The 57,671-nt window shown below is 34.6% G+C and carries 47 protein-coding genes, 2 pseudogenes, 1 riboswitch and 1 other annotated feature (2 of these 51 cut by a window edge); of the genes and pseudogenes, 10 read left to right on the forward strand and 39 right to left on the reverse strand.

Features of this window, described 5'->3' with window-relative positions; genetic code table 11:
- The 4 genes and pseudogenes from AC1M36_RS13185 to AC1M36_RS13200 form a co-directional block, all read right to left on the reverse strand.
- Nucleotides 1-1,322 carry the 5' portion of a Vga family ABC-F type ribosomal protection protein gene (locus tag AC1M36_RS13185; protein WP_336451948.1) on the reverse strand. It extends 253 nt beyond the left edge of the window, so only the first 1,322 of its 1,575 coding nucleotides appear in the window; the start codon lies at nucleotides 1,320-1,322; its stop codon lies off the left edge, out of view.
- A gap of 331 nt (nucleotides 1,323-1,653) precedes the next feature.
- On the reverse strand, nucleotides 1,654-2,913 hold the full coding sequence (gene hflX, locus AC1M36_RS13190; protein WP_336451947.1) for a GTPase HflX: 1,260 nt from the start codon (nucleotides 2,911-2,913) through the stop codon (nucleotides 1,654-1,656).
- A gap of 522 nt (nucleotides 2,914-3,435) precedes the next feature.
- Nucleotides 3,436-3,603: pseudogene (locus AC1M36_RS13195) on the reverse strand (UDP-galactose-lipid carrier transferase); the annotation flags it as partial.
- Nucleotides 3,604-3,924: 321 nt separating this feature from the next.
- The gene (locus AC1M36_RS13200; protein ID WP_336451946.1) at nucleotides 3,925-4,053 is read right to left on the reverse strand and encodes a hypothetical protein; all 129 of its coding nucleotides are present in this window, start codon (nucleotides 4,051-4,053) and stop codon (nucleotides 3,925-3,927) included.
- Nucleotides 4,054-4,298: 245 nt separating this feature from the next.
- Between AC1M36_RS13200 and AC1M36_RS13205 the strand changes: the two are divergent.
- Nucleotides 4,299-4,415, forward strand: a pseudogene (locus AC1M36_RS13205) (arsenic resistance protein); the annotation flags it as partial.
- 97 nt (nucleotides 4,416-4,512) lie between these two features.
- On the opposite strand, the gene AC1M36_RS13210 reads toward AC1M36_RS13205, so the two are convergent.
- From AC1M36_RS13210 to AC1M36_RS13235, 6 genes are all read right to left on the reverse strand, one after another.
- The gene (locus AC1M36_RS13210) at nucleotides 4,513-5,448 is read right to left on the reverse strand and encodes a metal ABC transporter substrate-binding protein (RefSeq protein WP_336451945.1); all 936 of its coding nucleotides are present in this window, start codon (nucleotides 5,446-5,448) and stop codon (nucleotides 4,513-4,515) included.
- A gap of 17 nt (nucleotides 5,449-5,465) precedes the next feature.
- Entirely contained in the window at nucleotides 5,466-6,332 is an 867-nt protein-coding gene (locus tag AC1M36_RS13215; RefSeq protein WP_336451944.1) for a metal ABC transporter permease, read from the reverse strand.
- Complete coding sequence (locus AC1M36_RS13220; protein WP_336451943.1) at nucleotides 6,329-7,078, reverse strand: metal ABC transporter ATP-binding protein; 750 nt, start codon at nucleotides 7,076-7,078, stop codon at nucleotides 6,329-6,331. The genes AC1M36_RS13215 and AC1M36_RS13220 overlap by 4 nt, the downstream gene beginning before the upstream one ends.
- Nucleotides 7,079-8,014: 936 nt before the next feature.
- Complete coding sequence (locus AC1M36_RS13225; RefSeq protein WP_336451942.1) at nucleotides 8,015-8,524, reverse strand: DUF3995 domain-containing protein; 510 nt, start codon at nucleotides 8,522-8,524, stop codon at nucleotides 8,015-8,017.
- Nucleotides 8,525-8,999: 475 nt separating this feature from the next.
- Nucleotides 9,000-10,235 carry an MFS transporter gene (locus AC1M36_RS13230; RefSeq protein ID WP_479845948.1) on the reverse strand — a complete coding sequence of 412 codons (1,236 nt, stop codon included), beginning with the start codon at nucleotides 10,233-10,235 and terminating at the stop codon, nucleotides 9,000-9,002.
- Nucleotides 10,236-10,449: 214 nt separating this feature from the next.
- Entirely contained in the window at nucleotides 10,450-11,013 is a 564-nt protein-coding gene (locus AC1M36_RS13235; RefSeq protein WP_336451940.1) for an undecaprenyl-diphosphatase, read from the reverse strand.
- A gap of 566 nt (nucleotides 11,014-11,579) precedes the next feature.
- Here AC1M36_RS13235 and AC1M36_RS13240 point away from each other — a divergent pair.
- Complete coding sequence (locus AC1M36_RS13240) at nucleotides 11,580-12,041, forward strand: hypothetical protein (protein ID WP_431612896.1); 462 nt, start codon at nucleotides 11,580-11,582, stop codon at nucleotides 12,039-12,041.
- Between the two features lie 35 nt (nucleotides 12,042-12,076).
- Here AC1M36_RS13240 and AC1M36_RS13245 read toward each other — a convergent pair whose 3' ends face one another.
- The 4 genes from AC1M36_RS13245 to AC1M36_RS13260 all read right to left on the reverse strand — a co-directional run bounded on the left by AC1M36_RS13245 (nucleotide 12,077) and on the right by AC1M36_RS13260 (nucleotide 16,597).
- Complete coding sequence (locus AC1M36_RS13245; protein WP_431612895.1) at nucleotides 12,077-13,339, reverse strand: MFS transporter; 1,263 nt, start codon at nucleotides 13,337-13,339, stop codon at nucleotides 12,077-12,079.
- Nucleotides 13,340-13,450: 111 nt separating this feature from the next.
- Nucleotides 13,451-15,067 carry a YndJ family protein gene (locus tag AC1M36_RS13250; protein ID WP_336451937.1) on the reverse strand — a complete coding sequence of 539 codons (1,617 nt, stop codon included), beginning with the start codon at nucleotides 15,065-15,067 and terminating at the stop codon, nucleotides 13,451-13,453.
- 5 nt (nucleotides 15,068-15,072) lie between these two features.
- Nucleotides 15,073-15,684 carry a DUF4166 domain-containing protein gene (locus tag AC1M36_RS13255; protein ID WP_336451936.1) on the reverse strand — a complete coding sequence of 204 codons (612 nt, stop codon included), beginning with the start codon at nucleotides 15,682-15,684 and terminating at the stop codon, nucleotides 15,073-15,075.
- A gap of 4 nt (nucleotides 15,685-15,688) precedes the next feature.
- A complete protein-coding gene (locus tag AC1M36_RS13260) occupies nucleotides 15,689-16,597 on the reverse strand; it encodes a DoxX-like family protein (protein ID WP_336451935.1) in 909 nt (302 codons plus the stop codon).
- Between the two features lie 199 nt (nucleotides 16,598-16,796).
- Nucleotides 16,797-16,983, forward strand: a riboswitch (Lysine riboswitch).
- A 231-nt stretch (nucleotides 16,984-17,214) separates the two neighbouring features.
- On the opposite strand from AC1M36_RS13260, the gene AC1M36_RS13265 reads away from it, so the two are divergent.
- The 3 genes from AC1M36_RS13265 to AC1M36_RS13275 all read left to right on the forward strand — a co-directional run bounded on the left by AC1M36_RS13265 (nucleotide 17,215) and on the right by AC1M36_RS13275 (nucleotide 20,399).
- Complete coding sequence (locus tag AC1M36_RS13265) at nucleotides 17,215-18,444, forward strand: aspartate kinase (RefSeq protein WP_336451934.1); 1,230 nt, start codon at nucleotides 17,215-17,217, stop codon at nucleotides 18,442-18,444.
- A gap of 147 nt (nucleotides 18,445-18,591) precedes the next feature.
- On the forward strand, nucleotides 18,592-19,311 hold the full coding sequence (locus tag AC1M36_RS13270) for a response regulator transcription factor (RefSeq protein ID WP_336451933.1): 720 nt from the start codon (nucleotides 18,592-18,594) through the stop codon (nucleotides 19,309-19,311).
- A complete protein-coding gene (locus AC1M36_RS13275; RefSeq protein ID WP_336451932.1) occupies nucleotides 19,308-20,399 on the forward strand; it encodes a sensor histidine kinase in 1,092 nt (363 codons plus the stop codon). The genes AC1M36_RS13270 and AC1M36_RS13275 overlap by 4 nt, the downstream gene beginning before the upstream one ends.
- A gap of 102 nt (nucleotides 20,400-20,501) precedes the next feature.
- Here AC1M36_RS13275 and cyoE read toward each other — a convergent pair whose 3' ends face one another.
- From cyoE to AC1M36_RS13310, 7 genes are all read right to left on the reverse strand, one after another.
- Nucleotides 20,502-21,419, reverse strand: coding sequence for a heme o synthase (gene cyoE / locus AC1M36_RS13280; RefSeq protein ID WP_336451931.1), 918 nt, complete (start codon nucleotides 21,417-21,419; stop codon nucleotides 20,502-20,504).
- A 228-nt stretch (nucleotides 21,420-21,647) separates the two neighbouring features.
- Nucleotides 21,648-22,451: a DUF4097 family beta strand repeat-containing protein gene (locus AC1M36_RS13285; RefSeq protein ID WP_336451930.1), complete on the reverse strand. Its 804-nt coding sequence runs from the start codon at nucleotides 22,449-22,451 to the stop codon at nucleotides 21,648-21,650.
- 12 nt (nucleotides 22,452-22,463) lie between these two features.
- Nucleotides 22,464-24,041: a hypothetical protein gene (locus AC1M36_RS13290; RefSeq protein ID WP_336451929.1), complete on the reverse strand. Its 1,578-nt coding sequence runs from the start codon at nucleotides 24,039-24,041 to the stop codon at nucleotides 22,464-22,466.
- Complete coding sequence (locus tag AC1M36_RS13295; protein ID WP_336451928.1) at nucleotides 24,025-24,915, reverse strand: ABC transporter ATP-binding protein; 891 nt, start codon at nucleotides 24,913-24,915, stop codon at nucleotides 24,025-24,027. Before AC1M36_RS13295 ends, AC1M36_RS13290 begins: the two co-directional genes overlap by 17 nt.
- Before the next feature lie 623 nt (nucleotides 24,916-25,538).
- Complete coding sequence (locus AC1M36_RS13300) at nucleotides 25,539-27,554, reverse strand: class I SAM-dependent methyltransferase (protein WP_431612893.1); 2,016 nt, start codon at nucleotides 27,552-27,554, stop codon at nucleotides 25,539-25,541.
- A 376-nt stretch (nucleotides 27,555-27,930) separates the two neighbouring features.
- On the reverse strand, nucleotides 27,931-28,914 hold the full coding sequence (asnA, locus tag AC1M36_RS13305; protein ID WP_336451926.1) for an aspartate--ammonia ligase: 984 nt from the start codon (nucleotides 28,912-28,914) through the stop codon (nucleotides 27,931-27,933).
- Nucleotides 28,915-28,984: 70 nt separating this feature from the next.
- Nucleotides 28,985-29,245: a binding site (T-box leader), on the reverse strand.
- 131 nt (nucleotides 29,246-29,376) lie between these two features.
- Nucleotides 29,377-29,517 (reverse strand): hypothetical protein, encoded by a 141-nt coding sequence (locus AC1M36_RS13310; protein WP_336451925.1) that lies wholly within the window; start codon nucleotides 29,515-29,517, stop codon nucleotides 29,377-29,379.
- A gap of 191 nt (nucleotides 29,518-29,708) precedes the next feature.
- Between AC1M36_RS13310 and AC1M36_RS13315 the strand changes: the two genes are divergently transcribed.
- The gene (locus AC1M36_RS13315; protein ID WP_017152329.1) at nucleotides 29,709-29,843 is read left to right on the forward strand and encodes a DUF3934 family protein; all 135 of its coding nucleotides are present in this window, start codon (nucleotides 29,709-29,711) and stop codon (nucleotides 29,841-29,843) included.
- Between the two features lie 157 nt (nucleotides 29,844-30,000).
- Here AC1M36_RS13315 and AC1M36_RS13320 read toward each other — a convergent pair whose 3' ends face one another.
- The 3 genes from AC1M36_RS13320 to AC1M36_RS13330 all read right to left on the reverse strand — a co-directional run bounded on the left by AC1M36_RS13320 (nucleotide 30,001) and on the right by AC1M36_RS13330 (nucleotide 35,685).
- A complete protein-coding gene (locus AC1M36_RS13320; protein ID WP_336451924.1) occupies nucleotides 30,001-33,216 on the reverse strand; it encodes an SNF2 helicase associated domain-containing protein in 3,216 nt (1,071 codons plus the stop codon).
- A gap of 158 nt (nucleotides 33,217-33,374) precedes the next feature.
- Complete coding sequence (locus AC1M36_RS13325) at nucleotides 33,375-35,048, reverse strand: ribonuclease J (RefSeq protein ID WP_336451923.1); 1,674 nt, start codon at nucleotides 35,046-35,048, stop codon at nucleotides 33,375-33,377.
- 316 nt (nucleotides 35,049-35,364) lie between these two features.
- Entirely contained in the window at nucleotides 35,365-35,685 is a 321-nt protein-coding gene (locus AC1M36_RS13330; protein ID WP_431612891.1) for a WGxxGxxG family protein, read from the reverse strand.
- A 532-nt stretch (nucleotides 35,686-36,217) separates the two neighbouring features.
- Between AC1M36_RS13330 and AC1M36_RS13335 the strand changes: the two genes are divergently transcribed.
- Complete coding sequence (locus AC1M36_RS13335; protein ID WP_336451921.1) at nucleotides 36,218-36,715, forward strand: YndM family protein; 498 nt, start codon at nucleotides 36,218-36,220, stop codon at nucleotides 36,713-36,715.
- Nucleotides 36,716-36,846: 131 nt separating this feature from the next.
- Here AC1M36_RS13335 and AC1M36_RS13340 read toward each other — a convergent pair whose 3' ends face one another.
- From AC1M36_RS13340 to AC1M36_RS13365, 6 genes are all read right to left on the reverse strand, one after another.
- Nucleotides 36,847-37,485, reverse strand: a complete 639-nt coding sequence (locus AC1M36_RS13340) for a LysE family translocator (RefSeq protein WP_336451920.1) — start codon at nucleotides 37,483-37,485, stop codon at nucleotides 36,847-36,849.
- A gap of 130 nt (nucleotides 37,486-37,615) precedes the next feature.
- The gene (locus AC1M36_RS13345) at nucleotides 37,616-38,548 is read right to left on the reverse strand and encodes a response regulator (protein WP_336451919.1); all 933 of its coding nucleotides are present in this window, start codon (nucleotides 38,546-38,548) and stop codon (nucleotides 37,616-37,618) included.
- A gap of 4 nt (nucleotides 38,549-38,552) precedes the next feature.
- On the reverse strand, nucleotides 38,553-39,863 hold the full coding sequence (locus AC1M36_RS13350) for an ATP-binding protein (RefSeq protein ID WP_336451918.1): 1,311 nt from the start codon (nucleotides 39,861-39,863) through the stop codon (nucleotides 38,553-38,555).
- Between the two features lie 76 nt (nucleotides 39,864-39,939).
- Complete coding sequence (gene malS / locus AC1M36_RS13355; RefSeq protein WP_431612905.1) at nucleotides 39,940-41,673, reverse strand: oxaloacetate-decarboxylating malate dehydrogenase; 1,734 nt, start codon at nucleotides 41,671-41,673, stop codon at nucleotides 39,940-39,942.
- Nucleotides 41,674-41,725: 52 nt separating this feature from the next.
- Nucleotides 41,726-43,168 (reverse strand): aspartate ammonia-lyase, encoded by a 1,443-nt coding sequence (gene aspA / locus AC1M36_RS13360; protein ID WP_336451917.1) that lies wholly within the window; start codon nucleotides 43,166-43,168, stop codon nucleotides 41,726-41,728.
- A 20-nt stretch (nucleotides 43,169-43,188) separates the two neighbouring features.
- Entirely contained in the window at nucleotides 43,189-44,460 is a 1,272-nt protein-coding gene (locus AC1M36_RS13365) for a cation:dicarboxylate symporter family transporter (protein ID WP_336451916.1), read from the reverse strand.
- A 670-nt stretch (nucleotides 44,461-45,130) separates the two neighbouring features.
- Here AC1M36_RS13365 and pyrH point away from each other — a divergent pair.
- Entirely contained in the window at nucleotides 45,131-45,874 is a 744-nt protein-coding gene (gene pyrH, locus AC1M36_RS13370) for a UMP kinase (RefSeq protein ID WP_336451915.1), read from the forward strand.
- Nucleotides 45,875-46,044: 170 nt separating this feature from the next.
- Here pyrH and AC1M36_RS13375 read toward each other — a convergent pair whose 3' ends face one another.
- Nucleotides 46,045-46,713: a nucleoside/nucleotide kinase family protein gene (locus tag AC1M36_RS13375; RefSeq protein ID WP_336451914.1), complete on the reverse strand. Its 669-nt coding sequence runs from the start codon at nucleotides 46,711-46,713 to the stop codon at nucleotides 46,045-46,047.
- Nucleotides 46,714-47,066: 353 nt separating this feature from the next.
- Between AC1M36_RS13375 and AC1M36_RS13380 the strand changes: the two genes are divergently transcribed.
- Complete coding sequence (locus tag AC1M36_RS13380) at nucleotides 47,067-47,498, forward strand: GNAT family N-acetyltransferase (RefSeq protein WP_336451913.1); 432 nt, start codon at nucleotides 47,067-47,069, stop codon at nucleotides 47,496-47,498.
- Between the two features lie 91 nt (nucleotides 47,499-47,589).
- On the opposite strand, the gene AC1M36_RS13385 is transcribed toward AC1M36_RS13380, so the two are convergent.
- The 8 genes from AC1M36_RS13385 to AC1M36_RS13420 all read right to left on the reverse strand — a co-directional run bounded on the left by AC1M36_RS13385 (nucleotide 47,590) and on the right by AC1M36_RS13420 (nucleotide 57,415).
- The gene (locus AC1M36_RS13385) at nucleotides 47,590-48,801 is read right to left on the reverse strand and encodes a phospholipase D-like domain-containing protein (RefSeq protein ID WP_336451912.1); all 1,212 of its coding nucleotides are present in this window, start codon (nucleotides 48,799-48,801) and stop codon (nucleotides 47,590-47,592) included.
- A 112-nt stretch (nucleotides 48,802-48,913) separates the two neighbouring features.
- Nucleotides 48,914-50,059, reverse strand: a complete 1,146-nt coding sequence (locus AC1M36_RS13390; protein WP_431612890.1) for an ABC transporter permease — start codon at nucleotides 50,057-50,059, stop codon at nucleotides 48,914-48,916.
- Between the two features lies 1 nt (nucleotide 50,060).
- Nucleotides 50,061-51,170, reverse strand: a complete 1,110-nt coding sequence (locus AC1M36_RS13395; RefSeq protein WP_431612889.1) for an ABC transporter permease — start codon at nucleotides 51,168-51,170, stop codon at nucleotides 50,061-50,063.
- Nucleotides 51,171-51,206: 36 nt separating this feature from the next.
- Nucleotides 51,207-52,145: an ABC transporter ATP-binding protein gene (locus tag AC1M36_RS13400; RefSeq protein ID WP_336451909.1), complete on the reverse strand. Its 939-nt coding sequence runs from the start codon at nucleotides 52,143-52,145 to the stop codon at nucleotides 51,207-51,209.
- Nucleotides 52,146-52,277: 132 nt separating this feature from the next.
- Nucleotides 52,278-53,381: a sensor histidine kinase gene (locus AC1M36_RS13405; protein ID WP_336451908.1), complete on the reverse strand. Its 1,104-nt coding sequence runs from the start codon at nucleotides 53,379-53,381 to the stop codon at nucleotides 52,278-52,280.
- A gap of 4 nt (nucleotides 53,382-53,385) precedes the next feature.
- Nucleotides 53,386-54,024, reverse strand: a complete 639-nt coding sequence (locus tag AC1M36_RS13410; RefSeq protein WP_336451907.1) for a response regulator transcription factor — start codon at nucleotides 54,022-54,024, stop codon at nucleotides 53,386-53,388.
- 470 nt (nucleotides 54,025-54,494) lie between these two features.
- Complete coding sequence (locus AC1M36_RS13415; RefSeq protein WP_336451906.1) at nucleotides 54,495-55,742, reverse strand: DUF445 domain-containing protein; 1,248 nt, start codon at nucleotides 55,740-55,742, stop codon at nucleotides 54,495-54,497.
- Nucleotides 55,743-56,068: 326 nt separating this feature from the next.
- Complete coding sequence (locus tag AC1M36_RS13420) at nucleotides 56,069-57,415, reverse strand: D-serine ammonia-lyase (RefSeq protein WP_336451905.1); 1,347 nt, start codon at nucleotides 57,413-57,415, stop codon at nucleotides 56,069-56,071.
- A gap of 147 nt (nucleotides 57,416-57,562) precedes the next feature.
- Here AC1M36_RS13420 and AC1M36_RS13425 point away from each other — a divergent pair, with 147 nt between their 5' ends.
- A protein-coding gene (locus tag AC1M36_RS13425; RefSeq protein WP_336451904.1) for a helix-turn-helix domain-containing protein crosses the window boundary here: on the forward strand, nucleotides 57,563-57,671 show its start. It continues 437 nt past the right edge of the window; 109 of the gene's 546 nt are visible here — the first part of the coding sequence; the start codon lies at nucleotides 57,563-57,565; its stop codon lies beyond the right edge, outside the window.

Genomic DNA, 57,671 nt, shown 5'->3' on the forward strand with positions numbered 1-57,671 from the left:
CGGCGATCATGTGAAACAAAGATTACACTCCCTTCGTACTCTTTTAAAAGAGATTCTAACGCTTCAACAGCTGCCATATCAAGAAAGTTTGTCGGTTCATCTAAAACTAACGTATTAATATCACTTAAAAATAGCTTTGTTAATGCTACTTTCACTCGTTCACCGCCACTCAAAACTCCTACAAGTTTATAAACATCATCTCTGAAGAAATGCATTCTCGCAAGAACCGTTCGAATCAATGTTTCATCCTGCTTTGAAGAGGACTGTACATTTTCGATAATTGATTTTTCCGTATCTAATATGTTTAAATTTTGACTAAAATAGCCGATTTTCACAGCTGGAGAAAGCCTAATACCGTACTCTTGATTCATAATTTTTTTGACAAGTGTCGTTTTCCCACTCCCATTTGAACCGATAATTGCTAACTTATCCCCACCTCGAATATGAAAACTCGTTTTGCTCCAAAGTACACGCTCACCAACTTTTCCAGTTACATCATTTACACGAACAATAATTCGATTTTTAAATGTTTCTGCATTCGGCAAGTTCATCTTAAGCGGCAGAATTTCTTTTACTTTTTCTACCTTTTCAAGCTTTTCTAATCTCGTTTCAATGGCCGATGCTGTTTTTTGTAACTTCTTTTGCTTTTTTGCGAAGTATGGCTTTGCTCCTGTAATTTTCGCTTCTGACTTACTCACCTTTTTTGGAGTCTTTGTTGCTCTTTCCGCTTTTTTCTCCTTTAACTTCAATGCTTCTTCCAACTGCCTTTTCTTTTTCTCATACTTTTCATACGCTAATTGTTCTTGATTGAGCTCTATTTCCTTTTGTTTTACATAATCGCTATAGTTGCCTGTATACTCTTTTATCTTTCCTTCATCCAATTCCCATATCGTTGTACAAAGAGCATCTAAAAATGCACGGTCATGTGAAATAATGATAAATGCTCCTTGCCGCTTTTTCAGCTTCTTCTCCAACCATTCAATATGTTCTGTATCGAGGTTTGTTGTCGGTTCATCTGCAAGTAACAGCTCTGGATCTTTAATGAGAGCCTTTTGAATATATTCTTGCGTCACTTCCCCACCACTTTTTGTTGTATCTGTTCGTTTCAGCTGGGGTAAAAGTTCACAACGAGTATGTTGAGTCACTTTCCCTTCTTCTGGAGAAATCTTTTCAGCTAGAATTTGAAGTAACGTCGTTTTCCCGCTTCCATTTCTACCGACTAACCCAATTCGAGCATTTTGCTGAATTTGCAGTTGATCCACATCTAATAATAAACGATCCTGTACATAGTACTTTATATGATTTGCTTCTAATAAAAACATAGTAACATCTCCTTTTTATCAAGTTTAGGAGACAAAAAATGCCCCCTATATCCATTCAGAATAGGAGGCATAAATCATTATATAGGTGTACACCAAAAGAGACTACCCCTTTTAGATCCAACTATACAAAGCCAATCCTATTCTGAAAAACGCAAATTGAAGGCATCACAAATAACAGCGTAATCGTCTGCTAAAAAAACCTTCAATTGTTTGCTTTCGTAAATAGGATTAGTACTTCATGTAATTGGGTCACCCTTCCGTTCTTTTAATTTCATTAACGCTACTTTTAGTATAGCTAGAAATTTCAAATAAAATCAATGTTTTTTTCATTTTAAATAACAAAACGTTTGTATTTTTCAAAATCACTCGTCTTACATTCAAGTGAAATCTTCGTACCTTCATTTTCATAACTTGTAGATGTAACATGTGCATAATCATTAAAATAAGAAACAACTTGCCCTTGATCATAAGGAATTAACATCTCACACTTTGTATATTCTTTGTAAATGTGCGAACGAATCATTTCTACAAGTTCTTCAATCCCAATTTGTTGTTTTGCAGACAGATATACTCGGTCCTCCTGTATTTTGGGGATTTCAACATCCATCATCTCTGATTTATTATACGCATATATTGTCGGGATATTTTCAACACCAATTTGTTTTAGTGTTTGATTTGTAATCTCAATTAATTGTTCATAATTTGGATTTGCATAATCGACCACATGAATCAATAAATCCGCCTCCGCCACTTCTTCTAACGTAGAACGGAAGGCCTTAACAAGGTGATGCGGTAATTTACTTACAAAACCAACTGTATCCGTTAATAAAAACGATTTATTATCTGGAAGTTCAATATTTCGCACTGACGTTTCTAACGTCGCAAATAACATATCCTTTTCAAATACTTGTTTCTCAGTAGAACCATTGAAGATCTCCAGCATCGTATTCATAATGGTTGATTTACCTGCATTTGTATATCCTACTAATGAAACAACAGGGATTTCATTTTTCTTACGCTGTTTACGCTGCGTTTGACGCTGCGCGACAAGCGCTTCTAACTCTTTATTTAATACTGCAATTTGCTCTTCAATTTTACGACGGTCTAACTCTAATTTCTTTTCACCGACACCTTTATTTTTTGTACCAACTCCGCCGCTCTGTCTTCCTAAAGATTCACGAAGGCCAATTAAACGTGGCATCATATACTGAAGGTGCGCGACTTCAACTTGCAGCTGTGCTTCTTTCGTCTTAGCACGCTGCGCGAAAATATCTAAAATTAAAATGGTACGATCAATAACTTTACAATCTAAATCAGCTTCTAAATTTCGAATTTGCGAAGGTGATAATTCATCATTAAAAATAACCATATTCGCATCTGCTTCCTTCACAAAAGCAGACACTTCTTCAATTTTCCCTTTTCCAATATAATGTGATGGATTCACACGGTTTAAATTTTGCGTAACTTGCCCTACAACCTCCACATCACAAGCTTCTGCAAGGTTTGTTAACTCCTCCATTGAATATTCAAAATCACTTTCATTATTTAAATTCACTCCGACTAATATTGCTTTTTGTACTAGTTCTTCCATATATTAATTCCTCCATTTCGATTACGTAAAATAAAAAACACAGGTCACTGCCTGTGTTTTTCGTAAACGGATGAGAGTACGACAAATAAACAAAAGAAAGCATAGCTTTCAAATTGCTACATGGTCAATACGTCACAAATGATATACGTATCCCTAAAAAACATACACATATATCACATCATTCTATTATAAAGGCAAAACAAAAAGAGGGCGTATTCGTCCCTCCCTCTTTTCACATATTAGTTCAATAAAGGGTTCCTTTAAAATAGGCAGACCAATCCCGTTCACTCTGCACACAGACAGAGCCTTTGAGCGCTATTCAATTATCGGCACAAAGTATTGAGACGTAATCTGATTAAAATCAAAGGAGACCCCTCCGTTCATTAAAAGTTACATAAATCTTAGCATAATTATATATTTTCCACAAGAATAAACTTCAATTATGGGCATAAACAAAATCATCAATTTTCTAGTGGATTCTCCATTTTTTGCGTACACTTCTTATGGTGAATAGGGCCTAAATTAATTTTGTACTTGTTCGCCTTCCTCTTGCATGTTCTCTTTCATTTCATGATAGTATGATGGAAATTCGATTCCATGCTCTACAAAATAATCTTCAATTAATGCAATAATTACTTTCAATGTTTTCACACGCGCATATAATTTATCGTTACTCGCAATAATATTCCAATGCTTTTATTTTCTTTTTCTGCCAATAATACAAAAAACCTAAATTATGCAAAGTTCTTGCTGCTTCTGATTCATCCTGTATTAATTCAGCATCATCTAGCATCTCTAATAAGATAGTTTCACTTACCTTATATTCTCCATCCCTTATAAGATGAATGGCAAATCGTTTTAGCATGTAGTATACGATAAATATTATTCGTTTCTTGAAACACTTTTAACGCTTTATACCCGAAATAAATAGCAAAAGTCTCGATCTTATATACGATCGAGACCTTTTTCGTCAACCTATATGACAAAAGCTTAATTCCAAATACTATAGAATTAATCAAGAGGCGGCTGCAACACTTCAGCTAACCGTGTACTTTGCCCTTTTTCTTCCTTTGTAATCTTATAAATACGAGAGTACATTTTAATACCTGTATATTTCTCTCCCTTTACCTCATATTTCATGAACCCTCCTATTAATTTGAAATTTGTAATGATTTACTATTAATTTTTTAATCCGTCTATTTAACCCTTTCTTCATTCAATGATTCCTATCTTTTCGGAACTATAGTAAACTAGTTTTAGGTTAATGAGTTTTTAAAGTAACACACGGATTCACTCATGTAGGTAGTTGGTTCATACGAAAATTTTTTAACTCATTAAAAACCGTATGTAAAATATTATAAAAATAAATTCTAATAAGGTGTGTAATATTTCCATTATTCAGTTCTGCTCAAATTCTATTTTTAAGTTTAGCAATTGTTGCAATGTTTGCCTCACAAGGTAAATACCTATTACAAAACATGAACGTAGTTCTATTACTAATCAGGAAGAAGAAACAAGTAGCAGAAACTACACCTCAGTAATACAAATAAAACAAGCACCTGAGTAGGTGCTTGTTTTATTGTTTTATTCAACTTAATACTACTTCTGTAATCCATTAATAATGGTATCTGTATTCCACTTCATCATTTTCAAGTAAGTGTCTCCATCTTCACCTGATTTACCAAGTGAATCTGTAAAGATTGTACCGGCAATCGGTACATTCGTTTCTTTTGAAACAGTTTCCATACTACGTCGATCTACACTTGTTTCCACAAATAAAGCTGGAACTTTATTCGTTTGAATTAAACTTACAACGTCTCGAATTTGATCTGGAGTACCTTGATTCTCTGAGTTAATTTCCCAAATGTATCCCGTCTTAATTCCATATGCTTTTCCAAAGTATTTAAAAGCACCTTCACTAGAGATTAGGAAACGTTTTTCTTCAGGGATTTGATGGATTCTGTTCACCGTTTCATCATGTAATTTCTGCAGTTCTGCTATATACTTTTCCGCATTTTCAGTATACAATTCCTTATTTTTAGGATCTTCTTTAATTAATGCTTTCTTCACATTTTCAGCATATAGAATACCATTTCTTATATTCATCCATGCATGTGGATCTGGTTCTTTTTCTAATCCCTTTGTTTCTAAATAAATCGGCTCTACACCTTCACTTACCTTATAAACAGGTGCATCTTTCCCTGATTTATTTGTAGTTTTTAATAGCTTTTTAAACCACGCTCCACCTTCTTCTAAATTTAAACCATTGTAAAATACCGTATCTGCATCTGTCATTTTCATAACATCTTTTGGCAGTGGATCATATTCATGTGGATTAGCGCCAATTGGAACAAGACTATGAATTTCAACCTTATCTCCACCAATTTGCTTTACCATATCATATATAATGGAATATGTTGTTACAACTTTTAATTTTCCACTTTTCTCTTCTTTTCCAGTTGTATTACTAGAACAAGCTGTTAGTGCAAAAACAAAAATACAAAGTATCGAAAATAACACATTTTTTAATTTCATCTTTATCCTCCAATCAATTATGACAACTCTGCTCTATTTTTTCTAATTTTTATAGCTCTCCAAAACATACCTTGTGACGGTGAGAAAAAGAATGCCAATCCGAACAAGAATGTTGCAACAAGAACAATTGTTGCACCTGAAGCAAGATTATAAGAGAAACTAAAGTATAGCCCTACTACAGATGAAAGTGCACCAATACCCGCTGCTAAATAGATCATGACCCACAAACGGTTTGTTAATAGATACGCTGTAGCCGCTGGTGTGATAAGCATAGCGACAACTAGAATAATCCCTACAGTTTGAAGTGAAGCAACTGTAACCATCGTAAGAAGAATCATTAAGCCATAATGAATCAATTTGTTCGGCAATCCATAACTTTGTGCCATTGTCGGGTCAAATGTAGACACCAATAATTCTTTGTAAAATAGAAACACAAGACCAATAATAACAACTCCGATACTAAGTGTCATCCACATATCAGAAGAACGAACCGATAAGACATTCCCAAATAAAATATGGTACAAATCAGAACTACTCTTCATAAAGGTAATTAAGATAATCCCTACAGCAAATACAGAGGTAAACATAATCCCAATCGCCATATCATGTTTAATACGACTGTTTTGACTTACAAATCCAATTCCTACTGCAGTAATAACCCCTGTTAAAACCGCACCTATAAAATAATTCATTCCAATCATATAAGAAAGCGCTACTCCTGGAAGAACGGCATGTGAAATGGCATCACCCATTAATGCCATGCCTCGTAAAATAATAAAACATCCAATTACACCACATATAATTCCTACCATAACGGAAGTTAATAACGCCTTCTGCAGAAAACCGTACTGCATTAATGCATCTATAAATTCTACAATCTTCATGATGAATGTACCTCCGCTGAATTATTAAAGAATATTCCCTGATTCACATACGCTTTTGACATAACAGTTGGTTCCAATACTTGTTGTACTTCTCCATAATGAATTAAGCTTTTATTCAATAATAGTAATTTATCAAAAAAGGACTCTGCTTTACTTAGATCGTGATGTACAACAACAATCGTTTTTCCTTCTTTGCGTAACTCTCTAAGAATTTTAATAATTGTCTCTTCACTTGTTACATCAATTCCAACAAATGGTTCATCTAAGAAGAAAATCTCCGCCTTTTGCGCTAAAGCTCTTGCTAAAAAGACACGTTGTTGCTGTCCGCCTGAAAGCTCACCAATTTGGCGATTTTTAAACTCTTCCATTCCGACTTTTTTTAGACATTCAAATGCCCAATCCCGATGTTCTTTCTTTGGTCTTTTTATCATACCTAAAGATGGATACGTTCCGATTAGCACGACATCTAAAACTGTAATAGGGAAATCCCAATCTATATCACTTCTTTGTGGTACATACGCAATCCGCTTTCTAGCGCTTCGAATATCCTCTCCAAGAATCCGAACATATCCCTTATCATTTGGAATTAAATCTAATACAGCTTTCATCAAAGTAGATTTCCCTGCCCCGTTTGGACCAATAATTCCAACGAGTTTTCCTTTTTCAATATCAAAGGAAACGTTTTGGACCACTTGATTCCCTTGATATGATACAAACAAATCCTTTACAACTACAGCCTCAGTCATTTTTTATGCATTCCCCTTTCTTTTTTTCGTTAGGATAAGTATTTTGCACAAAGGCAACTTTAAGGCAAAAAAATATAAGATAAATTATATTATACATATAATGTACATTTGAACTTATGTTTCCTTAAGGAAACTTTTTTATATGAATCAAATTATATAAGCTGGATGCAAATTTGTAAACTATTTTTATTAGTTTATGAATACCCTTTTAAAATTCATCTAAAATATATTACTTTCACCTCAATACACACAACTTTTATTATAAGCTCCACTATTCCAGATAACTCCCTCTAAAAAAGTAATTTAAAGTCACTGTACGACATAGTTAATCCCCCTATTTAATAGTTATTCGTTTTATAACGGATTATACTTTTCCTAAAAATCTAATGATTGTTTTTCGTACAAAATAATATAAAACATACAACAATCAGCACATAGGGCAGGAGCATTCATATGGCAAAAAACGTTGAATCTTTAAAAGGACGCATTGGTGCAGGATAAGGTCATAGTCAATTGCAAGGTCTAAATAGGAAAATAAAGTGAAACTTTAATCAGTGCGGCTCGCTCAGAATCACAGGACGCCCGCACCCCCGATAGAGAGGCGCTTTTTGCCTCGTCCGAGGGGGTGCGGGCGACCGGAGATTCTAGCCGCTAGAGCTGGACATTGCTCCCGCCGAATTTTGAGGTGGGAGTATTACTGCCCTAAAGTAGCGGGATAAAAAAAGAGAGCTGCCCATAAGTCGGTTTTAACGACTTATAAGACATCTCCCAATCATTACAATTCGAGTTCTCCCCTACGAAAAAGCCCAATATCCGCTTACAAACGCCCTTTAACCCCTAGCTTTTGTATTGTATTATTAACAGGATTACGGACTACTCTCTTTTCACATAATCAGTGTTATCGGTATACGAATAAGAATCTTCTATCGAAGATCTTTATTTAATAATAGTTTGTTGTTGATCCATTACTTCTTTTATCTTACTTTGATACTGTAAAGTAGCTGACCCGAATAAGACGCCTGCGATTAAAAACCAAGGTTCGAAAAGTAACAAATCTATTAAGATCATATAATCGCCATCTAATGTTTCCCATACTGAGAAATCAAAAAATTTTAAAGGAATAATACCAGCTAGAAAAAGTCCTTTTGTAATATATCCGTAGACAGCATGCACGATTGGCAATATGCAAGCAAACCAACCCATTGCAAGCATCAAATATCTTGAGATCTTTTGTCCCCAAGGATGAACCAGTAATAGTGCAAATATTGATGCTACTAACAACACTACAGATGCTCCCCAGTTTACTGCTGCCCACTTCGCCTCATCTCTCCAAAGCCCAGGCATTAATGTCGTTCCTCCCAATGCCCAATAAATGTGGATCGGAATATACAATATTAACCAAATACACGCAGCATAACCAGCCCATTTCATTTGATTAAACTTCAATTTTTCCACCCCACTATCATTATATGCAGTTGCTATCAAGGCAACCAAGACCGGTTTGTAAGAGAATATCGCAATGAATACTCTATACATTTTTAGTTTACATAAAGTCAAATTATCAGCAGTAACCAAATCCTAGAAAGCCATTCATACCACGAGTTTGTCAACCTTCCGTTGTATGCAAGATTTCATACATCCCTGTCATAACAGCATTTGGCAGTTCAACCCGTTCTCGTAGCCTGTATGAAATCCTGCATATCCTTAGCGTATAAAATCCACGTTTTGTTGGTGTGATCTCAAAAAGAAGCGCGAAACGCACTTCTTTTCTTTGTAATCACTACACATCATATTACTAATATGATTACAGACAAGCCCTCTAAGAAACTACAACTTGAATCAAAAGAAAGGTATCTCCCCCAAACAGAGACATACCCCTCACCATTTTATAAAAAACACTTTTATATTCTTTTAGTGAACGCTATCTATTCCCTTTCCGAGACCAAATCACAACAGGAATAAGTAACAAGGCCAAGGCTCCTCCAGCTAATGATAATGCTGCATAACTTGAATTTGCTACTACCATGCCAGACATCGCTCCACCGGAAGCGCCAGCTAATGCAATTAAAACGTCGATTTTCCCTTGTGTTTTTGCGCGTGTTAAAGGTTCTGTTGCATCAACAATTTGAGCAGTACCGCTTATTAAACCAAGGTTCCATCCTAACCCAAGTAAAACTAAAGCAACGACTAAGAGAATTAAAGAGTCACTTGGTGCGACAGCAGCTATCACTCCCGCGCTAAGTAATACTACCCCAGAAGCGATACTCATTGTCATCCTACCAACCTTATCAACTAAAATTCCTGTAACAAGTGATGGCAAATACATTGCCCCTACATGGAAACCAATAACAAGGCCCACTTCATGCAAGCCATGGCCATGGTGCTTCATATGTACAGGAGTCATTGTCATAATTGCGACCATTACGATTTGCGTAAGTATCATAACGACCGCACCAACTATAACGCCTCTTTTATTTTCTATCGACGTCTTAATCATTGAATTTTCTTTCTTTATTTGCTTCTGTTTATATGTTTCTATTACACTCGCTACTATTAATGGGTCTGGGCGAAGCATAATAAAAAGTACGAGCCCTGCTAGTAAAAATGCAGCTGCTGATAATAAGAACGGCCCCGCAAGTTTCGGAATCCCAATGGAAAGAGCGATATTTCCCATTATCCCGACCAGGTTCGGTCCAGCGACCGCTCCAAAAGTTGTCATAACCATTGTCGTACTAATGGCTGTTGCCCGCTGCTTCTTATTCGCCAAGTCCGTACCAGCATAACGAGCTTGTAAATTTGTGGCTGTTCCTGCCCCATAAATGAGTAAGGAAGCTAGTAGAAGGATAATACTATTTGTTAGAGTTGCCATTACGACACCAATAGCACCAACTCCTCCTGCCATAAACCCAGACGCAAGCCCAATCCGGCGCCCATAACGTTGTGAGAGCCTCCCTACTATGAAAGCCGCTCCTGCTGATCCCATTGTAAACATCGCTGTTGGCAGTCCCGCGAATGCATCTGTTCCAAGCATTTGCTGTGCAAGCAGTGCCCCGACTGTAATTCCAGCGGCTAAGCCTGCACCTCCAAACATTTGTGAAATGCTTACAATGATTAATGTTCGTTTATACAGCTTTTGTTGTTCTTCTGCTGTATACATATGCCCCCTTATTAGGCCATTTGCTTCATTAAGCAATTCCTCACCTTCTTTATGAAAAATTCTTCCCTTGTTAAATGTACTATGGTTAACATTTCATATTCAACAACATTTTCATCCATTCTTTTAGTCCTAAAAAAGAACAACAAAAAACTGTCCTAAATATTTTGATTTAGGACAGTTTTTTGTTAGGTACAAATATATTCATTTTATAAAACTAGTTTTTTCCTTGAAAAATAGGTTTTCCAATTAACGTAGCGACAGGACGTATTTTAAATACAACATACTGTGTAAATAGCGCTACCAATACTCCATGTACAATTCCTGCAATTACATCAAATGGATAATGTACTCCGACCCACACTCTCGAGAAAGCTACACCTAGTGCTAAGAAAAACCAAGTATACTTAAAACGATATGCAGATAGCAATAATGTAGCTGCAATCACGACTGCTGATGTTGCATGATCACTTGGAAAAGAAGAGTTAGCAGCGTGATCTACGAGTTGTGTGATGTTGTGTGAAACGAAAGGTCGATCTCTATAAAGAAATTGTTCAATGATTCTATTCATCGAATACGCTAAAGTAAATGCGACCATCGCTTGAAAAGCCATTACACGAAAATTAGGTTTATTCCTTATCCATAATAGAGCAAGCAATAGCACGAAAGCATATTGTACATATTCTGCAAGTAGTATCATTACATTGTCAATCAGTGGATATTGTTGCACTTTACTGTTTATAAAATGGAACCATTCATAATCTAAATTCTGAAAACTCATTACATAATCTCCTTTAATTCTTTAACCTATGCTATATGTAACCAAAAAGCATAATCTACTTCATTTTAAAAGAATGATTCGTAATGTACTATCTTCTTTCATGACATAAACATTACATTTTTGTAAGGTTCCTATTTAAAGTTTACATTCAACTACTTAACTCGTTCTATATATTGTTCAATTTAAGAACTACATCTATTTTCTTTACAGAAAGTCAATAAGGAGTTTTCATCAATCTATTTTAGTAAAACATGTATGACTCATAAACGCTGAATCAATACCGTTACGTTAATAATTACTGGTAAGATAAAATATGACCATTTTAATTTACTTGCAAGAATTTAGACATAAAAAAGAGACTATCTATACTAGCCTCCTAACATTAAGCCTATTCATTGAACATCGGCATCATCAAAACGAATGAACGCAACCTGTTCTTTATCATCCAGCCAAAACTCATATTTATCCTTCTCGTATTTCGAATCACAAATACATGCATAGTTCCATTTTAATTCGTACATGCTAACAAAATAAAAAATCAGCAATAGTGAATTGGAGAATGATTCATGAAAAGAAAAATATTATTCTTACTTACTTTCCTCTGTTTTGCAGTTCCACTTCAAACAAGCGCTGTAACTTTTACAGAACTTCCTGTTATATCAAAATCTAATCAGTGGTATATTGAAGTTGATAAAACGAAAGATTCTACAGCACGGCAATCAAAAAAAGGTATGTTTCATACATACAGCTTACTTGTTAAAAATATCGGTAAAGATGTAAGTAACGTATCTATTGAAGTACGCGACAACAACCCAAATTCAGAAGCCGTTTTTAGTCCTTTCAATAAGTCCGACATACGTGTAGCATATAGTCAAACTCGGCTTCCAAAAATGCAATTCCCATTATCTGAGGACACAAACTCATTTGACATCGTCATTAGCTGGGACGAGGACCAATTTAGTTATAACGGTCACCCTGAAAGCACAGCAAAACAGCATACACAAATTTTTTTCTTTCACGAACAGTAAGCTCTGCCGTTTAGCAGAACTTACTTTTTTCACTATTAATCAAACTGACGAATACTTGGAACAAGGAGCGCGATTACTACTACCGCAATAGCTGCAATGGCTAAAATCGTAATCGTCACAGTACCACCAATTATATTTGCCAACCAGCCAACAACGATATACCCTAGCGGTAATAATGCAAAAGACCCTAACATATCAAGACTTGCTACTCTTCCGAACGCTTCTTCTGGTACAAGTTCTTGTAAGCTCGTTTCCCAAATTAAACCGAAAATCATGATTCCAAACCCTTCTAACGCCATTAACGCTACTAACCCTGGCGCCCACGAAACAAAAGACATTAGAAATAGTGACATTCCGCTAATGAGGACACCTCCATAGGCAAGCAATCCCCTTTTCTTCCACTTCTGTTTCCCTCCAAAAATAAGAGCTGCCACAACAGCCCCCACTCCAGAACATGCCATTCCAATCCCATAGACAAACGGTTCAAACTGATGATGTATATGAAATAGCCAAGGGATTAATACAACGATAATTCCTGCGTGACAAATATTAATAAATGAAAATGCTAAAATTGTAATCCAAAGCCACGGATGGCTTTTTAAGACAACAATACCTTCTGTAAAATCTTTTTTGAAATTCATTTTTTGATTTGTTTGTTCCTGTACCTTTTTAGCTGTTACATCTTTTAAAAACAATAGACAGATAAAAGATAGGAAATAAGTCAATGCATCTAAACCAAATCCAATTCCCGCTGATGCAACCGAAACAATAAGACCACCAAGGGCTGGACCTATTAAGCGAACGCCTTGATTACTCATTTGTGTTAATGCGTTAGCCGCATTACGAATTTCCGGTACAAAGACCCTCGCTCGCACTGCTGCATATGCAGGTTGAAATATCCCCTCCATTAGTCCATATATCGCTACTAGCACATATAAAATCGTGGTTGTTAAAGTATTTGTAAACATAAGTACCGCAAGTGTGATCATTAATATGCACCGAACAATATCGGTAAACAACATTAACTTCACTCGATTTATACGATCAACAATTAGCCCAGAAAACGGTAAAACGAGAATATTCGGTAGCATATACATAGCCATCGTCGTTCCCATAACAACTGTGGATCCAGTTAATGTATATACAACTACCGGAAGGATTACCATCGTAATAGAACTTCCTAGAACGGAAAGAAGCTGTCCAATCCATAAAAAAGTAAAATGGCGTGATTTTGTAACAGGTAACAATAAATTACTTACATAACTCCCCTTATTTTCTGTCTGCACCTCTCCTTGCATATGTATCACCTTCCCCTAAATACCTTCCTTCTTTTTCCTTTTATTATAACATTAAATTTTTCCTCTTTTCTAACAATTAAATTATATATATATATATATCAAAAAGTTATTTCAATGACATCTCTCTTCCATTCTCTCAATCTCATAATCAATCTCTAAAAACCTCACGCCAAAGATCCACATTTGATGATGTGCTGTTAAAATCTCATCATTTTTTTCTTTTATCGTAAATGTCTCAGCTAACGGTAATCGAAGTGTAAAGAAACGAGTATGTAAGTAAATCCCTTCATCTCCTTTTGTACTTTCTCTTAACCTGCTAGTAATGATAAGGTCGTTGTTATCATTACGTAATTTTAAAATACCTGTCATATTCGAATAAGGTAATGGCAATGCAATATTCATATATGTTTCTCCGCTATATGTATGCTGCGAGTAAAGGGCTATAAAAATCGTTTCATCCTGTTCATTTTTTCTAACCCATCCCCTCACATCTTCTCTACCATCGCACTCATCATTTATCGCAATGATATCCCCATGCATAGATTCCCATCTATTCCCCATTCCTAAATGAATTTGTTGCATACGTCTACTCATTTTTTCATAGAGAAAGGCAAAAGGGCGAAAGCAGCGGGACCACTTAATATTCGCTTTTAATTGATAATGTTTCGTATGCTTATAAAAATCTATAATAAGTGGAGATACTTTTCTTTCATCAAACTGCACGCTATGAAAATCACTCATTTGATTTACAAGGCCTGTATATACATTCTCCTCTATAAAATCTGTTCCTTCTACTTTCATTTTCCCTTTCATACGACTCATCGGTTTTCCATAATGAATATAAGCTGGCGTATTCCTTTCAAGCATCCAAGCAATAAAGGCAGGCAACGCTACCCCAATCCCATTCACAACACCGTGAATCCAAACCATTTGTGCAATGGTGATTGTCATAACTTGTTTCAAGTTTCCATATGAGTATACGAGTGAAAACAGAATCGTTATCATAAGTGTACTTGATGAAATGATAAGAAGGATTTTTGTACTTATCGAAGTGAATTTTGTTTTCCATACATAAATACCATAAGCATAAAGGGAAATGAGATAAATGAATACCGCAAAGAACTCGAATGTCCTCGAATAAGTAATACCAATTGCTACTGTCATCGGAGAAATTATAATAACAAACATAACCATCTCAAATCGTTTACTTTTCTTTTGTTGCTTTCTCCCGAGTAATCCTATAGATAAGGGAAGTAAAAATGCAGAATAATGAAAGTGAGCTGCTGTAAGCAAAACGATATCAGAACTAAACTGCATAATTGATAGATTTGCTACAGAGGCAAAAAACCAAAAACCACCTAAAAACAAATAAATAAACCCACTATCAATTGCCGTCTCTTCTAGTGGCTTCCAACCTCTTTCTAACAATCTATTTACACCGAACAATGCAATCATGCCTGTATACATAAACCATATAACTGCAAAGAAAAAATAACCCGTTGCAAAAGCCAACATTGCACTGATTGCAGCAACTGGATAAAGTAACGATACAGTTTTATAAAATAAAACCTGAGATCCATCTCTTTTCTCCTTATCAATAATACAAAGTGACATTGGTATGAATAGAAGAATAGATAGCAATATAATTGATTCAACGGGATTTAGTACGGGCCATTCCAATATAAGAAAAATCATATAACAAATAAGTCCAACAACTATATTTTTCATCGATTTTAATCCCCTTCTATAAACGTTCCCTTATAAGAGAAAAGCGGCCCAAACAATGGATTTCGTACTTGAACATGAATTTTGTAACGATTTAACACATCATCATAGCTCTCTGTAATTTTCGCCTCTCCATATAAAAATTTTGGTAGTGGTATTTTCTTCCTAAATACGTAAAACCATTGTTTTTTTGATGAGATATGCATTGCTCCTTCTTTATCCACATAAAATGCAAGTGTTGATACAAGCAAATGCGGTTCACCAAAGTAATCAATAATTTCATTCTGCTTCGTATCCAAGTACATAACAGCATTGAAGTAACGTTTTTTGTTGCCAAACAGAAACATCCTATTCCACCTTACAAAGATAGTTCCTTTCGCATCCTTTTCAGCAGTATTATGTATCGTAAACGGTACCTCTTTTCCTCTTTCTGAAAAAAACATGTGAAATTTCGATGCAACTCGTAAAAATATTTTAACAAGAAACGATCCTTCATCAATTTCATCCATTTTCCCTTCACCTATAAAAGGATTGTTTTCCGTAATTGCATAACGTTTTTGTAATTTTGGATGTAGCTGCTGATAAGATTCTCCTAATAATCGTTCATAGATGTTAGTCACGCATTTACCCCTTCCTTTTTCTCTTACAATTTTTCGCTCTTGGTAAATCATCACTGTTCATATAACCAATAACTGATAATCCAATTAATATAAAATTTAAGGTAATAGGGTTAAATGGTTGGATAAAACTCAAGATATTTGTGAATCCTGCTGCAATGGTTAAACCAATTAAAATAATAATGTGTAGCAGCAATAACTTCTGTTTTTGAAATGGCAACAACCATATGATCCCGAATCCTATCTCTAAAAACCCAATTATTTCAAGAGCAAAAATGCTATTTTCGTTCGAACCAATAAGTACAGAAAGCATCCGTACCTCTTCTGGATGATTAAATAATACTTTTGGCACAAGCCCTTGATACACCCATACAAAAGAAAATATAAAACAAATAAACCAATACGTAATCGATTTCCTTATTAGCAAGCTGGGATGAAACCCTTTTTCTAACCATAATTTTAAAGCATCAAAGCTCCATGCTGTCGCCCACCCTAATAGTGGCCGAAATATATATGAATCTATAATTCTCCCTACACCGCCAAACCTCGTATCATAATCATACTGCGTTTCAAAGCAAATATTTTTCCCATTCGGTGTATACTTCCAATAGCCCCTTCCTATTTTTATCAATGAAAGTTTACTGCCTGTCCAAAATTTTAGCGAAGATATCCTTTCTCCTGTTTCCTTTTGTAATTCCCCTACCACTTCTCCTTCACCAGCTATTTCGAGTCCAAAACCAATTTTTGTTTTGTATAAAAAACGTTGTGGTTCATCTTCTTTTCTCTCTAAATATGATATTTCAGTAAACCGCGCATCCCACTCTGCATGTAACATTGGATCTTGCGTATACTTCCATAGTTCCTCCATTGATGTTTCTATTTCTGTTTGAACATAAATCGGTTTCTGTCTCTTCATCCTCTCTCCCTCCAATCCCTCTATATACTAATTTATATGTAAAATATGATTTCATCTATATTTTTCAAATAATTCTTTCATTTTATAAATAGATTTAATTTTCAAAATTTTTATAAAGCACTTGATTTCCTATAATATTTTAATTATTATAAAACAAATGTTACCAAATAACTTCATAAACCAAACACTCTCGCCCAAAACGTGAGATAGAGGTTGCAACGCTTATAAGTATTCTAAAGGAGACACAGAGATGTCGATGAGTTTAGAAAAAAGGAATCGTTGCCGAAATTGATAAATTTCTCTGCATTTATCAATTGGGGCTGTTTTCGAATAGAAACAGAACTGTCATATATACAGACGTGTATGTATGAAGAGCTATCTACAAAAAAGAGATATCATGCTTTATTATGATATTCCTTTTTTGGCGGTTTTTTTATTAGCTCCTTTTTCTGTTTCCTTTTTCCTGTAACAGCACCATCCTCACCTATTTGAGATGGTGTTTTTTGTTTTTCTTTCCGGTAACTACAGGAATATTTAGGGACTTATACATCTCTCTTATATGTTTTTTACGCCTTTCCTGATTAATGAATAAAAATGGACGAAAGAAGGAATTTGTAATGGAAACGATTGTTCAAAAATTCGGTGGTACTTCTGTCGGAAGTATTCAGCGCATTCAACATGTAGCAAATTTAATTATTGAAGAATATGAACGAGGAAACGGCGTTGTTACAGTTGTTTCTGCAATGGGCAAAAGCACAGATGAGCTTGTTGCACTTGCTACGGCTATTACTGAAAATCCAAGTAAACGCGAAATGGACATGCTCCTAACAACTGGCGAACAAGTAACAATTTCCTTATTAACAATGGCATTGCAAGCAAAAGGATATCATGCTATTTCACTAACAGGCTGGCAAGCTGGTATTACAACTGAATCTGTACACGGAAGCGCAAGGATCACTAATATTAACACAGAACGTATTCAATCTTATTTACAAGAAGGAACAATTGTAATCGTTGCTGGCTTCCAAGGATTAAGTGGAGAGAACGAAATTACTACACTTGGCCGCGGTGGTTCTGATACAACTGCTGTCGCATTAGCAGCTGCGCTTAAAGCGAAAAAATGTGATATTTATACAGACGTCACAGGCGTTTACACAACTGATCCACGCGTTGTAAAAGACGCATATAAATTAGATGAAATTTCTTATGATGAAATGTTAGAACTCGCAAATCTTGGAGCTGGTGTACTGCATCCACGTGCTGTTGAATTTGCAAAAAATCATAACGTCGTTTTAGAAGTTCGTTCAAGTATGGAACAAGAAAACGGAACAATTGTAAGGGGAGAATGTAACATGGAACAACAATCAATCGTAAAAGGTATTGCATTTGAAGATAACATCACACGTGTAACAATGAAAGGATTAGAACAAGGATCGCTTTCAACTGTTTTCTCTACATTAGCTAACGCTCATATTAATGTTGATATTATTATTCAAAGCATTACCAATGAAGGTACTGTACACTTATCCTTCTCTATTCATTCGAGTGATTTAAGAGAAACATTAGAAGTATTAGAACAAAATCAAGAAACGCTACATTATGAATCGGTAGAATATGAAAATCACCTAGCTAAAGTGTCTATTGTAGGGTCTGGCATGGTATCTAATCCAGGTGTTGCGGCTAGCATGTTCTCTACACTAAAAGAAGAAAATATTCATATTAAAATGGTAAGTACTTCTGAAATTAAAGTATCTGTTGTCATCGATCGCCTTCATTTAGTAGATGGCGTAGAAGCACTTCACCAATCATTTATGGCAAAAATTGAACCATTGGTACAAATGAATTAATTTGATTATGAAAATAACAACAAGGAATCTCTCTTTGTTGTTATTTTTTTATCTAACAAAATGGTATTATGTTACACTATTACATGTGAAATATTTTCCAAATATCTTTCTAACAGGTTCGAAAAACGTGTAAAGGTGGATTCCATAATGAGAACAGAAAAACTCCTTTTAGTAGATGATGAACAAGGCATATTAGATATGTTAGTACTTACGCTAAAAAAAGAAAACTTCACGCATATAACAACAGCTATCAATGGAGCTGAAACGTTACACCTTATTAAGAGTCGCCCATTCGATATTATCTTACTCGATGTGATGCTACCTGATATTGATGGATTTGAACTATGCAGACAGATTCGAAACTATACAAATACCCCTATTTTATTTGTAACAGCGCGTTCTAGCGATTTAGATAAATTAACAGGACTAGGAATTGGTGGAGATGATTACATAACAAAACCGTTTAATCCTTTAGAAGTCGCTGCCCGAATTAACGTCCAATTACGTAGACAACATATGATACAAGAACAGCGCAATGAAGAAAAATTAAACCTACATTTCGAAGCCTTTTCTCTATATCCTAGCGAAGGATTGCTAACAGTAAACGATAAATCTGTACATTGCACCGCTAAGGAACTAGAATTACTTACTTTCTTATGTACACACCCAAACCGAATTTTTACTGCTGAACAATTGTACGAACAAGTATGGGGACTGACCTCTATAGGTGATGATAAAACAGTCGTCATGCATATTTCTAAATTGCGTAGAAAAATAGAAGAAAACCCTAAATCTCCTACATACATTGTCAATTTGAGAGGAATTGGCTATAAATTTATCCCGCATACGAAGGAGCAACAAAAATGAAAATTGGTTTTAGGTTAGGCTTTCATTTTATTCGTAGTTTATGTATTGGTACTTTTTTTATGGGGATTTTTATGGTGATCTTTATGGAAGGCATACTACCTCTTATGGGAATAGGCAAAGATAACAAGGATACAGAAGCTCTTATCGTTTTTTCCCTCTTTATATGTACTCTTCTTATCGGTGCCATTATGTATGGCTGGCATATTAGTAGGCCTCTATTCCGAATGATTTCTTGGATTAACCAACTAGCAGAAGGGTCTTACGTGACACCAGAAAGCACGAAACAAATGTACAAGAAAAAAACAGGGAAATTAAAAGGGCCTTACCGCCTATATAAAGACGTCTTTCTAAATATAGAGCACTTAACAAATAGATTAAGAGAAATAGAAAATGAACGTGAACAACTTGAGAAAATGAAACATGAATGGATAGCAGGAATCTCTCATGATCTTAAAACACCACTTACCTATATTACAGGATACAGCGCGCTTATGTTATCACCAGATCATACTTGGAGTCACGGAGAAAAAGAAAAGTTTTTGCAAGAAATTCAGCAAAAGGGAGATCACATGAAAGAATTAATTGAAGACTTAAACCTTTCCTTTCGTCTTCAAGATTCACAAATTCCATTAAGAAAAGAAGAAATAAACATCGTTGAATTTACAAGAAGGCTGATAGCTGATATAACAAACGATCCACGCTCTCAGCATTATCATTTTAGTTTTGAATCAAATAATACAAACATAATAATTCCAATTGATACAAAATTATTCCACCGTTCTTTACAAAACTTGTTTATGAACGCTATTTTACACAATCCTCCGGAAACAAAGATCCATACCTCTATTCTATTACAAGAAAATATACGTATTATAATAGAAGATACTGGCGCTGGCATGGATGAAGCAACTGTTCAAAATTTATTTAAGCAATACTACCGCGGGACAACTACAAATGTTTCAAGCGAAGGAACAGGTCTCGGAATGGCAATTGCTCATAAAATTATAACAGCACATAATGGGACAATTCATGTTACGAGTGAAATCGGTAAAGGCACAAAAATTCATATTATACTCCCAAATCACTAGGCTTATTGTGAAATAATCAAAAGAATACGTATGAAATGTATCTTTCATATAAAAACAACTTCCCCTTTTATACAGGAGAAGTTGTTTTTTATTCTTTATAGATCAATTCCCAAAAAAGATACCCACTAACGAATAAATAATAATTGTGGAAAATAAAATCGTCATATGGAACAGAGAAAAAATAAACAATGATTTTGCCCATTTCTCTGAATCCATTTTTTTATAACCATAAATACTTAAAGCAAGCCACAAAATACTTAAAAGAAGCGATACTAACATAAGACCAATACTCAACGAACCTAAAAGAAAACTGATAATAATTAATATAATTAAATATACATTTGTTTGTATATATGTTCTTTTAATTCCTTTCACTACTGGAAGCATCGGCACATTCGCAGCTTTATACTCATCATGTTTCCGAATCGCTATCGCATAGAAATGAGGCATTTGCCAAATAATCATAATGATAAAGAGACCAATAATAGCTGGATGTGTAATATCCGGATACATAGCAGCCCAACCGATAAGCGGTGGCATTGCTCCTGAAATACTTCCTATCTCTGTATTGTAAATTGTTCTTCTTTTACTCCACATTGTATATGGTACAACGTACAAAAATAAACCTAAAAACCCTAATAACGCTGCTAAATATGTCGTTAGCGCAAGAAATGCTAAGCCAGAAATCGTCATGAATATTCCAAGCCATAATACAGCTTTAAAACTGATTTCTCCCGTTACAGTCGGTCTATTTTTTGTTCGGTCCATAATCGAATCAATATCACGATCATACAGATTGTTAAAAGCTCCTGCTGCTCCTATGATTAAAATCGAACCAATCATAGCAAATATAATTTCTGGAATTTTTTCAAACGGGCTAATTTTATATTTATATAAAGCCAATGTCAATCCAGCAAACATCGGGACCAAATTCGATTTAATAATTCCAGTTTTCACAGTTTGAGATAAAATGTCCGATAACTGTCGTTTCGAATTTGTTAATTCTTTTTTTCTTCCCATGACACTCTGTACTCCTTTTCCTCAGGTATTTCTACCATACATATAGTATTAACATACTCCTCGGTATATTAATACTATATGATATGCATGTCAAGAAAAAGAGAGTATACAGTGCACCATTGAAGGTTAATCTATGAAAATTAGAAAATCCCCTAGTAAATACAGGAAAAAGAGATTTATACAGGAAAAACTTATTCTAAACAGATGAACATCCGTTTCATACTCTCACTATTTATCGCGCTTTAACTCAATCTTTCCTGTCATAGACTTCACTGTTAACTTTGTATCATTCTCTTTTCCAATTCCTATACGGCCTTTTACTTTATGATCATTCCCTCTTTCACCAGATGAAAGTGAAAAATCACTTTTGATTCGCCCTGCCTGTGTCGACAAATCCAATTCAAGATTTTCCGGCTCTTTTTCTAGCTTTATATTTATATGAGATGATTCAGTTTTTATTATATTTTCATTTTTTAAGTTGGAAGCAGTTGATACATTAACTTCCCCGGTATTGTTTTGAATATCGAAGCTACCCTCCACTTCCTGTAACGTAATCCCTCCTGATTTAGAAACTCCTTTTATCTCGTCCCCTTTATAATTTTTTATTGTCATATCACTTGAATCACTGTACAAATCCAATTGTTTAGATGACATATTTTCACCTATAATTTCACCTGACTCTGTTTCAATATCTATTTTTTTATATATTTTTTCTGGAAGGTATATTTGCACAGTTGCTGTTTTCAAATTTACAATTGATGGGGAGTTTTTTATAATAATCTCTAATTTATCTCCATCCGCTTTCACTTTTACATCTTTCATCTCTCCTGTATCAACTTTAATATCTTTTTCTGCTGTAGAATGAACTTTAATGTTTTCTCCTACAGTTTTTATATAAATCTCATTTATATGTTTCGCGGTGAACTGTTTGGAAACTGACGATTCATTCTCTCTTGTACCACATGCGACTAGACTTAAAGTGATTATACTTATAAGTAAAAATACATATATTCTCTCTTTCATGGCTTTCATCCCCTTGACTACTTACTTGAATAGCAACCGTAATCTTCCCATTTTCTGTAACTGTCCTATTAATGCAATGCTTAGCAATAAGATAGATAATCCTATATACAAAATAGCATATGACGTTGATACTCCCAGAAAATCTACATATGGAAGATGATTCACTGGCCCTAAATACCATAAAAGCATATACACCACTTCAAACAATTTACGTGTCCTACTCCATACTCCAAATGCTAAGGCTAGCGTTGGAATAAATACTATACCGCTAAGCCAAGAAAGCAAGAGCGAAATATCTTCAATTAATATAAATTGAATGATAACACCACTAGAGATAATAAAACCCACTATAATACCTGAAATCCATGTTGCAAAAAACTTATAAAATGGAGAACAACTCGACATAATAATTTGATCCGTTCCATAATAATTTTCTCTCGTCATCATCTGTGACCAAATTGCAATTGGCCAAATCATAACGATAGATAGCCACTCTCTTGCTACATCTACCGGACATATCAATCCAAATGCTATAAGCCCAACCGCAATAATGTACCACCAGATTGTAAAGCCTTTTAACATAATGGATAACTCAGCTTTTACTAAACGCCACATGCTAATACCCTTTGTTCTCGCTATGGAAGTCAATGCAACTAAATTATTACTACGTTCACTCATAGCAATTAATTCTTTCTCCTGTCTTAACTCTGTTATCTTCTTTTCCCCTTTACTAGACATACCAAATCTATGAAATACAAGAGAAGTAAGCAAAATGAGGAACAATGTAATTCCAAGCCAAATAAAACGCGTTATCAATATTTCACTTGTCCAATGTACTCCATCCCATTGAAAGGTTTGCATCTTCCCTTCTATCGGATAATAACCAAAACTACGATTTTCTTCACCCTTGCTTAAAAATTCAAATTTACTTGCTGCATCGTGAAACATATCAGAACTAATTATATTTAAACCAAAGACATCCCAATAATCATTCGGCTGCTCCATCGCCATAATTCCTAAGAAGACCCATAAAAAAAAGAAAACAACATTTCCTATCACGCCCTTTAAACCGGGAAACACATCAAAGAAAGTAGTCAACGCTGCTAAAAGTGCCAACGAAGGCAACACAATATAAATAAGTGGATATACATAACCACCTAATTGAAACGAAAAATTTTCTCCTCGTATAAATTGCATCATGATAAAAGCAACTATAAACACGATTTCAATGACAACTAAAACAACAAAATTAGAAATTGTTTTACTAAAAATATATTGAAATTTACTTATAGGTGCAGTGGCAATCAATTGTCCTATTCCTAATTGCTGATCATCTGAAATTTGACTTCTTAACATATAAAAACCAAACAACCATAAGAATAAAGATGAAATCATCGCTCCCATACCACCAAGCCAATTCGAATTATATACCCCTCTCACACCACCAAGTTGAAATACTTCATAACCAGAAGAAGCTGCAGGAACACACGCATAGCCTAAAAAAATCGTTAATCCGATTACAATTAAGAACGGATAACTTCTCATTTGTCTAATCAAATTACTTTTAATAAAATAAAACAGATTATATACATTGTTCAATTTCCTGCCCTCCTCTCGAAGAAACATAATAAAGATAAGCATCTTCAAGAGAGGCTGCGATCATATATGCGTTTTTACTAGGCGCATGATTTGAAACAATACGAGCATGAATACCATCACTCCGGTGAACCGCACTACTTACGATACACTTCTTTTGAACATGCTGTAATTCAGAAACTGGTATAACCCACTCCCATACTTTTCCCTCTACATGCTTTAATAGTTGCTCAGGTCGCATATGAGCTAATACATTCCCTTTTGATAACAAAGCAATATCAGTCGCAATTGATTCAATATCTGTTACAATATGCGTTGATAAAATAACTATTCTATCCGTAGAAAGACTAGATAATAAATTTCGAAATCTAATTCTTTCTTCAGGATCCAATCCTACTGTTGGCTCATCTACAATTAATAATTTCGGATCATTTAATAAAGCTTGCGCAATGCCGACTCGTTGTCGCATTCCTCCAGAGTAGCCACCTAATAGTCGTTTTCTATCATTCGTTAAATTTAACGCATCAAGTAGCTCATTAATCCGCTTTTTTGAAGAGTTCATGGCTAAACCTTTCATCGCTACGATGTACTCTAAGAACTCAACGGCATTCATATTTGGATATACCCCAAAATCTTGTGGTAAATAACCAAGCTGTGAACGTAACAACTTTGGTTTCTTTTGAATGTTTTCCCCATTCCATATCACACTACCACTCGTCGGTTGTTCAATTGTTGCTAATATACGCATAAGGGTAGATTTCCCTGCTCCATTTGGTCCTAAAAGTCCCAATATACCAGGCTTTAAATGTAAGCTACATTCATTCAATGCTACTTTCCCACCGTATTTTTTTGTAACGTGGTCAATTACTAATTCCATCATGTTACCTCCTCGCCTTATGAAACGTCATTTTTTAACACTTACGTTTTCTTATTTTCATTGTAGGTGGTGAAAGTAAAATCTAAGTAAAATCTAGAGAAAATTAGCTTAAAATATACATTGAAACTTAAATCATTAAGAGTATCTTCAGCCCGTACTAACTCGTATTTTATTGTCTAGTCACCTCTCACCTAATTTTCCCACTGAATTACGAGGTAGGAATTTTACTGTTAGTTTATTATGAGATAAAACTTCTAAAACTCAATGTATGTTCTAAAAAAAGATTCCGAAACAGATTATTTTTGACTCTGTTTCGGAATCTTTTTTCACACCTTATTCCTTTCGACAATAATTCTTAAAACCTAAAATATAAAATGTAATAACAAACCTACTAACAACCAAAACCTTCTTATTTTTCCCTCTACAAAACTCTTTTCAATTATAGAATGACATGCTGTGATGATACCTATTGAAATATATGCCAAATTAACGATTTAATCTGTTCATACATATTTCCTGTATATTTTTCATGGTATTTAATCACCTATATAATAAAGTAAATCTTTAATCAACAGGAATTTACCGCTCATTAATGTATCATAAAGTACAAACATCAAACAAATTTATATTTTCTCAAATACAAGCAAACATGTACTATTTGGCAATGCTATTTGTTCACCTTGCTCATCAAACAATGTAACTTTCGATGATAAATGTTCTATATATCCTTCTAAAAGGTACTGCTTTGCTTCGATTACTTTTACATTCTCTGAACCTACAACATTCTCTACAAAGTCAATATACTCTTGAAGGGTGAATACACCAAATTGTTCCTGTACTTCATGTGGGTATGCTTCCTCCCCCCACGTATACGTATATAAAAATTCCATTGCATCGTTAACCGGCATCCTTACCCGATCGACGTCTAATGTATTAACTTGAATTTGTCTTCCTTTAAAATCACGTTGATAGTTTTTCAAGAAAGGCATTGCGGCTTCATCATGAAACTGCAATTCACACCATCCTTCACCTTCTGTTTTCACTCCATCACGAATAATCCAACGTCCCCTAGGAGTCAATATTTGAAATACACTCTTCACTAAACGTTCCATTGTTGCAATATTAAACTTCTTACCTTCTGTTTCTCCATAAGAAAAGATTTCATGATTCACTGAGCCACAATGAACTGTAGAAATACTTTCCGGATGAAATGTTTCAGCAAGGTGTAAAGCATCGCCTAGTGTAACTTCCCAGTCGTAGCCTTTTTCGTATTTATCACTTGTTAACTTTTCAATTACATTTCGTGACAAATCTACACCAATAACCGATTTATTCGGATAAACTTCTTTAAATTTATTTATCATTGCGCCCCCACCGGGACCAATTTCTACTATTATATCTCCTACTACATATAGAAGAACCGCAACTTTATCATCTACACTCCCATTCATATGCGAAAGATATTCTTCCTCATTTTCCAACCGATCAAACACATCCCTGCGTAAGCCAAATATTTCACATAACATTATGACTGCTTGTTCATAATGAGCATTATTTTCTTTTTTACAAGCTAAACAAAACTCGATGAGTGTTTTTCCAACTTCACTTGTTCCAAAACCAATTGTTAATACATTTTCAGTTTCCTTTAATTCAGGATACATTTCTGATTGAGGAATTTGAGTCATATTTAGCAATTCTACTATTGATACACTTCGCAATACTTTTTCAATTGCTCGTTTCGTATAAATATTTAAGTATTTTCCCTCCTCTCTCTCATAATACAATGCGCCCATAAGAGGCTGGAAACTGATATGATCTACATTCTTCTCAGTAATACGTTGGTAGGCTAATGCAAACACTTTCACGAACTCCTCAAAACTAAAATGAGTTAATGCTGCTTCTACATACCAAAGGTCATAATCAAATAGAACTGTAAACATTTCTTCTAACCTATCATTCATAATTGAATCATATTCTTGAACAAAATATGTATCATTAGGTGAAGCATTCGTACGTAACCGCCGAATTCGTTCCTTTACACTATATTCAATCAGTTCTCCACAAAGTATTTGTTCAATACGTTCATATACCTCTCCTTGTACTCTTTTCCATAACTTATCAGATACCCCAGTAACAATACATTCATTTAAAACACGAAGCACTTCACGCAGTTCATCTTTTTGAATCACACCTCGCTTCCATAATCTTACCAATTCATCATGAGAATTCATGGATACTTCTCCTCGTAATACTTGCCCTATTAATCCATGTGTACGAATAAGTGTAAACGTTACATCATCATATGGAAAATAGCGTCTATAAATATAAGCTGAATCTTCGTTATGTGCTAAAAATGATACCCCTAAATCCTTCCACTTCTTGCGCTGCGTTACAGAACCACACTTAGATACTTCACTCCAGCACAATACAGTTTCTACACGAGCACGAATACCATATGAAACATTCATTTTTTCTAAATGCCTTAGCGTCCGTTCCACATACTCTAATACACTCTGGTAATTTCTTTCTATACTTACTGTCCCATATTCTTCTAATAAAAACCCTAACCATATATTTGCTTCTTTCGTATATATGTTTCCGTTTCGTACTTCTTCTATTGCATGTAAACTATGTAACATACTCTACTCCCCTTTTGGTTATTCAATGCATATTCTGTCAGAGACATCTATAAAGCAAATGCGTAATCTGCATCCTAATAGATTCATTACTCTATACATGTTATTTTAAACTTCAGTCTATCATACAATTAGCTGTTACTTCTTTTAATCATATATGGTATTCCAATTTATGAAACGTAAAAAAACATCCAAAAATATCATGTATCTCTTTTCTTCTGCTTTATCTTCAACAGAAAAAGATAACCTTTGATATTTCGGATGCTTTTTTGAAGAACTTCACACTTCAAAACCATTAAAAAGGTAAAGTGAATTTAAATCATTCTTTTTTTAGACCTATAAATCGTTATATTCAAAAAATAATTCAATTCATTTTTCATTAAAATAAATGAATATTTTCCTTCTTACAAGCTTCACGCATTTCATCAGGCCATACAGAAGATTGAACTTCACCGATATGCGCTTTACGTAAGAAGTACATGCACATTCTTGATTGTCCAATACCACCACCAATTGTAAGTGGAAGTATGTCTTCTAAAATACCTTTATGGAAATCGTAATCACGTTTGAAATCTTCACCTGTCTTTGTTAACTGCTCATCAAGTGATTTACTGTCAACACGAATTCCCATTGATGATAACTCAAATGAAGATTGCAGTACTGGATGCCAGAATAAGATGTCTCCGTTTAATTTCCAATCGTCGTAGTCAGCTGCGCGTCCATCATGTTTTTCACCAGAGCGAAGCGCATCACCAATTCCGATAATAAAGACTGCACCGTACTCTTTTGCAATCGCGTGTTCACGATCTTTCGGTGTTAACTCTGGATATTTATCTTCTAATTCTTGTGATGTAACAAATACAATATCTTCTGGTAAATACTTACCAAGAAACGGATATTTTTCAAATAAATGATCTTCTAACTCTTTGAATATTCCATAAATTGTTCGTACTGTTTCTTGTAAATAATCTACTGTACGCCATTCTTTTTGAACAATTTTTTCCCAATCCCATTGGTCAACATAAATTGAATGTGTTGCATCAAGTTCCTCATCACGGCGAATCGCGTTCATGTTTGTATATAAACCTTCACCAGCTTCGTAGCCATATTCGTGCAAGGCAAATCGTTTCCATTTCGCTAGTGAATGAACAATTTCTAACTCTTCTCCTGAATGAAGCATATCAAATTCAATTGGACGTTCTACACCATTTAAGTGATCGTTTAAACCTGATTTTTTCGTTACGAATAATGGTGCAGATACACGGAATAATCCCAGACGTTTTGCTAATTGATCCTCAAAAAATGTTTTAACTTCCTTAATTGCAATTTGTGTCTCTCTTACTGTCATTAATGATTGATACATACCTATTTCCTCCTAAAATGTTTGGATGTAGTGGAAAGAAACCAACAAAAAAAGCCCTTCTTTCCCAAAAAACTGGGACGAAAGGCTTTAGTTCCGCGGTACCACCCAAATTAGCAACAGAGGTTGCTCACTTATTCAGTACGGAGATTAGAGAAATCTCGATACTGTTCTTCTTGTAACGGCGAAGTTCCCGGCTAAGTCTACTTTCCCCTAAAGGATTTCGGTTAGCGACTCCAGGAGGTTCTTCATAACAGGCTTCGTATCAGGCTCACACCACCCCTGACTCGCTTTGACTACGTCCTACTACTACTCGTCCTTTCACAGTCGTTTTGTTGTCACATCTCTGAAACATTTTATTAATGATTATTCTATACAAAAAAATAAGAAAGTCAACAAAAATTTAAAAATATTTTTCAATTCTTTATTTTATTTCTTTATCGATTCTTTAAAACCTTATGAGAGTTATCGCTTCTTTTGTGGCTTCGCTCCAAAAAACACTTTACCTAAAGTAACCATCATATATATGACAAGAAGGGTAAGCATTCGAAAAATAGAATCCATTGTATTTCTCATCATTTTCAGTTCCTTTGTACTTCTTTTCATATGTCTAACGTTCTACAATTTGAATAGATCTATGCAAATTACTGTCGATTTTATGATATACTATATCATTCAGTTGTTTGTTCTGATTCATAACGAATAGGAACAAACATAGTCATATCTCGAGATTATATTTCAAAGACATTGACTGCTATCAAAGTAGATTTTTTATAGAATAGTAACGGAGTGATAATATGAGTAAAACGAAAGCAAAAGCTAAGAAAGGTACCGGTCAAGGAACAGGAAGTAAGGGCTGGAACCGTTGGCAATCTAGTGCTAAGAAAAAGAAAAATGCGAAACCTTATAAAAGTAAAGGTACAAAAAAATAATTAAAAAACATGATAAAAGCAAGGAATTCGATACATTATAACTAGCGCTAATGTCCACTTACTTTAAGCAAAGAAAAATGGAATTATTACGTTCATAATGAAAAAAAGCTATTCTTTCACATTTGTGAAAGAATAGCTTTTTTCATTTTCTCTTATGTTAAATCATAAGAATTTCTCTAATCTCTTCTTCCGTAATAGAAGAGAATTTTTCTTGTCCTGGCTCAATCACTTCTGCAATTAAATTCTTCTTGCTCTCTTGTAACTCATTCATTTTTTCTTCAATCGTGCCATGTGCTACTAATTTGATTACTTGCACAGTATTCTTTTGACCCATTCGATAAGCCCGATCTGCCGCTTGCTGTTCGACCGCAGGATTCCACCATAAATCATATAGTATAACAGTATCAGCACCAGTTAAATTTAGTCCCGTGCCACCAGCCTTTAAAGAAATAAGGAATAAATCACCTTCTCCCTCGTTAAATCGATTGCATAGTGCAACACGCTCAGAAGATGGCGTATTCCCATCTAAATAAAAATACGGTACAGCTTGACGGTTCAATTCGCGTCCAATAATAGCAAGCATCTTCGTAAATTGAGAAAATATAAGGATTCTCTTCCCCGTACTTCTACATTCCTCTATAATTTCAAGAAGTTGTTCAAATTTAGCTGAACTCCCCTTGTAGCCGTCCACAAACAAACCTGGGTGACAACAAACTTGCCGAAGTCTCGTCAAACCAGCTAAGATTCTAATTTTATTTTTACGCAACGTATCTTTATCTAAATGTTTTAACGTTTCTTCCCTCAACTTCGCCAAATAAGCTGCATATAATTTTTTCTGCTCTGGAAGTAATTCCGAAGACTGTAAGTGATCAATCTTCTCAGGTAATTCTTTTAAGACATCTTCTTTCAAACGACGTAATACGAACGGCTTCACCCGCTTTGCTATACTTTCACGTCTTAAATCTCCAAACTCTTTTCTTCCCGGAAGCAATTCTGGAAATACTACATTGAAAATAGACCAAAGTTCCTCTAAAGCATTTTCTACCGGAGTTCCCGTTAGCGCAAAACGATACTCTGCTTGAATCGTTTTCACTGCCTTTGCGGTTTGCGTCATATGATTTTTAAACGCTTGTGCCTCATCAAAAAATAACGTATGAAACGGCTGAGCATATAGCCTTACATCTCTTCGTAATAAAGGATATGACGTAATAATGACGTCATACTTTGTAGTATCTTTTAAAATCTTTCGGCGCTCCGCCTGATTTCCATCTACAATAACAGCTCGTATATTTGGAGTGAATTTTTTCAACTCACTGAGCCAGTTATAAACTAAAGAAGATGGTGATACAACTAGTACAGGTAGTTTTTTCTCTCGAATTTCAGGTAAAACAGAAGCGATAAAAGTAATGCTTTGCAGCGTTTTACCGAGTCCCATATCATCTGCTAGAATACCGCCAAAACGATAATGTGCAAGTGTTTTCATCCATTCGAATCCATCTTTTTGATATTCTCTAAGTACTGTGACCAAACTGTCTGGTACAGCAAATTTCAGATTTTTAGGATTCCGAATGTTTTCCATTAATTCTTGAACCGATTGATCTAAACTTAGAACATTCCCTTCTTCAAGTGAATTCATCCATTTCACACTGCGCATGAGGGGTACATTCACTTCTTCTCCTTTTAGAAATTCCTTGCGAATACTCGATTCCTTTATAAACTGGTTAACTTCATTAAATTCATCGCTCTCTAGCGATAACAACGAACCACTCGCTAATCGGTAATATTTACGTTTTTCCTCAAGTGCTGCTAGTACACCTTTAATCTCAGCCTCTGGTATTCCCTTTATATCAAAACGGAATGATAACCAATCAATGCGTTCTTTACGCCGTACCCTTATAATAGGCGCGCTATTCCCCCTATGAATTCGCAACTTGATTGCTGTAGTTGCATAAATCTCCAGTAAACCTTTCAATTTCGGAACAACATGATATAAGAAATTATATTCCGCTTCTTCATTGTGCATAAAATAACCGCCCTCAGTCTTCGCAAAGGCACTTTCATTCATCATTTCTACAATTTCTCGTTCTTTTTTCTCATCGCGATTGAAGACGGAAGGTTGTCCATCCTCTTCTAACGGATTGATAACCACATTTCCATATTGAAATTCTAGTCCTGCTAATAAGCGATTTTTAACTCGGTCTAAAAATAGTTTTGCTTTCAAAGGAGGTGTTTCCATACGCTCTGATATAACCTCATCAATTCGAACATTTCCTAGCTTCATTAAACCTGGTACTACCTTCGCTACAAAATGCTCCATTTTCTCAGCAGGAATATGAAATTGATTACTACGAGAACGATTCATCATTCTTTTTAATTCAATGAGTCGATTACAATCTTCCATGTTTAAATGATATAGCTTCCCTTCAAAAAGAGCATAACCATATGTATCCATTACTTGAACTTGTTGTAATCCATCAATCTGAAGTGTATACCCTCCATTTGTACCTTTATTGAACTCAAAATCTAAGGGTAGTAACCCTTTTGAGACATGGACACCATGAAATGATTTCCCATCATAATATAGCCTTACAAATGAAGTACTAGAAAGCAGAGAAAGCATTTCCTTCCAAGAAGCTGGTGGAATTAAGATCATACTTTCATTTTGTTCAGCGCTCATTTGCAACGATTCTACATACATTTTTTCATTCCGATACATTTGAATCAGCAGTTGAATAACAGCATCTGTTTCTTGTTGAAAGCTGTAGACTTCTGGTGTATACGTAAAATCATTTGAACATATAAAAGGCTCTCTTTGTTCGATTCTATTAAGAAACTCTCTAATTTTATAGACAGGATATAAATTCTCCAGCCTTACCTGAATCCCAAACAACGTTCCCCCATTTTTTGAAGCAACTGGAGTACAAATGAATTCCACATCAAGTATTTTTCGCGTATCAAATCTATGTTGCTTGCTTTTAGGTCGCAGCGGCTTTTCATCAAATATATTCAACATACCATTCGCTAGTTGCTCATCTCTAGCGTTCATGGAATCCTCTTTTGAACTAGCTTCTAATGACCCACCACTTTGTTGAAAATTATTTATATATAGTAATGCAGCTGCAATATGTTGACAGTATGTATGAAAAGAAGCTAGTGAAGGACAGGTGCATTCCCCAACAATATCACCATTATTAGCGGTTTCTATCTTGACATAAAAATCTCCGTTTCCTTTCACTGTTGCCTCGCAAATATTTCTCTGAGCATCATAATTCGTAATATCAACTTTGTTTGTCTTATAATAGATCTCACCTTTTTTATATGAGGTTTCTCCACATAATCGTTTAATTATTGTTTTATTTAATGCAAAGCTCATTATTTTGACCCTTCCCTAAAAATAAAAATTCATCTTTCTTAACGTTATATAAAAAAAACATTAGAATACAAGCATTTCTAATGTTTTTATCTGCTCTTATATAACATTTTACATGTATACACAGTAATATCAAACAGCAATTATTTAAAACAGTCAGTTTAAACTTCAATTATTATAGGAAGAATCATCGGTTTTCTTTTTGTATGTGAGTATACAAACTGTCCAAGTACTTCTTTTATTTCTTTTTTAAGAACATTCCACCTACTCACGTTTTCTTTTTGTAAGTTATTAATGGTTGTTACAACTAGTTGGTTAATGCTCTGCAAAAATTCTTCCGAATCACGAACATATACAAATCCACGAGAAATCGTATCCGGACCAGAAATAATTTTTCCTTCTGTTTTACTAAGAGTGATCACTATCACAAGCATACCATCTTCAGAAAGCTGTTTACGATCGCGTAAAATAGCGTTTCCAACATCTCCAATGCCCAATCCATCTACATATACATTCCCTGCAGGTATTCGTCTGGAGTTCCAAGCGACTTGGTTCTTTATGTCAACAACATCACCATTACGAATAATATAAATATTCTCTTTCTTAACGCCAACGGATGCTGCTAATAGACTGTGATGATGTAACATTCTAAATTCACCATGAATAGGAATGAAATATTTAGGTTTCATTAAAGTAAGCATTAATTTTAATTCTTCTTGATAGGCATGTCCGGAAACATGCATTCCCGTTGAACTGCCCGATCCATAAATCACATTGGCTCCCAATAAAAATAAATTATCTATAATACGTGAAACATTACGTTCATTTCCTGGGATAGGAGTTGCAGCTAAAATAACAGTATCTTCAGATAGGATATCTACCTGTCGATAGTTTCCACTGGCTAAACGTGATAAAGCAGCCATAGGTTCACCTTGACTTCCAGTGCAAAGAATAGCTACCCTTTCTGGATCCATTTGATTGATCTCATTCGCTTCTATTAACATTCCCTCAGGAATATTCAAATAACCTTGTTCTAGAGCAACAGACACCACATTTACCATACTCCTCCCAAGCAAAGCAAGCTTTCTATTCGTTTTTACAGCTGCATCTACCACTTGCTGTACACGATTCACATTAGAAGCAAAGGTAGAAATAATGACTTTTCTACGAGCTTTGATGAACGCTTCTTCAATGCGCTCACCGACAGATCGTTCTGATGGAGTAAATCCAGGACGTTCTGCATTCGTACTTTCAGAGAGTAAGGCTAAAACGCCACCACTTCCAATTTTAGCCATTTTATGAATATCTGGATATTGATTATTTACAGGCGTCAAATCAAATTTGAAGTCGCCTGTATGTACTACAGTACCTTCTGGTGTATGAAAAGCAATACCAAGACAGTCAGGAATACTATGATTCGTTTTAAAAAATGTCAAACTAATTGAACCAAACTCAATAACCGATTCAGAATCAATAACAAATAGTTGCGTCAAACTTTGAAGCCCATGTTCTTTTAATTTAATACCGATTAAACCGATTGTTAATTTTGTTGCATAGATTGGTACATTTAATTGCTTTAATAGATAAGGTATGCCTCCAATATGATCTTCGTGTCCATGTGTAACAACTAAACCTCGAATTTTATCCTTGTTTTCTTGCAGGTATGTAATATCCGGGATAATTAGATCAATTCCTAATAAACTTTCATCTGGAAACTTAGAACCACAATCAATTACCACAATATCGTTTGAATATTGTATGGCATACATATTTTTCCCTATTTCATTTACTCCACCTAAAGCAAAAATGGATAGTGTATTTTCTACTGTGCTCAAAATTAATCCTCCTTTTGGAAAACATTTAAATATATTCGAAGAAATATGGAATGCTTTTTTTATGATTAACCCATCCAACTAAAGATTATTCTGATTTATAGCCGAATACATATTTTTTCCTTATGTTATAAAACATGTTTTTCCTTAGCTTCACTATTTATATAAAGTGAAACTTTAATCAGTGGGGGTTTTCTTCCATATAATTATTAATTTTAGAAATTAAAAAACCGCCTTATTAAAGACGGTTTTTATTTTTTGCTTTTTCCATTCTTTTTAATCAATAAGTATCTGTTAAAATTACATACAATGTTCTGCATTAACGTGTTTCTTTTTCTCTTCTTCTAAGACCAAATAAACCTACTAGTCCTAATAAACCAAGCCATGCCCAATTATTACGATTATCACGATCATTATTCAAATCATTTGTTGTATTTACATTTCGAGTTCTAATATCATTATTAACTCTGTTCATGTTATTGTCATTAACTCTGTTCATGTTATTGTCATTAACTCTATTCGTGATGTCATTATTATTAATTCGATTCATGTTATTGCCATCGTATTCAGCATGGACATTTGTACCAAAAACCATAATAGCTAACACTAATGCTCCTAAAATAGATGATAATTTTTTCATGTTTACCCTCCTTTCATAATTAGTAATGTCTCCAGCTTATTTAGGTATTATTCGTTCAAGGCTATATAAAACCGCTTCGTTTAAAAAATATGATAAATATCTTGAATCCTCATCACTAAAAAACGAACAAATACAGTGAAATTAAACAAACCATGATAAAGTGAAACTTTAATCAGTGGGGGGGGTTCTTCATCCCCCACTGATTATTAGCCCTCACCAATCGGGCCGTTACGGGCAGTTTGTCTCCCACCTAACTTCTTTAGAAAAGCGGAAGCGGCTCACTCAGAATCGCAGGACGCTAGAGCTGGACATTGCTCCTGCCGAATTTTGAGGTGGGAGTATTATTGCCCTAAAGTAGCGGGATAAATCAGCTGTTCTTAATGAAGATAAAACCAATCTGTCATGAGGTTATTGCATCGATTTTATGTTGATAATTTCCTGTATTTTTTTTTAGTATCAACACAACCTAATATAGAGTATGTTGATAAATATTTTATCCTTACTTACAAAGTAAAAAAATGGAGGGACACTAATGAAACATGTTGTGGCCTTATTAATTAAATATACTGCAGTTAGTGCTGTACTACTTATGATATTAGGTATTTTTCAAGATATCTCAATCCCTAGGATATTGTTTATTTCTTTAGTAATTACAGGAGCGGCCTATTTAATAGGAGATTTGTTTATTTTACCTAAGTATGGAAATACGGTTGCGACAATTGTAGATTTTGGGTTAAGTTTTTTAGGAATCTGGGTATTAACTTATCTTCTTACAAATATAGATCTAACTCGTAATATTACAGCATCCTCCTTTTGGGCGGCTCTTCTCATTGGTATAGTAGAGATATTTTTTCATATTTATATGAAAAGAATGGTTTTGCATGAAGATGGAGATTTACGCACGTCATCTAACATACATCATCATGACAAGTATGCTATGGAGTTTTCAGATGAATATGTGGATCATTCTAAAATACCAAAAGTGCATTCACCTAAAAAAGTGGAAGATACAAATGATACATTAAAATAAAAACATAATTGGATCATCCCCAAACGGCATGATCCAATTATATTTTTTAAAAGAACATTGTTTTTGTATAAATACTCTCTTTTATCAAGTCATTTATAAAATTTAATACAACCTCACAATGCAACTCTCTCTTATATGAGATCCCCAATTCCTTTAATTGCTTCATATCCAAAATACAGCCCAAACCCAACTAAAACAATTCCCGCAAAAATAGAAATCCATTTCATTATACGGTTATTTACAAACCTTCTGCCAAAATGAATGGAAGTCGCCATAAATAAATCCCAAATCATAATCCCAACAAATATTGTAATGCTATATAATAGCGCTTTTTCTTTACCTACAGTGCCAATTGCACTTGTCAAAACTGCTCCATAAATTCCAATCCAAAATACAATATTAAGCGGGTTAGAGATTGCAATTAAAAAGCCTGAAACAAATGATTTCATTGGATGTTCTCTTTCTTCATTCCCTTTACTCTCGACCTGCTTAGAAGCATCTTTTATACTTTCGTATCCAAGATACAACAGCGTAAAGAAACCAAATATCCAAATGATCAACTTCGCAACAGGGGTTGTTAAATAGACAGAAACCCCGAAATAAATTAAAAGCATCATAATAACATCTGCTGACATTGCTCCTACTCCAACAAGCCATGCACTTAAAAAGCCATTTTTTATTCCTTTATTAATTTGAGCAACATTGATTGGTCCGACAGGCGCTGATAGAGAAATCCCCAGCAACAAGTAACTAAAAATGGTACTTATCATTTTTCATTTCACATCCTTATATATGTATTCCAAAACAAATTTACATTCAATTATACCCTTTTATTACCATAAAACAACAAAAATTCAGAATTTTACATATAAAAAGAGGATGCTCATTTAGAAGCATCCTCTATTCTATCTCCATTAATCTCTTCGCCTCAAAATACAACACTTGAATAAACTTTTTCGTATTAATTCTTATATGCCCTGATGTTGTTAGCTCTTCTTTCGTCATTTCTGTCATACGCTTACGAACAATGGTAAAATCAAAAAACTTCGGCGCATAGCTTTCAAACTTCGGATTCGAAAAATCTGTTAAACCAAGGGAAGCTAGATGGTTCAAAGATTGATAAATCGCTCGACGTACTCTTTGTTCTGAAGCCTTTCTTTCTTTATCAATTTCTGCTTCTGAAGCCGTCCCTCCTAATTTTTTGACCGTAATATAGTGAAAAATGTCTTTCAGTGCTGGAAAGCCATATTCAAATGTTTTTTCTTTTTCTTGGCCTAATAAATATTCCAGCATACTCAGTAAATCTTTACTTCCATTCTCTCCAGCGATTCCGAGTTCCGATAATAAATAACGACCTGAGTCCGCTATTTTTTTCTCTTCTTTCACGGGTTCATTTCGAACTTGTGGTTGTTCCCATTGGAAGACGTTATTCAATGATTTTTGAATATCCTGTATTGATCGTTCTAATCGAATACGTTCCATCACCTTTCGTACAACAGATACAACCTCAATTTTATTCAATGGTTTTGTAATATAATATTCAACACCCAAAGAATAAGCTTCTCCAATTAATTGTTTCGATTCAACTTGAGAAATCATAATCACTTTTCCTGTAAACGTCGGTAGAATATGACGTACTGTTTCAATTCCATCCCGAATTGGCATTAATAAATCAATAAATAAAATATCTACCTTCTTAAAATTTAGCTGAGCCGCTTCAACAAAAGCACCATCTTCCGCTTCTCCTACCACTTCTCCGAGATCCTCATCTTCAATAATTTGTGATAGCATAGAGCGGAAGACTTCATCATCATCTACGATGTAATAAAACATTCTATCACCCTCCCCTTGTTAAACTAGACACAGGTAAACGTACGACAAATTTACATCCTCTTTCATTTTCTCCGTCCTGAAGGTTCACTTCTCCTCCTAGTTCTGCAACCATCTCTTTTATATAGGACAAGCCTATTCCCGTTGATGGTGTCCCTGTTTGATCATACTTCGAAGTAAATCCCGGCTTAAATACTAACTCTTTATATTTTGGTGCAATACCAGGACCATTATCTATTACTTCGAATATTACATTTTCTTCTTGCTTGTTGGCATGTATTACAATTACACCAACACCCTCTATTGCCTCTACAGCATTTGCAACTAAATTATTTAAAATGGACAATACAGTGTACACATGGTACTCATTGTGTTCACCTTCTATACTTTTAGAAAATGTTATCTCTTTCCCTAATAGCTGAGCGTACTTCTCATTTATCCTGACAATCATTTCTGCTAATTCATGCCCTTCTATGTATTCAGAAAGATTTTTATCTAATAGAAGCTTTGATAATCCTGCAAAAATCCTTTGATTATCTTTTTTAATTTCGTGTACTTCCCCAGCAATTTTCAGTACTTTTTTACTATGTATTTCTATGCTACTTGCATCATTACTAGCTTGTAAATTTCGATATAATTGATATGCTTCTTGTGTAATTAATTCTGCATTTTGAAGTGTCTTTTTTAAATGAACAGATTCCACATATAAATTAGAAAGATGCATCAACATCTTTTCATTTTCTTTTCGAACTTGTGCTTCTTTTAATTTCGTTTCATATAAACTCATCATATTTAAAAATCCAAGGGCAAAGAAACTTCGAAAAACAGCAATAATAATCAGTTTATTTACTTCTGAAACCGCGATCGTTGTACCAAGTATCAAAAAATGATTAAAAGCAAGTTCCGACATACTCGATATAATTTCAATTGAAATACCAAAACATCCTATGATGAATGGTTTTTGATGAAATTTATTTACTCTACATAATGAGAACAAACTTCCATAAATAAAATAATAAAAGAAAACTGGATAACGCAAATAAAAAGACTCTGCTAAATCAAAGTTCCCTTGCATCATCCAATCCAGGCTAATTCGAAATATGGCAACAGATAGCCCAACGAGTAAACCCGCTATAGCACCTGGTATTTTCCGTAAAAATAGTAACAAAAAGAAAAAGATTGGTGTTCCAAAACTCACACGAAATGTATCATTAAACGGATGAAAATTTAATTCTCCTGCTATTGGAACAATTAACACTAAAATAATTAAAAGGGACATATCTTTCTTCCACAATTGATTCCAATTCAAAGATGCCACTTCCTATTTATGAAATATAATTTTTCAAAAAATGAACAAGGAAAGCCCGCTTATTTTATATAAACGGGCTTTATTTCTATAGTGTTACCTGTTTAGCTGCTTTTACTTCTCGATATACAGGCTGCCACATTGCTTCTTTCACAGCTTTTCTGATATCGTTATCACCGAGTTCCTTACGAGCAACCCCTTCAGCAACTGCTGCTTTGGCTACTTCAATCGCTACTATCTCTGAAATGTTACGCAGTTCTTCTACTTCTGGAAGAATAGGTGCTCCTGGCTGACTTGTATCTACCATGCTTGCTACTGCTTCTGCTGCTGCTGCAAACATACCATCTGTCATTACACTCGCACGAACGACAATTGTTCCAAGACCGAGCCCCGGGAAGATAAGGGCATTATTTGATTGTCCAATTACATATGTTACACCATCATACGTAACTGGCTCAAATGGACTTCCAGTTGCTACAAGCGCTCTGCCTTCTGTCCAAGTTATCAAATCAACCGGCTTTGCTTCTGCAAGTGGCGTTGGATTAGACATTGGTAAAATAATTGGTCTTTCTACATGAGAAGCCATTTCCTTTACAATTTCCTCTGTAAAGGCACCAGCAACTGTTGATGTACCAATTAAAATTGTTGGTCTTACATGTTTCACAACTTCTGCAAGCCCAATCATGTCCCCATGCTTCCATTCGTTTACTTCAGATTCCTTACGTGCGTATGGAACCTGGAAATCAAGAAGATCTTTCATGCTATCTGTAAGTAAACCATTGCGGTCAATACACCAAAATCGCTCGTTTGCTTCTTTCTCTGACAAGCCCGCACGAACCATCGCATCTCGCACTTGATCTGCAATTCCAATTCCGGCTGTTCCAGCACCAAATACAACAACGCGATGTTCACATAAAGGAACACTAGAAGCTTTCACTGCTGATAATACAGCAGCAAGTGAAACGGCACCTGTTCCTTGAATATCATCATTAAATGTACATACATCATTACGGTATTTATCTAAAATTCTACGTGCATTACGTGAACTAAAGTCTTCCCAATGTAGTAACGCTTTCGGAAACTTATTACATACAGCTTTTACGAATGTATCAATAAACGTATCATAGGCTTCACCTGTTATACGTGGATGACGATTTCCGATATAAAACGGGTTATTTAATAAATCCTCTCGGTTTGTTCCTACATCTAAAATTACAGGTAATACACGACTAGGATCGATTCCAACTGCTGCCGTATAAACAGCTAGTTTTCCAATGGCGATATTAATACCACCAACGCCCCAGTCACCAATTCCTAATATTCCTTCACCATCTGTTACAACGACTAAATCTACATTGTCAGCCGTTGCACCAATATTAGAGAACGCTTCTTCTATACCAGAAGGATCATTAATGGATAAATAAACTCCACGTGGTTTACGATACTCATGACTATACCTTTGAATCGCTACCCCAACAGTTGGCGTATACACAATTGGAAGCATTTCTCGTAAATGATCTGTCAATAAACGATAAAATAATACTTCATTTCGATCATGAAGTGCTGTTAAATATACATTCTTTAATAAGTCATCTGGCTGTGAACTAAATTGTTCATATGCACGGCGTGCTTGTTCATCTAATGTTAATACCGCTGGCGGTAATAACCCTTTTAATCCTAGTTCTTCTCGTTCTTCTTCTGTAAAAGCGACACCCTTATTTAAAATTGGCGTTGCTAATACTTCTACTCCTCTTAATGTTGTTTCTAATGCACCATTAGAGGAAACCGTAAATTTACTCATACCATCCCTACCTTTATTTATCTATGCCATTTCTATATTGTAAACAAAAAAGAGGGGAATGTCCCCTCTTCTTTTAGTTTTTCTTTAGAAGAGTTGCTCCCGCAATCCCCGGATGTGTCATTTCATATGGATCTAAAATTAAATCTAATTCTTCTTGTGATAATACACCATTTTTCACACAAAGTTCTCTAACAGATTGTCCAGTTGCAATCGCCTCTTTTGCAACACGAGCCGCTGCTTCATAACCAATATGAGGATTCACAGCTGTAATAATTCCTACACTTTTCTCAACATATTCTTTCAAGTGTCCTTCATTTGCTTCAATTCCTTTTAGACAATTATCTGTAAAGGCACGGAAACCGTTATTCATAATGCTAATGGATTGAAGTAAGTTAAAGACAAGTACTGGCTCCATAACGTTTAGTTCTAATTGACCAGCTTCTGAAGCAAGACAAATCGTATGATCATTTCCGATTACTTGGAACGCAATCTGGTTAATCACTTCTGGCATAACAGGGTTTACTTTCCCTGGCATAATAGATGAACCTGGTTGACGAGCTGGAAGCATAATTTCTGCTAATCCAACACGCGGACCTGATGCCATTAAACGAAGATCATTTGCAATTTTAGACATGTTCATCATACATACTTTCAGCGCTGCTGATACTTCAGTATACGCATCCGTATTTTGCGTTGCATCTACTAAATCTTCCGCTCCAACAAGAGGTAACTCACTAATTGAAGCTAAATGTTTCACTACTGCTTCAATGTACTCTGGATCTGCATTTAATCCTGTACCAACTGCTGTTGCCCCCATGTTAACTTCATATAAATGTTGACGAGATTGCTTAATTCGTTTTATATCGCGTTCAAGCACACGAGCATACGCTTTAAATTCTTGTCCAAGACGAATTGGTACAGCGTCTTGTAAATGTGTGCGCCCCATTTTAATCACATGGTCAAATTGCTCTGCTTTTAATTCAAATACATCATGCATATAGCCCATTGTTTGCAATAACACTTCTAGTGCATTTAATGTCGCAATGTGAATTGCTGTTGGAAATGCATCATTTGTTGATTGTGCCATATTCACGTGGCTATTTGGACTAATATAGTGATAGTCTCCCTTTTCCATCTCTAATAATTCAAGAGCACGATTGGCAATGACTTCATTTGCATTCATGTTCATAGAAGTTCCTGCACCGCCTTGTATTGGATCGACGATGAAGTGATCATGCCATTTCCCTTCAAGAATTTCTTGTGCAGCTTCGGCAATAGCACCACCTTTTTTCAATTCCAATCTTCCTACATCTACGTTCGCAAGTGCTGCTGCTTTCTTCACAATCGCAAATGCTTTAATTAGACCATCATGAATTTTATAGCCTGTAATTGGGAAGTTCTCTACAGCACGCATTGTTTGAACTCCATAATAAGCATGCATTGGTACTTCTTTTTCACCTAAAAAATCTTTTTCAATTCGTACATTTTTGGTAGTTTCAGTTAATGTTGCCACCATTACCACTCCTTATCTATTTCTTAAGCTACTTCTGTTTGTTTGACTGTTTCTACATATTGTTTTGCCTTCTCCTGATCGAATTCACCTTCCCATTTCGACATAACAATAGCCGCTAATGCATTTCCTAAAACGTTAACAGATGAACGGATCATATCTAAAACACGGTCGATACCAGCAATTAAAGCAATTCCTTCAAGCGGTAATCCCATCGAACCTAATGTTGCAAGGACAACCACAAATGAAGCACCTGGAACTCCAGCCATTCCTTTTGACGTTAACATTAAAACGAATAATAACGTAACTTGCTGTGTGAGCGACATATGCACACCATACATTTGTGCGACGAATAGTGCCGCTAATGCTTGATAAATCGCCGATCCTGTTAAGTTAAATGTGTAACCTGTCGGAATAACGAAAGAGGCAACCGCCTTCGGACAACCGAACTCTTCCATTTTTCTCATTATATTAGGTAAAACCGCTTCTGAACTTGCTGTTGTAAATGAAAGAATAAGTTCTTCTTTTAAAATTTTCATTAATGTAAAGATATTTACTCCTACCATTCGTGCATTAATACCTAATACAACAATAACGAATAGTATAACAGTTACATACACAGCTAGCACTAATTTTCCTAAAGGAAGTAGTGTTGCTACACCAAATTTTGCAACGGTAACTGCAATCAACGCAAATACGCCAAACGGAGCGAATTTCATTACTTGGTTTGTAACCCAAAACATCGCTTCAAGTACACCTTCAAAAAAGTTAAATACAGGCCTTCCTTTTTCACCAATTGCCGCAACTCCTAAGCCAAATAAAACGGAGAAGAAGATAATTGGCAATAGATCACCCTGTGCCATTGATTGAATTACATTCGTTGGTACAATATGAACAATTGTTTCTGCAAAACCTTTTTTCTGCGTTGTATCAGCTGTTTCTTTGTATGATGAAATATCACTTTGCTGTAAATTATTCATATCAACGCCAGTTCCTGGTTGGAACACGTTTGCTGCAACTAATCCCATTAAAATCGCAATTGTTGTGATAATTTCAAAATAGAGGATTGTCTTACCACCTAGTTTTCCAAGTTTCTTCATATCCCCTACACCAGCGACTGCAACAATCAGTGCTGAAATAACAATAGGCACAACAATCATTTTGATTAAATGAATAAATATATCCCCAATTGGTGTGATATAAGAAATCGCTGTTTTATTGCCATAAAAGATTGCCCCTACTACAATCCCTAAAACAAGTGCAACAAAAATTTGTGCTGCCAATCCGAATTTTTTCATATGTTTTTCATCCCCTTCATGCGAACGCTTTCAATTTGTATTTATAAAAGCTTATCCACATGATATAAGCAAACCTACAAAATCAGACAAAAACCTACATGTTCGTCACAAAAAATTCGAATTTTTTTCTTTAATTATTCATTGACACCCTTTGACGATAAAAAAGTTAAAATAACATTGATAAAATATCTGATTTCTTTGTATAATCTAAAAGATAAGTTTATTCGAACATAAATAAGATGAAAAGGAGTGGATATTATGAAGAATCGTAAGAAAGATTTCATTATAACTCTTCCTTTTCTATTTTACTTTCTTGTAAAGGAGCAAAGGCATTCGCCTCTGCTCCTTTTTTATTGCAACTTGATATGCTTGTAACATACAGAAAAATGCCACATTAGCAAAGCAATTAGGTCAGGAATAAACTACCTATAAGAACCTAATATGATGAAGACTAATTCTCGGTGATGGTTACGGACTCCACTGATAAAGTGAAACTTTAATCAGTGGAGGTTTTCTTCCTCCCCCACTGATTATTAGCCCTCACCAATCGGGCGGTTACGGGCAGTTTATCTCCCACCTACCTTCTTTGCTTTCGCCGAATTTTGAGGTGGGAGTATTACTGCCCGTTAATGCGGGATAAAAACTTTACTTTAAATAAGGAGAGATGATATTGAAACCCTACAATCGTGTTTTAATTAAACTCAGCGGCGGTGCTCTCGCTGATCAAGATGGAAATAGTTTTGGTTCCAAACGTTTAGAACATATCGCAACTGAGATTTTATCAATTGTCGATTTAGGTATTGAAGTTTCTCTTGTCGTTGGCGGGGGGAACATTTTCAGAGGCAATTTAGCTGAGGAATGGGGAATTGATCGCGTTGAAGCAGATAATATAGGAACATTAGGTACAATTATGAATAGTTTAATGCTACGAGGCGTACTCACAAGCAAGACAAATAAAGAAGTGCGCGTTATGACATCTATTCCGTTTACAGCAGTGGCAGAGCCCTATATTCGTTTGCGAGCCGTTCACCATTTAGAAAAAGGGCATATTGTCATCTTTGGCGGGGGAAACGGGCAACCATTCGTTACAACAGATTACCCAAGTGTCCAGCGCGCAATTGAAATGAATAGCGATGCGATTTTGGTCGCAAAACAAGGTGTAGATGGTGTTTTCACAAGTGATCCGAAACGAAATAAATCAGCAAAAATGTATCGTCATTTAAATTATAATGATGTTGTTCGAAACAACATCAAAGTGATGGACCAATCAGCCTTATTACTTGCTCGTGACTATCATTTACCAGCTCATGTTTTTAACTTCGATGAACCAGGAGTTATGAAAAAAATATGTTTAGGTGAGCATATTGGTACGCTAATTAATCATGAGTTATCAGAACTCGTAGAAGAAAATTAATTTTTCAAAAATAACTCGAATACAATACTGTGTTATAGGTGTGATATTTCAGCACACCTATACACTTTCTAAAAAGTAGTATCGTAACGGCATGTAAAAGAATAACGTCCCTATTATCCATAATTCATGAAATACTCTTATGTTAACTGCTACCAATACTATTGCTAAAATCACAAATTCGGAAATATAACCCTCGGATCTTCAATATCATTATTTAGAAAAACTACATCTGCACATTGCTTTGGCGCGTGCTCTTCCATATACATATGACAAGCCGCATGATATCTTTGTAAAAACATTTCCTCTGCCTTCTCCTTACTCCCAAAGGCTCTCGCTTCTCGACTCGAACCACGTTCTCTCGCGATTTCAAAATCTGTTTCTACAAATATTTTATAATCGAATAAATGTTGAAGCTCTTTTTTAAATAAAAAAGTACCATCTATTATAAATATCGTATCTTTTGAAGCGATTATAGGGTCTGTTTTCATATACATATCCGTTTCTAGATCATGTGATTTCATCATATATCGCATATCTCCAGCAGGTCCTAACGGAATCAATAATCGCTCAGCAAATGATCTATAATCATGAGCATCTTCATAATATCCTTTAGCTGATTCTTTGCCTTGTGAATATCTAATTGCCCTTGGATTGTGAAAATGATCTATACTCGCCCGAACAACTTTTCTTCCTTGCAGATGAATTTCTTTTTGTAGCTCATTTGCAAATGTTGTTTTCCCAGATGCTGTTATACCACCAACACCGACTCTTAATGGATGGTCTAGTTTAAACATGAGTATGCGCTCTACAATCTCACGAATAGTAATTTGACGATTCAAATTCCAATCCTCCTTCAAACAGCTCTATTTATCCTTCAAAGAATATTTTAATGAAAAAATACGATTCCGAGTGTGAAATATTATAGATTTTATTCTCGCTTTTTACATGTTATATGATTTGAACCGTTAAAATAAAACTCGAAATAGCATTACTTTCCATGAGTTAATAATAAGACGTTATACGCCTAAGTGGAAGGCTAGGTCGAGTTATCATTTTTGAATATTAGAAAATAAAAAAACTGAACATTAAGAACTTTATGTTAGAATAAGTATATTGAGATGATAAAACTTATTCAAAAGAGAAATTCATTTCATATTCATCATTTCACAAGAAATTACAGGAGGAAAAATACATGGATTTACATATTACGAAAGAATTAAATACGACTAATAAAAACAACATTAATAATAAACTTTATGAATATAATTTAAAGTATTTCCCAACAGATCTAAGAGGGAGGTATCAGGAGATTCATTTATTTCTTAAAGATGAAGACAACAAGATCCGCGGAGGAATATTAGGTGAAATTTGTTGGAATTGGTTAGAGATTCATACTTTTATAATTGATGAAGACATACGCAAACTAGGTTACGGAACTAAACTTTTATTGGAAATCGAACAAATAGCTTTAGAAAAGAATTGTGATTTCATAAAAGTAGATACTTTAAGTTTTCAAGCATTAGATTTTTATAAAAAGCACGGTTATCAAGTGTTTGGTGTCCTTGATCATGTCGGCAGAGACTTTAAGCATTACTATTTGAAAAAAGACTTATCGATGGTTTGATTTTTAAGAGCTTGAATTGAAAATCCTATACAATAAAAAGTAAAACGCTTCGAGTTTATTCTCTAAGCGTTTTTAAATACAAATTACTTTATTATAAATAGTAATTAAACACCCACGCTATTTTTTCTTTGCACTTCTCTAAGAATGATAAATGTTCAAAAAATGATGAAGTGATTTCTTTCGAATCTTGAAAATCCTGCTCTAACGCTTGATTCACTTGTTGAATCATCGAACCACCATATATATAGAAATCCATTTCATCATTAATATGAAAACCACGCGAAGTAAAATTTGTTGTTCCGATAGCTATCATTTCATTATCAATAAACATTAATTTCCCATGAAACATCCCTTTTTTATATCCATATACAGCAATCCCATTCTGCAATGACTGACGGATATATGGATATGCTGCTTCTTTTATAAGTGGAATATCTGGTTTGTAAGACCAAAGTACCTTTACCGATACACCGCGTTTTCTCGCCTGAATTAAAGCATTCATGAGCTCTTTATCTCTCGGTATAAAATAAGATGTAGCAATCACAATGGAATGCTTTGCTTGTTTTATTAATTCCATATATTTCGCAACAACTTTATGTCCATTATAACTAGACATCGTATGTAGCGTTTTTCCTTTGACATTTGGTCGAGCTGCTCTCGTAATTTCTTCTGAAGTATCTCGTTTCCAATCTAACGCAAACTGTTCTTCTAAATCATTTACTCCTTCTCCTTGCAAGCGCACATGATAATCTCGCCAATAGCCAAAGCGCTTGTCCTTCCCTAAGTATTCATTACCAATGTTAAATCCACCACTATATCCTATTTTGCCATCTATCGTTGTAATACGGCGGTGATTACGATGGTGTAATGAATAGAAAAAGAATGGAAAATCAGGCTTTCTACTATATGTAAAATGGACACCACTTGCTTGTAATTCCTTCTTAAGCTTTCTTTGGAATGATAGATCATTGATCCAGTCAATCGATAAATAAACTTGAACTCCTTCCTCTGCTTTTTCTTTCAACAAATTTAAAAAGGAATGACTGCTTTCATCATCAGAAATAATATAGAAAAAAGTGAAAATGGAATGTTTCGCCTCTTTTATATCAGAAAACAGCTGTTTATATAACGATTTACCTTCCACATATAATTGAAAGTCACTATAATGAGGAGCATATTCTTTCGGTTGATTTTCCCCATTCTCTATCTTTCTCCCCATTGTTACATCAATATGCATCCAAATAAAGAGAAAAATTACTATGCTCATGATAATAAACATAATACGTAATACCTTTTTCACCATTTTGTTTTCCTTCCGTACAAAATAATTGTCTTCGGATAGTATTGCAATAGAGATTATATTTTATGAACAATTTCAAAAAAAAGATGCAGCATTATACCGCATCCTCTTTCTATTAAATAAAATTCCTCGCATCATTATTTCTACCAAACTTATAGATAGCAATTAAGAAGAAAGCAATCGCAAAAGCGAATAAAATTAAAATATTTAAATATAACTCAGAAAAAGGAATACCTTGCTGTAATTTCTCTATCGTATCTAATAGCCAGCGCTGTGGGAGAAAATCTGCTATTTTCTGTACTGTTTTCGGCATGATGTCATACGGAAAATAACATCCAGCGAGCAAACATGTTGGGACAATAACTATATTTTGCATCGCATTTGCAGCAGTAGAATTTTTTGCAAAAGACACAATTACTAACGATAAACCAATTGCTATTAAAGCAAATATCATAAGTACACCAACCATTACTATGAAAGGCATATTTATATTCGTATGAAAAACATTCGTCATAAATAATACTGCAATTACAATTTGTATCGTTAATATTATCATATTCACCGCGACATTAGATCCTATAAATTTCTTCCCATCTATCGGTGTTGATAATAATCTAAAATACGTTCTATTCTCTTTTTCTTTTAAAATAAATCCTGAGAAGTTCACCGCTGAAAATAGCATAAACACTATAAGGAAGCCCATCGTTTGATTTGTCATATCTTTATTTTTCGAAGTATCTTCAATTGTCTCAGACTTTACTTTAAATGAACTTTTTTGGTACCCTGCATACATATTATCAAACGTACTTTGATCCGTCCCTGCCACTTTACTAATCGCTGCGATATTATCAACATAGTTATATAAATACGATTTTATAAATACTGTTACTTGATCGCCTTTAATCGATGAAATCTCAATACGACTCGGTTTCCCATCTCGAACACTTTGTGAAAAACCAGACTGAAATGTTATAACACCATCAAGTTTTTTTGAAGTAAGTTTATCTTCTACTTCAGACTCCTTAACTTTACTTACCTTTACATGATTTAACCCTTCTAAAAATTTCACCGTATCATTTGCTATCGGCTGATTTTCTTTATTTATAACCCCGATATTTAACGTCCCTTGCCCTACATTTCCATATATCGAAAAAGAGATAAGCGTTCCTATTATCGGCAAACTAATAATAATTAGTAACCCTTTTTTATTTTTCAAAAGTACAGATAACGTTTTTTGTATAAGCCATAAAATATCTTTCATACTATAGCCCCTCCCGTCTGCGTAATGCAATAATCGCAATTAATAAAAAGAGTGCTGAAATTCCGATATTTAAAAAGATTACTGGCAATGACGCTCCTATGTCATTTGCATAAATAATTTTTATAACAGCTGTATTGGACCAAGTTAACGGCGATAAATTCGTAACGAAATTCTCTTCTACTACGAAGTATGCCCCACCAAAAATAGAAGCTAATTGCACAACAACCATAATAATCGCTTTAGATGCTTCACCTGTTTTTGTCATATATCCGATTCCTAAACCGAAGCTAATTGCTAGAAAAACTTCTGTTAGTAAAATAAGAAATATGATTCCGAGATGATCACCCCAATTTGCTTGAAAAACAAATTTGCTAAATAAAATGACAAGCAATATACACAGCGCATTCGCTACAAGACTGCCGAGCACTTTCCCAATGAAAATTTCAGCTTTACTTATAGGCGCAGCAATGAGACGATCTCCTGTTTTACGTATTCGTTCTCCTCGAATTAAAGAACTCGCTCCCATTGCAGCATATAGCGCTATCATCGTTGTCATTACAACTGCATAATAATCCATAGAACCTGGTTTTTTAGCAGCTTGTAAAGATGTTTCCTTTATATAATCGTTATGATTTCCATTTGAAATAACTGCGTTAACCTTACTAGGATCTACTTTTACAACTTCGGCCGCTACATTGTACTTATAAACAAATGTTGTAAGCATTCCTTCCACAATACTTCCCTCGACACTACTTCTGTCGCTCCCGTAAAATTTCGCACCATCTTTATTTAATTCTACATAAGCAGCATATTTATTTTGCTTCACTTCTTCTTTCCCATCTATCCCTTCGGAAATTTTCTTAAAGTGAATACCTGATTTATCGACTTCTTTCGTAAATACTTCAAATGATTGAGAAAACGTACTACTTGCTTCATCTTTATAAAGCACTTGTATTTCTTTAATCGAATGACTATCGCTATTAAATGCATTACTTAACGCTGTTCCTAACACAAGCATAAGCACAACCGGAAATGCTAACATAAAAACTAAAGTTCTTACGTCCCTGAAATCTCTCTTAATGTGCATAACTGCAATATTGAAGATGTTCAATCGATGAACCTCCCTTTTCCTTTTCTTCATTCAATTTTATTTATCTCGTAAGTTTCTTCCAGTCAACGTAAGGAATACCGTTTCTAAGTTCGGAGCCTGCTCCTCTAACGAACGAATTTCAATATCATGATTAATGCAGTGTTGAATAATTTTATTTAAGTTGTTTAATCCTGCATCAGAGTTTACTTTAATTACGTTCTCTTCGATTTGAACAGCTTTCACACCGTTTATCTCTTTTAACTTTTCTACATCTAAATTTTCTACTGACTTCACTTCAATCCAAATATCTTTCGTGTCTGTAATAATCGCTTTTAACTGTTCTTTCGTGCCTTCTGCAATCACTTTACCGTGATCGACAATTGCAATTTTCGTACAAATCTCTTCTACTTCTTCCATGTAGTGACTCGTATATATAACCGTACTTCCCATTTCATTTAATTTTCGGACAGACTGAAGAATATAGTTTCTTGACTGCGGATCAATTCCAACTGTCGGCTCATCCATAATAATTAACTTCGGTCTATGCGCAATTGCACAAGCGATATTCAGTCTTCTTTTCATCCCGCCAGAAAAGTTTTTCGGATAACTTTTCTGTTTATCACTAAGCCCTACAAATTGAAGTGCTTCCTCTACTCTCGCTTTTAGTTCAGCACTTCTTAGTCCGTACAATCCAGCAAAAAATTTCACATTTTCATAGGCAGTTAGCTCCTCGTATATTGCTATATCTTGTGGAACAATGCCGATGTTCATTTTCGCAAATCGATTATGTTTCTTTATATTTTTTCCTAGCATGCTAATTTCACCTTCATTACTTCTTAACAAGCCAGCAATCATATTAATTGTTGTACTCTTACCAGCACCATTCGATCCTAAGAATCCAAATATTTCTCCTTCTTTAATTGATAAAGACATATTATCTACTGCGATGAAGTCACCAAATTTTTTCGTTAAATTTTTTATTTCTAATGTATTCATCATTTCACCCCTATTTCGATTTCTCTGCTGTTATTATAAACAAAAAGAATGAACCTGCTCAGTGCAGAAGTTCATTCTTTTCACATGAGATTATTCACTTTTTTCATATGAGATCATTCATACAATCTTCATTTAGGAAATCGGTAATAGCGTCGTTATCGAGAAACCATCCGTTCCATCTACAATTATCTTCCCGTTAATTGATGCTGTTCTCTCTTCCATCCCAATAATACCAAGCCCTTTTTTTACAAGAGATGCTCCTTTCCCATTATCTTTCACATGCACTTTAATTACCTTATTAAGAACATGCAAATCAATTGAAATGACCGTTGCCTCTGCATACTTCATCGCATTTGTTAACGCCTCTGTAACATTTTCACCGATGATTTTCCACTGAATTGGGGAAATCATATCTAAATTCCCTTTATATACGAAAGGAATCTTTACATCATGCTTGCTCGCAAATTCATCTATGAATAATTTCATACGATGAATTCCAACTTGTTCAGTTGGTGGTTTCATATTCTTTAAAGTAATTCTAATACTTTCAATCCCATCTTTTGAAATATGAATCGCATTTTGTAATAACTCCTCCGCTTTCACTTTATCAATTTCCATTAACCTCTTTGCAGCCTCCATTTGAATAAGAGCACCTGTCATCGAGTGACCAATTTTATCATGAATTTCTTGTGATAACCTGTTTCTCTCTTCTAATTTAAATGTATATTCTGATTGCCTTATGTACTCTTTATTTTCATTTAAACTTTTCGTAAGTCTTTGCATATCTTTTCGCATCTTATCATTTTGTATTTCTAACTTTAGTAAGTGAGCTATATAACGGTCTGCTATCGTTAAAGCGAGAAAACAAAATGCGCTAATGAGCCCATATGTCATTTGAATATCATCACCTATAAAAATGATGGGAAGGATCATTATGAAAAAGATTTGCCACTTCTTTTCTATGTAATAACTTACGACTTCGTATAAGTTCAAAGATAAAAATAAAATAAAAAACGGATGAACCTTCCATGTAAATAGTATGACTACACCTATTGACGCACAGATTAATACTTTTTTATACGTATCTTTCTTTAATATAGAAATCGTCACGTTTACAGAAAGATATAAAAGCAACGTAAATATAACCCACGGTAAGTTCGTAACATTTGAGTGAATGTAACTAAACACAATATATAAAAAGACAATGAATTTACTTACAGTTAACCAAAATTCCATAACATTAATCTACTTTCCCTGTTAAATAATAAATCGCAATTTGCGTGCGATGTTCAAGTCCAGTTTTCCCTAAAATAGATGTAATATAATTTGCAATGGTTCCTTCTGATATGAAAAGTTGCTTCGAAATTTCTTTATTAGAAAATCCTTTTGCAATTAATGCGATAATACTAAGCTCTCTTTCTGTGAAAAGGCTCTTATCTATTTTAGGCTCCGCTTCTTTATTTTCGAGTAAATTACTCTTAATTTTATCAAGAACAACATCTTGCATAACAGTTTGGCCGTTATATACTCCTTTTATTGCATCACGAATACGCTCTGGATCATTATTTTTTAGTAAATAACCTTTCGCTCCGTTTTTTACTGCGTCCAAGATATATTCATCATCATCAAACGTCGTTAAAATAAGCGGTTTCGTTTTCGTCTCTTCACAAATTAACTTCGTCGCTTCTACACCATTCATGTTTGGCATACGAACATCTAAAAGTGCAATATCAACTTCATATTTTTTACAATACGCTACAGCTTCTTTTCCATCATTTACAGTATCTAATACTTCGAACTCTTCATATGTATTTAAAATAATTTTCATGCCTTCTCTAATAAATGAGTTATCATCCGCTATTAATATTTTTATTTTCATGGTCCTTAGTAGAGGCCTCCTCCCTACTAACGTTCACATCCTTTCTCTATGTAACATTTCCCTATCGCCTATTATATACTGCACTAAACTATTTTTTTACATTTTCGAAGTGGTTTGTATACGCAAAATATATTATTCTTTTTACAAAAATAGTGATATAACACTATCAGCAATCACCAACCAAAAAGAATCTGAAGGAACTATAGGATGGGAGGGTGTAGAAGAATTAAAGAAAAATACGAATAATTCTTCAGAAGAATATCCTGATACAAACAAGCAAGAACAATGGTATAAAAATACATTAAAGGTTGGGAACGGTGCTCATCATTTATATATATCCAAAAAACTTATAATTTGAATGTGAATGTTCTTGAAAATTAAAAATCTATAATCAAAAACCTTTCACATTTGTTATATCATGTAAAAGGTTTTTGATTTATTTTTTATAATTAATATGACCTACCTTCAGCTTATATCACAGCCTTCAATCCTTCTAACACCAACCCAATCATAAATCCACAAACAGCACCGTTCACTCGAATCCACTGCAAATCTTTGCCGACGTTATTTTCAATCATTTCAATTAATGTTTGATCATCTAACTTATCAAGATTTTCTTGTACAAGCTTTCCAATCTTAGAATGATTGTTTTCAACAAGGTTTACAATTTGCTTTTGCAACCAGTCTTCCATTTTTTGAACTGTTACCGGATCTTCTTTCAATTTGTTCATTTGTTTCGTTAAAAATGGAAGAAGATATTGATCTGCAAATTCTTCTTTTTTAATAAAAGCGACTGCTTTTTCTTGTGCTTGTCCTAACAATTCTGTTATTTTCTCAGCAGCATTCCAATTTGTAATCCAATTTTCTTTCCAATTCTCTAATTCCTGTAATACCGCCTCATTTTCCTTAACATTCATAAGTTCTTGACGTATTTTCATTAATATAAGTTGTCTCGTACTATTATCAGGATCCTGCAAACTACTAATATTACTAATTACAAACTTCTGCAATATACTTCCAATTTTTTCTTCATCCACAATATTCATGAACGATTTAAGAGTAAACTGCAAAAATCCATCTACCTTTATATTTTCCATCGCTTTCATTCCTAAGCTTCCAAGCTGATAACGAGCCTCCTCTTGGGCTGTCCACTCTTTCGCTTTAACTAACATATAATCAAGTGTTTTTTCATCGTATTCTTGCACAACCAATTGATCAATAAGAACTTGCAGTATATTTCCTGTATTAATCGTATATAAATATGTTTTTAATTCTTTTTCAATTACAATAGCTAATTTTTCGGTATTCATTTGAAGAATTGCTTTTTCAGCAATTGTCACAATCCCTTTTTTTACAGTATCCGATTGCATCTCTCTTTCAGCAATTTGTAACACCATTTGCGTCAATTGCATTTCTTTCACTTTACCTGTTATGCTTTCCTTCGTCAGCCACTCATTTTCCAGTGTAGAAATGAGCCCCTTTGTAACCCGTTTCCGATTTTTAGGGAGCAGCGCTGTATGCGGAATTGGAATCCCCATCGGATGACGAAATAGCGCTGTAACAGCAAACCAGTCAGCCAGTCCACCTACTAATCCCGCTTCAAATCCACCTTGTATAATCTCTCCTGCTACTGTTCCTTGAAACGGGATTGTTGCAGCAAAACCAACTCCCATCACCCCAAGTGAAATACCTGCTAAATATTTTGACTGTAATGACATTGTATACACACACCCTCTTGTTATATGAAATGAAGCTTCTTCATTGTATTCAATTCATATTAGTAACTCTTTATATTTTATAAAAGCTTATACCTATACTATAATGAACCGCTTTAAAAATAACAAAGAATTTTAGTATTTGCTACAACTACTAATTAAATATGTAGCAAGTTAGAGTACTTTCCATCCACTCCTTTAAATATCAGTAATCTTATTTAAATAAAAAAGATGACTCCTGTTGAATACAGAAATCATCTTCTTGATGTTGCATAACTTTTTTAAAATATCCTTTACAAAGAGTACAGATTATCCAAGCTTCATCTTTTTTACTTTCGTTCCTCTAACGCTAAATTCAAACCCTTTTGATAATATTGCATCATCACTTCTTCTGGAACCATGCTGCCACCAGTTCCCCAAACGATATGTGTACCTTTTCTTGCTTTTTCTGTTAAATGATGCTTTTGTAAATACTCTTTTCCTTCTTTACATAATTTAACTGGTCCTATCATACCTGCTAGTGCAGAAGGCTCTAAGTAGATTTTTTCTGTATCAGCAAGCTCTTTTAACAACTTATATAACTCTTCATCGCTAACTGTGTAATTCCCACTTAGAAACGGTTCCATCGTTTTACCGACAAATCCAGATGGTCTTCCTACTGCAAGACCATCCGCATCTGTTACATTATCGATACCAATATCTTGAACCGCAATTTTATCATGAAGCCCAGTCATTAAACCGAGTAACATACATGGTGAATGAGTAGGCTCTGCAAAAAAGCAATGGACATTGTCCTTATACAATAACTTTAAACCAAATGCGACTCCTCCAGGTCCACCACCTACCCCGCACGGAAGGTAAACGAATAAAGGATGTTCTTCATCTACTACAATGTCTAACCCTTCTAACTGTTTTTGCAATCGAGATGCTGCCACCGCGTACCCTAAAAATAAATCATGAGAATTTTCATCATCAACAAAATAGCAATGAGGGTCTGCCTCCGCTTGCAATCTCCCCTCTTCTACCGCTTTACTATAATCCGCTTCATATTCAATAACCGTTACATTTTTACTTCTTAGTAAATCTTTTTTCCATTGTTTCGCATCAGCTGACATGTGAACAGTTACATTAAAGCCTAACTTAGCACTCATAATGCCGATACTAAGCCCTAAATTCCCAGTTGATCCTACCGCAATAGAATACTCTGCGAAAAAGTCTCTGAATCTATCACTATCTAAAATTGAATAATCATCTTGCTCCGTTAACATTTCGTGCTGAAAAGCTAATTCTTCTGCGTGTTTCAACACTTCATAAATGCCACCTCTAGCCTTGATTGAGCCTGATATCGGAAGGTGACTATCACATTTTAATACTATTTCTCCTAATAGAGGTTGCCCGTAATTTTTCTCCAAAGAATGTTTCATAGAAGGTATTCTAACTAAAGGAGATTCTATAATCCCATTCGTCCCTTTCGTTTCTGGGAAAACTTTTGCAATATATGGTGCGAAACGCTTTAATCTCTCTTCAGCACCTTTTACATCGTCCTCCGTAAGCGGAGAAGCTTGTATCGCTGTTTGGAAATTTCCAATGTTCGGATTCACCCAAAATATTTCTTCCAATGAAATTAGATTGTTTAATAGTGGATATTGTTCTTTCAATTCCTCTATCCCCTTCATTTCTCTTCCTCCTCATGTCCTTGTAGCCAGCTATATAATAAATTATAATTAAATTAATTTTAATACAGTTTAACATAAAATCGCATTTACGTTAATTTAAATTTAATTTTTTTAAATATAATTAAATCTTATTAAGGAGAATCTATCATGGAAAATATAGATATCGGTAAAAAGATCGAAAAACAAAGAAAAGTCAAAGGTTTAAGTAGTAAAGAACTAGCAAGGATGGCTGAAATTACGCCGTCTATGCTAAGTC

Source organism: Bacillus sp. Medicinal_06 (assembly GCF_056711665.1).

Excerpts from the sequence above, each read along its gene's own strand:
- AC1M36_RS13240 (WP_431612896.1), top strand. The coding sequence starts at position 11,580 with ATGAAAAGAAAAATATTATTCTTACTTACTTTCCTCTGTTTTGCAGTT.
- AC1M36_RS13235 (WP_336451940.1), bottom strand. The coding sequence starts at position 11,013 with ATGAGTTTTCAGAATTTAGATTATGAATGGTTCCATTTTATAAACAGT.
- AC1M36_RS13260 (WP_336451935.1), bottom strand. The coding sequence starts at position 16,597 with ATGAAGAGACAGAAACCGATTTATGTTCAAACAGAAATAGAAACATCA.
- AC1M36_RS13415 (WP_336451906.1), bottom strand. The coding sequence starts at position 55,742 with ATGTCATTACAGTCAAAATATTTAGCAGGTATTTCACTTGGGGTGATG.
- AC1M36_RS13410 (WP_336451907.1), bottom strand. The coding sequence starts at position 54,024 with ATGAAAATAAAAATATTAATAGCGGATGATAACTCATTTATTAGAGAA.
- AC1M36_RS13335 (WP_336451921.1), top strand. The coding sequence starts at position 36,218 with ATGAAACATGTTGTGGCCTTATTAATTAAATATACTGCAGTTAGTGCT.
- AC1M36_RS13330 (WP_431612891.1), bottom strand. The coding sequence starts at position 35,685 with ATGAAAAAATTATCATCTATTTTAGGAGCATTAGTGTTAGCTATTATG.
- AC1M36_RS13220 (WP_336451943.1), bottom strand. The coding sequence starts at position 7,078 with ATGACTGAGGCTGTAGTTGTAAAGGATTTGTTTGTATCATATCAAGGG.
- AC1M36_RS13365 (WP_336451916.1), bottom strand. The coding sequence starts at position 44,460 with ATGAAAAAATTCGGATTGGCAGCACAAATTTTTGTTGCACTTGTTTTA.
- AC1M36_RS13310 (WP_336451925.1), bottom strand. The coding sequence starts at position 29,517 with ATGAAAAGAAGTACAAAGGAACTGAAAATGATGAGAAATACAATGGAT.
- hflX (WP_336451947.1), bottom strand. The coding sequence starts at position 2,913 with ATGGAAGAACTAGTACAAAAAGCAATATTAGTCGGAGTGAATTTAAAT.
- cyoE (WP_336451931.1), bottom strand. The coding sequence starts at position 21,419 with ATGGGAAGAAAAAAAGAATTAACAAATTCGAAACGACAGTTATCGGAC.
- AC1M36_RS13320 (WP_336451924.1), bottom strand. The coding sequence starts at position 33,216 with ATGAGCTTTGCATTAAATAAAACAATAATTAAACGATTATGTGGAGAA.
- AC1M36_RS13315 (WP_017152329.1), top strand. The coding sequence starts at position 29,709 with ATGAGTAAAACGAAAGCAAAAGCTAAGAAAGGTACCGGTCAAGGAACA.
- AC1M36_RS13420 (WP_336451905.1), bottom strand. The coding sequence starts at position 57,415 with ATGAAGGGGATAGAGGAATTGAAAGAACAATATCCACTATTAAACAAT.
- AC1M36_RS13380 (WP_336451913.1), top strand. The coding sequence starts at position 47,067 with ATGGATTTACATATTACGAAAGAATTAAATACGACTAATAAAAACAAC.
- AC1M36_RS13405 (WP_336451908.1), bottom strand. The coding sequence starts at position 53,381 with ATGGAATTTTGGTTAACTGTAAGTAAATTCATTGTCTTTTTATATATT.
- AC1M36_RS13385 (WP_336451912.1), bottom strand. The coding sequence starts at position 48,801 with ATGGTGAAAAAGGTATTACGTATTATGTTTATTATCATGAGCATAGTA.
- aspA (WP_336451917.1), bottom strand. The coding sequence starts at position 43,168 with ATGGTGGCAACATTAACTGAAACTACCAAAAATGTACGAATTGAAAAA.
- AC1M36_RS13270 (WP_336451933.1), top strand. The coding sequence starts at position 18,592 with ATGAGAACAGAAAAACTCCTTTTAGTAGATGATGAACAAGGCATATTA.
- AC1M36_RS13300 (WP_431612893.1), bottom strand. The coding sequence starts at position 27,554 with ATGTTACATAGTTTACATGCAATAGAAGAAGTACGAAACGGAAACATA.
- AC1M36_RS13295 (WP_336451928.1), bottom strand. The coding sequence starts at position 24,915 with ATGGAATTAGTAATTGACCACGTTACAAAAAAATACGGTGGGAAAGTA.
- asnA (WP_336451926.1), bottom strand. The coding sequence starts at position 28,914 with ATGTATCAATCATTAATGACAGTAAGAGAGACACAAATTGCAATTAAG.
- AC1M36_RS13285 (WP_336451930.1), bottom strand. The coding sequence starts at position 22,451 with ATGAAAGCCATGAAAGAGAGAATATATGTATTTTTACTTATAAGTATA.
- AC1M36_RS13400 (WP_336451909.1), bottom strand. The coding sequence starts at position 52,145 with ATGAATACATTAGAAATAAAAAATTTAACGAAAAAATTTGGTGACTTC.
- AC1M36_RS13345 (WP_336451919.1), bottom strand. The coding sequence starts at position 38,548 with ATGTTTTATTACATCGTAGATGATGATGAAGTCTTCCGCTCTATGCTA.
- AC1M36_RS13275 (WP_336451932.1), top strand. The coding sequence starts at position 19,308 with ATGAAAATTGGTTTTAGGTTAGGCTTTCATTTTATTCGTAGTTTATGT.
- AC1M36_RS13390 (WP_431612890.1), bottom strand. The coding sequence starts at position 50,059 with ATGAAAGATATTTTATGGCTTATACAAAAAACGTTATCTGTACTTTTG.
- AC1M36_RS13200 (WP_336451946.1), bottom strand. The coding sequence starts at position 4,053 with ATGAAATATGAGGTAAAGGGAGAGAAATATACAGGTATTAAAATGTAC.
- AC1M36_RS13230 (WP_479845948.1), bottom strand. The coding sequence starts at position 10,235 with ATGTATACAGCAGAAGAACAACAAAAGCTGTATAAACGAACATTAATC.
- AC1M36_RS13250 (WP_336451937.1), bottom strand. The coding sequence starts at position 15,067 with ATGAAAAATATAGTTGTTGGACTTATTTGTTATATGATTTTTCTTATA.
- AC1M36_RS13245 (WP_431612895.1), bottom strand. The coding sequence starts at position 13,339 with ATGCAAGGAGAGGTGCAGACAGAAAATAAGGGGAGTTATGTAAGTAAT.
- AC1M36_RS13340 (WP_336451920.1), bottom strand. The coding sequence starts at position 37,485 with ATGATAAGTACCATTTTTAGTTACTTGTTGCTGGGGATTTCTCTATCA.
- AC1M36_RS13210 (WP_336451945.1), bottom strand. The coding sequence starts at position 5,448 with ATGAAATTAAAAAATGTGTTATTTTCGATACTTTGTATTTTTGTTTTT.
- AC1M36_RS13265 (WP_336451934.1), top strand. The coding sequence starts at position 17,215 with ATGGAAACGATTGTTCAAAAATTCGGTGGTACTTCTGTCGGAAGTATT.
- AC1M36_RS13215 (WP_336451944.1), bottom strand. The coding sequence starts at position 6,332 with ATGAAGATTGTAGAATTTATAGATGCATTAATGCAGTACGGTTTTCTG.